Source organism: Enterococcus sp. LJL51 (assembly GCF_054871795.1).
Window position 1 is genome coordinate 1 of sequence record NZ_JBTXLW010000014.1, and the last position, 57,671, is coordinate 57,671.

A 57,671-nucleotide genomic window follows, 5' to 3' on the forward strand; every position below is an offset into this window, starting at 1 on the left:
TCTCTTTGACTTCAAGAGAATACGCCATTTTTTTCTTCATCAAAAGCACCTCCGCTAAATTTATTATATAAAATAAATTCAACGGAGGTGCCTCTTTTTTATATTCTCATTCTTGGGGGTCAGTGCCTTATTTTAAGGGCACCCTTTTTACTCTATAACATTTTACACTGGTAAAAAATCCTGTCTCTGGGATTATCATAGCCAAAGCAACACTCGATTCCTCAGTTAAATGATACAGTTTTTCTAACGCTAGTAAAAAAGCTTGGAATAAAATCAGAAAATCTCTGATTTTATTCCAAGCTTTATGATTTTATTCAACTTAGATTTTATCTACCTGTTCAAAATCCAGCTCTGTGCTTGTTTCACGGCCAAACATATCAATATTAACTTTTAGTTTTTGTTTTTCTTCATCAATCTCTGTTACTTCTCCTTCTAATCCAGAGAAGGCTCCTTCAATGATTTGGACAGTTTCACCAATTGAAACTTCTAAATCATTTTGGCGAGTGCTCATGCCGATAGAACGTAAAATATGATTAATTTCTTCCTGCAGCAATGGCGCTGGCTTGCTTCCTGCACCATGGGAACCAACAAATCCTGTTACTCCTGGCGTATTACGTACAACATACCATGAATCATCCGTCATGACCATCTCAACAAGTACATAACCTGGGAACGTCTTATGGACAATTTCCTTACTTTTACCGTTTTTCACTTCAGTTTCTGTTTCTTCCGGAACAACGACACGAAAAATAAAATCCCCCATACCCATACTTTGAGCACGAGATTCAATATTCGCCTTTACTTTGTTTTCATAGCCGGAATACGTATGCAGCACGTACCAATTTTTTTCGTAGGATTCCATTCCTGTTCAAGCTCCTTTATATATAAATTCTGTTAAAGAAACGAGATATCTGGAGATGACCTTCACTATCTGTGATAGGCAAAGGTCACTCTATGTGCGCAGAATCTTTTACAGGATTTATATAGTTAAATTAATTGTTTTTAAGAAAAATAAAAAAACCTCAGCTTTCCCGAAGTTTTTCTTTACCACAACCAGTATACCATTCACCAATGAAAAATACCAGTTGGAATCAACGAAGAATCAAACCAAAAATAGCCTGAATCGCTGTATCCATCACGAAAAATAGCGCTGCAAAGATTGCTGTTGTTTCAATAACAATCAAGGTATCTTTACGCAGTTGTTTTTTTGACGGCCAAGTTACTTTCTTCATTTCATCTCTTACGCCTTTTAAAAACTTCATTTTTACCCCTCCAATACTTACTTTGTCTCTTTATGCAATGTATGCTGTCCACAATATTTACAGAATTTTTTGACCTCTAATCGCTCTCCGCGTTTTCCTTCGGTTACCGCCTTAGAATAGTTACGGGAGCCGCAAACGGAACAGGCAAGTGCTGCTTTCTTTACCGCCATCAACTTTCCTCCTCTGTTCACAAAATCACTACTAAGAATAGCATCATTTCTCTCAAAAGTCAATCTTTCCTCTTTTAATCAGCAGGTACAGTTCTCTGTTTTTTTATCCACCTTAACTCCCTGTCTACTATTGTTTTTTTTCAAGATATGGTATTATTAATTTGTCCGAAACATACAATTTAAGGAGGTTTAGCTATGTTATTAAAATCTGTTGTTTTAAAAAAGAAAAATCTTACTACAGTAAATGAATCCTGTACGTTAGAAGAAGCTTTAAACATATTGGAAGAGTCCGGCTACCGCTGCGTACCAATTCTTGATGAATCAGGAAAAATCTTCCGTGGAAATATCTATAAAATGCATATCTATAGACATAAAGCAAACGGTGGCGACATGAGCCTGCCGGTTACCTATCTTTTGAAAAATGCAACAAAGTTCATCTATGTCAACACATCATTTTTCAAGGTCTTCTTTACTATTAAAGAATTACCGTATATTGCTGTTCTCGATGAAAACAATCACTTTTACGGTATTTTGACCCACAGCACACTACTGAATATTCTGGCACAGTCTTGGAATATTGAGACAGGCAGCTACGTTTTGACAATTGCTTCAACTGGCAAGCAGGGGGATTTAGCAGCTATCTCTAAAATTATCGCAAAGCACAGCAGCATTGCAAGCTGTATCACTTTAGATATTGGTAAGGGTGATTTTATCCGCAGAACATTGATTACTCTTCCTTCTGGCACAACAGAAGAAACCTGTGCGCTCATTGTTGAACAGCTGGAAAGAAAGAACTTCAAGGTCGTTGAGATGGAAGATTTGAAAAACAACGAAAATTAAGAAACAACAATAGAACTAAAGAGTAGATAATACGCCTTCTAAAAAAAGCAGGCCTGAGTTTGATGCACCTTATCAAACTCAGGTTTATTTTTTTAACGTTTTAAAATCACTAGCGCGTGCCCGAAAAGTAAAATAGCATATGAGATTTCTACAGGTAATTGCGGTAGCCTAGAAAAGGATACTTATGCAGCACATCAGCGACTATTTCTGCCAACGAGTCCTGTCACACACTCGAATATTATCAACACTAGTGTTTTCAAACATACTCTAAAAAACTTTTTAAACTAAAAATAATTTCTTGCAATTTTAAGGATAAAATCTTTGGAATAAGCCTATTGCGGTGGTATTTAATCATTATTTAAACGTGTGTACAAAAAAATATGAATTTTTTGTTGACAAAATAAAAAATACAGTTTATTATAAAAGCATAAACAAACCGACAGTCAGTCTAAAATCAAAAAAGTTGATTACTCACCTAACCTCAACAGAAGTTGAGGAAAATAATGCTCTTAAAACGACAGACAGTCGGTCTTGGAAATTAGGAGGAAAACATAATGAATTATGTACAAACAATGAATACTATCTCAGAAAGAAGTCAAATCGATTGGCAAACGTGCGAAGCCATTATCAAAAGCTACGAAAGATATTGTGAAAGAAATCTCACAAGAACATCAAGTAAAAATATGCAGGCAATTACCAGCTTCATTGTAGAGGATTCTTCAGTTGATATGCGGCAGACAGAGACAGTGATGACAGAATTATTTGTGGTATTAAAAGAACAGATAAAGAAAAAAGTCCCATTTTTAAAATAAAAACAATGAGTTACAGTAACGAACAAAAACAAAACAATAGATAAGGGGAAAAAGAAAATGATGAAAACAAAAGTAATGGTAGGAATACTTGGAGCAGTAGCGTGTTTAGGATTAGTGTCTCAAGCAGCAGAAAAGGAACTAGATAAAGAAGAGATTAAAAGCTATGTAGTAAGTAACTTTAAAGAACACGATGAGCGTGACGCATTGATTGACTTTGATAATGATGAAAAGGAAGAACATACATTTTTAGAATGGATAGGATTTTAAATAGGATTAGCCAAAAAATAAAACAATAGATGAGGAGAAAAAGAAAATGATGAAAACAAAAGTAATGGTAGGAATAATTGGAGCAATCGCATGTTTAGGGTTAGTGTCTCAAGCAGCAGAAAAGGAACTAAATAAAGAAGAGATCAAAAGTTATGTAGCAAGTAACTTTAAAGAACATGATGAGCATGACGCATTGATTGACTTTGATAATGATGAAAAGGAAGAACATACATTTATGGAGTGGCTAGGTTTTTAAATAGGATTAACCAAAAAAATAAAACAATATGATGAGGAGAAAAAAATGATGAAAACAAAAGTAATGGTAGGAATACTTGGAGCAGTAGCGTGTTTAGGATTAGTGTCTCAAGCAGCAGAAAAGGAACTAGATAAAGAAGAGATTAAAAGCTATGTAGTAAATAACTTCAAAGAACACGATGAGCGTGACGCATTGATTGACTTTGATAATGATGAAAAGGAAGAACATACATTTATGGAGTGGCTAGGTTTTTAAATAGAAAGAAGCAAATAAGATAAAAGGGTTCATCTAAAAAAATAAACAGAAATTCACGAAAATGACAGGGACACGAATAGAAGCCAGTCGAAGTTGACTGATTCCTACTAGGTACTTCTCACATTTTCGTGAATTTTTGCTTATTTTCGATGGGGATATTTTTGTTCTTACCGTTTTAGACTCTTGTTCATTGAATGGCGGCTTGCTCTCTGGTTCTATTTAGGAGCAAAGCTGTTCCTCTCCTACTTTGGTATCCTTCTAAAAAACGACTTGTAAAATACGTTTCAATCAATTATAGCCTGATTTACAGATCCTTTACAGAACTTCTTCACCAATAATCCGAACCTCTGTTTCTAAAACAACATCAAATTTTTCTTTGATTACTTCTTGGATATGAGCTATCAGCTCTACATAGTCTGTAGCGGTTGCCTGATCTATATTTACAATAAAGCCTGCATGCTTCTCTGAAATCTGAGCACCGCCCCATTTCAGCCCTTGTAAGCCAGCATCCTGAATCAGCTTCCCTGTGAAATGTCCTGCCGGGCGTTTAAACACGCTGCCGCATGAGGGATATTCCAACGGCTGCTTTGATTGCCTCAGCTCTGTCAACTCATCCATGCGCTGCTTAATCTGCGCATGATTGCCTTTTTCCAAAGAGAATTCTGCCTGTAAAATGATACAAGTCATGTCTTGTACAGCACTGTGTCTATAGGAAAAATTCATCTCTTCATTCCTCAGTGTACGGCATTCTCCGTTAGGCAGCAGAATATCAACTTTTTTAAAGACATCTTTGATTTCACCATCATAAGCGCCGGCATTCATATACACAGCTCCGCCGACACTTCCAGGAATACCGCAGGCAAACTCAAAACCGGTCAAATCGTTTTTTAATGCCTCATACGTTGTATCAATAAGTTTTGCTCCGGCATCAACAACTATCTTTTCTCCACTAACATTGATTTGATTCATCTCTGTAAGCATTAGAACAACACCACGAATACCTCCGTCGCGAACAATCAAATTACTAGCGTTGCCTAGTACTAGCCAGGGAATGTTATTCTCCTTACAAAAAAGAATGACCTGTCGTACTTCTTTTTTTGTTTTTGGAAAAACCAGCATATCCACCGGCCCGCCAGTCTTGGTGAAGGTGAAATTTTTTAAAGGCTCATCAAATAAAATTGTCGTCTCCGGCAGCGCCTGTTGAATCTTCCTTTTATCCATTAAACGTCGTTTCCTTTCTCACGAATATCTCTATTATTCTAGCATGACGATAAGAAACTTTCTATATAAATCCAGCTAGAACATTTGATTCAGTCTTTCAATCAGCGAAGCATCTTTTCAAATAAATCTGTCTTGCTTTTATAATAGTAGATTTTCTGTACGTTTTCATCCACTGAACGTTTCAGAGTATGTGACGCTGATGCTTCCTCAGCATCTCTCCGCACAGCTCGTGACTTAATAATACATCATTTTGCTTTAGTTCTGTGGTATCTTTTTGCTTGATTCCCTGAATAAATGCTCTGATCAAGGGAGCGAAGCCCCGTTTATCCAAGGTTGTTTCCCAGTCGCCAAATCCTTGTTTTCGAATTCCGGCAGTATTTTGAATCGTTAAATCGGTCAAATTATCCAAGGTATATGTCCCTTGGGGTGCGGTTACCTGATAGCTTTCCGTATTCGCTCCAGACCTTAAATCCATAGAACAGATAGCAGTGGTTGTCTCTGTTTCCAGATGTAAAAAGACCCGCTGCAGCTGCCCCTCTTCCTCAATAATTTTAGACTGTATCTGCTGAATTGGATTATCCAATAGATAGACAGCAGTATCCACAAGATGAAGAAATAGATCATAAATCATAAATCCAGTTTCTCCTGGCGCATCTATTCGATTTTTCTGCAGTAAAATCAGATTTTTATCTTCAATATCTTTCAATTCGGATACCAAAGGCGCAAAACGGCGGTTAAAGGCAATCATTAAAATCAGCTGTTGTTCATCTGCATATGCCTTTAACCGTTTAACCTCAGCAGGATGTTCGCTCAACGGCTTATCCACACATACATGAATTCCAGCTTTCAATAGCTTCTCTACGATTTCCACATGGACTTCTGTTGCTGCATGAACAAAACAAGCTTCAATTCCAGCTGTTATCAGCTCATCAATCGTTTCAACAACATGCTGAAAACCATATTTCTCTTTCAGTTTCAGTCTAGTCTTTTCATTTCTTGTTGCAAGGATAAATTCTCCTTCATCTCTTAGTTCGCTATAGACTGGTAGATAAGCCTTTTGAGCAATGTTTCCTAATCCAATTACACCGATTTTCATAAAATATCCTCCTCAATATATCCTGTCCCTATTAGACAATCATTACACTTTTATACTAATATTACTATACTTGTTGAAAACACACCTTTCAATGGCGGGTATCAAAATAAAGGACTTACTACCAAACTGAAAAGTCTCCTGTTTTTAACTTCTCTTCTTATCTTAAAACAAACTTTCCTTTTCTACTACAATAATAGTGGTATAATCGGAATATATTGCTTATAAAGGAGCAGAAATTTGAGAAATAAAATGAATTATCGGATGTATTTTTTCGGTTCCTGGTTATTGTTGATGCTGGCAGCTGATATTTTTGTATTTGTGGTTAAGTCACAGTTACATAAGTATACTGGAAATTTGTCTGCCTTTCTGCAGCTAATGGATAAACCAGCTATTTTACTATTTGGAATGCTCGCTGCAGGACTTTCAATTACTTTCTTTTTTAAAGCTAGTTTCCTATTGATAAAAAACCGAAAAGCTAATAACACCGCTGTTCTTGGTTCAGCAGATAAATTGACTATTTAAAATAATGAATATAAGGAGCGAAAAAAATGAAGTGTATCTCATGGAATGTTAACGGCTTGCGAGCTGTTGTGAAAAAGAATTTTATGGACGTTTTTCAGGAATTAGACGCAGACTTTTTCTGCTTGCAGGAAACAAAGCTTCAAGAAGGACAAATAGAGCTCGAACTGCCAGGCTACTATCAATATTGGAACTACGCCGAAAAAAAGGGTTACTCCGGGACTGCCATCTTTACAAAAAAAGAAGCTTTGTCTGCCTACTATGGAATCGGCATTGAAGAACACGACACTGAAGGTCGGGTGATTACACTTGAATATCCTGAATATTACGTGATTACCTGTTATACACCGAACTCTCAAAATGAATTAAAAAGATTAGATTACCGTATGACCTGGGAAGATGCTTTCCGCCGCTATTTAGATGAATTAAAAGAGAAAAAACCGGTTATCCTCTGCGGTGATTTAAATGTTGCCCATCAAAATATTGATTTGAAAAACTGGAAAACCAACCAAAAAAATGCTGGTTTTACACCTGAAGAACGACAAAAATTTTCAGACTTGCTTGCTGACGGCTTCATTGACACGTACCGCTATTTCTACCCTGACCAAGAAGGTGTCTACTCTTGGTGGAGCTATCGTTTTAACGCCCGAAAAAACAATGCCGGCTGGCGTATTGATTATTTTCTTGTTTCAGAAAATCTAAAAGATTCTTTAGCTTCAGCTACAATTCACACCTCTATTACAGGAAGTGACCATTGCCCTGTAGAGGTTGTTATTAATGTTTAATTTTTCTATTCTTCTCATTTTTGAATGATTTTATTAACAAATAGGTTATAATATAGATATTACAACACAAGGAAAGGATCCTGAGCATGAATTTTTACGCAATTGATTTTGAAACGGCTAGTTATGCTAAGCATAGTGCCTGTTCAGTTGCCTTGATAAAAGTTGAAAATAGCCGTATCGTCGGTGAATACTATTCCCTAATTCAACCAGAAACAGATTTTTTCTGGAAAAATATTCAGATTCATGGCATTCGACCGGAAAACGTTGCCGATGCACCAAAATTTCCAGAGGTCTGGCAGCAGATTCATAATTGTTTTCAGTCAAATAGTCTTGTTGTTGCTCACAATGCCAGCTTTGACTGTGGTGTACTAGCAGGCTGTCTGGACTACTATCACTTAGAGCAGCCTAATTATTTATCCCTTTGTACGGTCAGAACCAGCCGGAAGCTGTTTCCTGAATTTCCAAACCACAAACTAAACACCGTTTGTGATAACCTTAATATTCAATTGAAAAATCATCATGATGCACTAGAGGACAGCAGAGCCTGTGCTGAAATCCTGCTCCATCAGGAAAAGATGTTTGGAACCGAACCTCTGAAAAAAATGATTACACTACGTTAATAAAAAAAGCGCGTCCTTTTGGGACGCGTCTTTTTATAATTCTATACTGTCTTTTTCTTTCGTAATCAAAATAACACCGTCTCCCAATGGTAAAAGCGTGGATGTTAAATCAGGATGTGTCATAACGGTTTCCAGAAACTCGTTGAGCTTGCGGTGAATAGCCCGCTTTCCTCGTGGAATCTCCTCTGTAGGTTCTAGGATTGTACCACCTTGAAACACATCATCCACCATCAGCACTCCGCCCGTTCTCAAAAGTCTAAGGCATTCCGGCAGAAATTCAATATATTTTGATTTTGCACTATCCATAAAAATAAAATCATATTGTTGATTCAATGTAGGTAGAATATCTGATGCCTGTCCTTCCAATAAAGTAACCTTATCAGTCAAACCTAAACGTTCATAAGTTTTCGTTGCTTTTCTTATCATGACATCAAAACGGTCAATCGTTGTTACATGCCCGTCTTCACCTACATATTGCGCCATCAGACTGGAAGAAAAACCAATTGCTGCGCCAATTTCCAAAATAGCCTGCGGTTTTAATTGTCCTAGTAGAAACTGCAGAAAAACAACCGTTTCATGAGGAATAACAGGGATTTCATCTTTGTGGGCTTCTTCTTCAATTACACCCAGCTCTCCTGTCAGCTTCTTTTGCTTTTCCCTCATAAATTCAAGCAGTTCTTTTTTTACGACTGGCCGGTGCATCATTTCATTCCGCATATTCTCCACTCCTTTTCCCGTCCACTATTATACGAATTCCGGGAATCAAAGTCAAAAGCTCTGGACAACTGCTGAACAAAACAGCGTACTGCTCAGCAACTGCCTGTCAAATACTAGTCTTCCGCTAATCGACAGCTGTCTGCTTAGGCATATGGAGCTTCCCTGCATTTAAATAAATAATACCCGCAAAAAGTGCTGGTGTTAGTATGAACCCAAATTGCGGTTTTAACATCATCAACAGCAGCATTAGAGAAAAGAGCACAATATTCAGTAGACTGGCATACCATTTCCGCAGTGTGTAGTAAAAGGCAATTCGCCCAACACTCTTGATGGAGGCGTCAGGATTTCTTACCTGAAAATATAAGCAATGGATACTCCAGCCAGTTAGAATCAAAAGCAGCAGCAAGAAAAAGGGAATCAGCCACTGACCATAAGAAAACTTTGCGAAAAATAAGCTGTCGGTAATAGTAATAATTGCTCCTAGCCAACACGGCAGCCAGAAAATCATGCCTCTTAATCCGAAAGTCTTATATGCTTTGAAAAATGAGCGGACTGGTTCAACTTCTTGTTCCTCTTTGAATGTATTAATGACAACGAAAAGTGCTGACAAAGCTGGACCAAAACACAGTAAGCCAAGAAGAAAGAACGGTAAATTTCTGATGTCTATCGCTAGTAGGCAAGCTGCTAAGAAAAAGGGCAAAATTGCCACAAGAAAACATAGATTGCTAATCAAAAATAGATACGCCCAGCGAAACAGCTTCATGTAAATATTATTATCAAATGTCTGCTTTCGAAGCATAATCCTTCCTCTCCTTTCCTTATCCCTTCATTCCAGATGTCGCGATGCCTTCTACAAAATATTTCTGCATAGCAATAAAGACAACCCCTACTGGTAAAATGGATACAACCGAAGCCGCCATGATTAGCGCGTATTCTGCATCAAATAAACCGACAAACATTTTCAAGCCTAATTGAATCGTTTTGTTTTCAGTAGAAGATAAGTAGATAAACGGTCCCATATAATCATTCCAAGTATTTACAAATGTGATAATTGTTAAACTAGCCAGCGCAGGCTTAGTTAACGGCAAAATGATTTTCCGGTAAATCCCCCACTCTGTCAGACCATCAATCCGAGCACTTTCACAGAGCTCATCTGGTATACTGCTGTAGTATTGCTTCAAAAGAAACACGCCAAAGGCACTGAAGGCCTGCAGCAGAACCAGTGACCACAAGGTATCAGTCAGTCCTAATTGCCGCATCATAATAAACTGAGGAATCATGTAAGACTGCCATGGAACAGCGATGGTTCCGATGTATGCTAAAAACAGTATATCTCTTCCTTTAAAATGCATCTTTGAAAAACCATAGGCTGCAAAGCTGGAAGTCAACAGCTGAATCAGCGTAATGATGATACTTAAAAATGCTGTATTTTTGAAAAAAGTAACTAAAGGGATTCGTTCCCAAATAACTGAATAATTTTCTGGATGCCATTCTTTGGGTACCCATTGAATCGGAATTGCAAACACATCATTATTTGTTTTAAAAGAAGCAGATACCATCCAGATAAAAGGGACGAGTGTAATCAGCGCCAAGAGTATTAGAACAACAATCAGCAACACTCGGCCAATAGTTAGCCGGTCTTTCTTCTTTTTTTTATCTTTTGTTTCTGTCTTTTGAACAGTTGCTTCCATTCGTTGCTCCTCCTTATACTCGTTCTCTCATCTGATTCCATTTGAACTGAATGACTGTGATTGAAAGTACAATAACAAACAGCACCATAGCAATCGCCGAAGCATAGCCAAAATTGAATTTTACAAAGGCTTCGTTATAGATATTATAAACTAAAACGTTGGTCGCCCGTCCTGGGCCTCCGGCTGTCATCACCTGCACCAGGTCAAAAATTTTGAAGCAGTTAATAATCAGCATAATTGTGACAAAAAAGGTTGTTGAACGCAGGGATGGAATCGTCACATTCATGAACTGCTTCCATTTATTTGCGCCATCCATTGATGCTGCTTCATACAGCTCTTTCGGGATACTCTGCAGCCCAGCCAAGTATAAAATCATATAGTATCCCATCCCCCGCCACACACTTACTATAACAATAGCTGTCAGCGCCCAATCTGAGCTGGAAGTCCAGCCTGGAGGATTAGCAATAAAATGCTGTAGAAACTGATTGATTGGCCCCATCGTCGGATGAAACAGCATATTCCAGACAACAGCAATTGCAACCAGTGAAGTCACATAAGGAAAGAAGAACGCTGTTCTAAAAAACTTCATCCCGCGAATCTTCTGATTTAATAAAATTGCTAGTCCAAGGGAACAGATTAAGGTTAGTGGAACAACACCTATTGTATACAAAAATGTGTTTTTCAACGAAATCCAAAAAGTATCATCTTTTAGCATTTTAGCAAAATTCTTCAGCCCGACAAATTCCGGAGTAGAAAAAGAATCCCAGCTCATAAATGCCAAAATCAGTGAAAAAATGACAGGAATCAATGTAAATAAGAAAAATCCAATAAAGTTAGGTGCAATAAATGACCAGGCAACTAATGTATTTTTACGCTTCAGTCTACCGGCTTCTTTCGTTTTTGATGTAATCTCCATAGCTTAGTCTGTCAAGCGTTATCAACAAAAGCGCTCAACAGCGGTCCCCCTTTCTTACTCCATCTGAAAATCAGCTATACTGATTTTCAGACGGCTCTCATTCTTTACTCGGTTTCAGATTTCACACGTTTTTCCATATTAGCAATTCCTTCTTTTGGTGTTTCATCATTCACCATAATTAAATCATGCTCTTCTTGAAGAATCTTATCAATTGCCGGTCCGTTTTTATCTACCGGAAATTCAATAGCTACATTTTCAGGATTAAATGCTTTTTTAGATACTTCATCAGAAGGCATTCCCTGACGTGAGAAATACAAATCATCAATAGCTGTTGTTTTATAAGACGGAACTACGCCCAACTCAGCCAGTACTTTTGCTCCTTCTTCTCCTGAACAGAAATCAAGAAACTTCTGAGCTGCCTCTTGGTGTTTTGAGTTTTTATTGATTGCAAAAGCTGTTGGCGATCCAAAGGTATCAATTGCTTCGCCGGCTTTCTTTTGAGGAATTTGAGCAATTCCCCATTCTACATCTGTTTTTCCTTCGTCTTTATTTGTCAATAATGCACCCATGTACCAGCTGCCCATATACATCATCGCTGTTTTAGAGTTTTCAAATTGAGACTGATAAGTTACTTTTGTTGATTTGGCTGTTCCAAATTCCATCTGTGACTTGCTTTCCTGCATTCTCAGCGCCCGATCATAGTAATCCTGCATATAGCTGTATTTCGGTTCAAGCAAGTCGCCGTCATTTTGAGCAGCAGCAATCGCTTGAATCGTTGAACGCCATGTGTGTTGATAAGAACCATAAACCTGTTCTTCTGGTTTTGCTAGTTTTTCCGCAATCTCTTCATATTCATCCCATGTCAGGTTATCCGGATAGTCAATCCCTGCTTCGTCAAACATTTTTTTATTGTAATATAATACCCAGAAATCAGTTCGATACGGCTGTGCAAATGTCTGCCCCTCAATATCATACATTTCATAGCTGGCTGCTGCAGGCTCTGTATCTAAATCTTTAATATGATCACTTAAATCTACCAACTGATCACGCAGTGCGTAGTTTGAATAAGACAGCAGGTTCTTCATTGTCAGGATATCTGTTGTATCTCCTGAAGAAAGCATTGTTGTCAGTTTCGTATCGTAATCATCTGAAGCAATATCAACCTGAGTTACTTTAATTCCTGGATTTGCTTCCTCAAATGCCCGAAACAGTTTTTCAAATTCAGGTGTTGTATCATAATTCCAAGTCGTGACTTTTAACTCCACATCTCCGCTATCAGCTGAATCCTTACTTCCATCGGTTTTATCTGACCCACTGCCACAAGCAGTTAGCGCTGCTACAGTCCCTAATAATACTGCTGCAATCAAACTTTTTTTCCACATTTTCATCTCAAGACCTCCAAATATAATTTTTTATTTTATAGGGTTTCCCCTTTGTTTCCTTACCAGTAGCTGTACCAGCTGTTTTTCAACCGCATCAGCGCTTCCATGTAATAATAATCTCCCCAAATCATACATTCATCCACACCCTTTCCAGTGTTTTTGTCGTAAACACCGTGAAGGAGAAGACCATTTGACTGAGGCTGATTCACCGTAGTATAGTGCTGAGCGAGAGAGCTCATAATAGCTGCAGCGGTATTCTGATATACGGCACGGCGTTCTTCTGAAAGAGGAAGCTGATTAGCCAGTTCGAGTAAGCCGCAGGCGGCAATGGCTGCAGCAGAGCTGTCTCGTTCCTCGCCGCTCCCGTCATCAAACACTAGATCCCAGTATGGTATTAAATCCTCCGGCAGCTCTTCGATAAAATAATCTGCTAAGTGCTTTGCTGTATCAAGAAAGGATGTATCCCCTGTATGAAGGTAGCTTAGAGTAAATCCGTAAATTCCCCAAGCCTGTCCCCGTGCCCAGCAGGAACTGTCTGAATAGCCCTGCGCAGTCTTTCCTTCCAAAGGCGCTCCTGTTTCTGTATCAAAAAAATAGGTGTGATAGGTTGTATAATTAGGACGCACAATATAGCGCTGCGTTTGTTTAGCGTGGGCATAGGCTGCCTTTTTATACGAATCATCACCGGTAGCAGCTGAAGCAAAATAGAGCAGGGGAAGGTTCATTAGACAATCGATAATCATTCGACCTCCCTCAGCAGGATCATTCAAATTGCCCCAGGCTTGAATAATCTGCGCTTTTTCAGAATAACGCGCCATTAACAAGTCCGCTGCCTGAATCGCCAGCTGTCTGGATGCCTCATTTTTGTTCACCTGATAATCTGCAATTGCTGATAATATATACAAAAAACCAATGTCATGTGTTTCCAGTTCAACTCTTTCTTCTAAACGTTTTGTAAAAGAATCCATTTGACTTTCTATCGTTTTATCGAAACCTTCTGAACCGCTCATTTCTTTAGCCAGAAACAGCATGCCTACCCAGAAACTGGCCGTCCAATCAATATTCTCTTCTGGTTCATAGATTTGCTGATTACTTGCTGCTGGGGGAACCAGCTTCTGAAATATCCTTTGATTTTCTTTTACTTTCTGCAAAACATAGGCAATCTCTTCTTCCAGCCATGAAAATCGGGCCTGTAATGATACTGATTCCATTATTTCCTCCTACTTTCTCAGCTCCACATATTTTTCTGAGGATTCCTGAGAGATCTTTATTTGATTTTCTTCTATAACAATTACCGGTTTCTCCAATACTTCATCTACTAGCCGACCACTCACTAGAGAAACCAGCAAATGCTTGCCTCTTTCCAACCTGCCTTTTACATGAGGCAGCATAGTCATCGGAAAGAAAAGACTGGTATTTGGTTCTGTACGAACAATATCGGCTTTAGTAAATCCAGCAATACCTTCCACACTTGAAGTTCCGACAGCCGTTTTATACACAGCATACTGACCTGCAATCTGACAAACTGCTGATGCTTCCCCCTGTAAGCTGAATCCTCCTTCATAAGCATTTAGCTCACGCTGTGTATCGATTTCATGAATACGTACGTGACAGTTTTCTAGAGGAACAATCGTGCTTTTTATGGATACGTCCTGCCAGGGCTGCCAATAATGAATGATTCGATCAGCAGCTATTTCATACTTTGTATCCTGATCCTTGCTTCTAAAATAGTGATCATCCTCTGTTAACGCCAGACAACTGTCATAGGCTCCTTCGTAATATAAATAATTACTTTTTGGAACACTGAAACCAAAGTAGGAAGAATAAACAAATTTACTATACTTTGGTCCTGCATGATTTTGATAATGAAGAAACTGTCCTGCAGGAAACATTTGAAGATGGCTTCTATCCTGATTATATTGATAAAAATTACGGCTAACCGGCAGACTCAATGGATTGGCTTGTATGTTTAACGGCTGTACTTCTGCCTGCCAGTAAGGGTGCTCTTTAGGAACTGCTAAAAGAATAAATGTTTTAAAGGACCAATAAGGCGAGCCCGGTGCATTGTATCCTTCGGCAAAGACTAGATTCTGGTAATGGTAGCCAACTGACAGCAAGCCTTCCGGTGTGAAAATATCCTGCTTCATCCAGTTTTGGAGATGTCTGCTGATCAATCCTTTGATTTCTCCCCAAGGCAATGCCTCTACATCCGCAAAGACAAGAGCACTAAAAAAAGAGACTTGAGCAAAACGATAGGTCAGACTACGTCCAAAAGGAACTGCTTCTCCCCGACTGTCAAACCAATATTTAAAGGTTTGAGCAAATTTTATTGCCCGGTCCTTCATAATTGCTGTCCGCTCCGAATCTTCATCAGACATAAAACGGCAATAGAGCAAGCTGTAATAATGAATAGCAAAGGATACATAATAATCAATCTGTGTTTCCTGACCATCATAGTACCAGCCGTCTTTTAAATAAAAGCTGTCAATAACAGCTAAATCACTATCAATCATGTCTTGAGAATAAGATTTACCACATTTCTTCATTGCTACATTGACTAATATTCGAAAGAAATGCCAGTTATTCTCAGGTATTGTATGGTCGTTCACTTGAATCAGCCAGGCATGCAGATTCTGCTGCTCCTGTTCATTTAAGCTGTCCCAGATTTTTTCCTGATTCAACAAGATTGCTGTACTAAGAGATGCCATTTCAACAATTAGCTGATCAAAATTTGTCACTTCACCCCAATACTGCGGATGTTTCGGATCGGTTCCAGCCTTGATGCCTTCAAGATAGCCCTCTAGAAACGGACTGTCTTTTTCTGTCAAATAAGGACCTAGCCCCCATAATGGTCTCAGAAATGCTTCAACCTCTTGCCGTTCATCATTATAAACAGTCCCGTGTGTACCAAGCACTTGATGTCCTGGCTTTTCTGCTGTAAAAAAGGGAGCTAGCGGCTTAAATAATGCAGTAAATCCCTCAGTCATTTCCTGTTTTGTTTCAAATAAGTTCTCTCTAATACTCATATCCAGCACAATTATTCCCCCTGTTCAATGAATGTCCCTTTCAAAAAACCGTAATACTCACCATATACTGTGACGTTATCGCCAATTCTTAGTAACTCTTCCTGTTCATTAATCACCTGATATCTGCTGTCTCCACTTAAAAGCATAAATCGGTCGCCTTTTTTTATCGTTTCTTCTTTACTGTCGCTTTTAATAATTTGACCATTTATACAAATAAATTCATTTAACGGAACATTTCCTTCCTGAAAATCTTCTTCAGAATAAGTTTTTGCTTTGTTTTTTAGTTCAGCAACCATTTTTTTACTAAAATTATTTTGTTTTATAGCTTCAGGTTCTTTTTGGTTAGCAAAGCTAACAAATCCAGTAAAACAGGCAATAACAAGAATAAATAATAGCAGAAACTTCTTTTTAATAATAACCACCTCTCGATTAAAACGCTTTCTTGATTAAAATTTTACTGTTTTTTAGCAAAAAAATCAAGGTTTTTGGTAAAAGTTTTTTTATACTTGATTTTTTTTACTAAAAAGAAATATACTAGTAGTACGACTAGTTATCTATTAAGGAGGAGTGTGCATGGCAACAATTACTGATATTGCACAGGCGGCAAAGGTTTCTATATCCACTGTTTCCCGTGTATTAAACTATGATGCAACATTATCTGTGACGGAAGAAACCAAGCGAAAAATTTTCGAAGCAGCAGAAAATCTTAACTACACAAAATATAAATCAAAGAATAAAAATAAAGCACTTGAAAAAGCGGCTTCCGCTGCTGCAGCGAAAGCCTTGGCTGAACAGTCAATCGGTATTATCCAGTGGCGGACGGACGATGAAGAGCTGGAGGATATCTATTACATGGCTATTCGCTTAGGTGTGGAGAAACGGGCAGCAGAGCTGGGATACAACGTGCTGAAATTCTCACAGATTGACGAACAGTCGATTCAAGCGACCGACGGCTTACTCGCAATCGGCAAGTTTACCCAGGAGACCGTTCGACAGCTGCAGCAGCTACATGCCAACCTTTGCGTGATTGGCAGCAATTATCCATTAGAGGAATACGACTCAGTCAACACAGACTTTATTCAGGCAACTGAACTAGCCGTTAATCATCTGCTGACGCTTGGTCACGAAAAAATTGCCTTTATTGGTGCTGAAGAGAGTCTTAACCTGCATGGATACAGGCGCTATAAGACTCCTACCGTCAATACGTATATTGATATGATGGAATCCAAGAATCTATTTGATGAAAATTACTTTATCGTAAAAGAAAACAGCCGGCTAGATGTCCAGACTGGAGAAGAGCTAACCAAGCAGGCGTTAGCCAAATGGGGCGTTGCGCTGCCTACAGCAATTCTTGCCGCGAATGATGCATTTGCAATCGGGGTTATTCATACTCTAACTGCCCATAAAGTTAAAATACCTGAAGAAGTCAGTGTTATGGGTATTAATGATTTATCAATTTCACGTTACGTAGCTCCTCCCTTATCTACAGTCCATGCATTCACGGAAGAAATGGGAGAAGCTGGTGTTAATCTGCTCCATGAAAGGCTGCAAAATCCTGGTGTTTCCCGCCGTGTTTTCCTCAGCACAGAGCTTACTGTGCGTGAATCTACTGCTCCGCCGCGCCCCCTGTAGCAGCTCCCTGAAGCTTGTTTGAAAACGCTAAAGGAAATGAGCGTTCAGAGATTTCAGTGAGAGCGAGATGGTCTGTTTTTCAAGGCAAAACACTTCTAACACAGCCTCAGATTTATCTGAAGATGAAATTCATAGAAATTATGAACATACTCACTGCTATAATTTCCAGATAGGTCCTAGTTATTTACAAAAAAGGATGAGTTTGGGACATAAGAAAATGCCCGAACTCTTCTTTCTCTAAAATCCGAATAAACGGCGTTCCAGTCTTTGTATGCTTCGAGGATCGCAACAGAGTGAGAACCGTAGACGCAAAAGTAGCTCACTACACTTCGTTCCGATAGCATCAACTTCTAAGTGCTAAAAGCACTAAGAGTTGAAGTTCTCGGAAATAAGCCGAACGATCTCAAAAATATGAAAAGCTCCAGGTAGGTATCAATCAACATCTACTCGGTTCCCTCGTAGTGTTTCTTGACAATTTCCGGATAATCCGTCTTATTGCTGTGAAACACAGTGAAGGATGAGCTGATGTTGAACAGTACCTACTTGGTTCTCGGAGCTAAACACTTTTGTCTCGACCTCATTCTTTTTAATTATTCTGCATCCGGATTTTTACCTCGATAACAGCTTCTTTACCTAGCTGGTAATCAGCTCCTATGATGTATGCTATTTGTTCGCATCCGCTATGATCTTTAAACTTCTTTTCCTTTACCCACAGCTGCTCTGTCTCAAAGTGGATTTCACAACGCCGCTCTCCTTTCAACAGCACATGATTATCCTGAATAATTGGCGGAATCTGAGTGACAAAGCGTTCGCTGATTTCATTTTTCTCCTGACTAAAAGAAAATGAATCGCTTAATTTAACCTGACCTGTCTGCTGATTAATGATAAACTTTCGTTCCCCACTTTTTAACTCACTGTTCTTCGAGTAAAACTCTTTCAATTCTAGCTGGAAGCAGTAACCTTCATTCATTTGACTGAAGACAGCTTTCTGGGAAGACTGGGTTTCCGGCTGTTGTCTTTGACCATTAATGACTGGAATACTGTGACTGTCGGCGCTAGGTGGAAAATAGTCATATCTTTTCTGTTCGACAAAGTAGTCTCGGGTGTACTCTCCAGCACCTAAATCAGTTAAGTATAACGCATCGATACTTCCTAAAACGAAATGACCTACATCCAGATGGTTGTGACTTTCCTGATTCGTTCCGCCTTTAGCAGCAAATAGAAAATCATTATCTGGTTCACGAATTACCAGCCATTCAGCATCTTGAAAATATTGGACTGCTGCAGTTTTTTCTGCTCCTTTTGTTTGATGACTCCAAACTAGATTTCGATAGATTTGAGCAAATCGATAACAATGGTCTGCATCTAATCCACTGGTTTGTGTTATCTCTGGAACAGCTGCACCAAATTGTTTCTGACAATAGCTTAACAGGCCGCTTGGTAATTCCGGCTGGGAATAATCAGAAAAAGGAATGTAATTTTGCTGATTCATCATCATATAATAGGGAAATTTTGCAATCGCTTTTGTTTTTGGTAAATCCAAATACCGGGTATCCCCCTTCACTTCAGCCAAACATTGCGCATAATAGAGAAAGTAGCCGAAGCCATATCCCCAGTAGCCCACTCCTTCTACACAAGCACCATCCGAGCCAAAGCCATTCAAATAGCTCTGCATTGATTGATCCAGCCGTTTGATAAAGCGAGCGAGCCGTCGACTTTCAGGCGGCATTAGGCTAAGGGCAGTCATTCCCACACAACCGCCAACAACTGAGCTCCAGTTATTTTCTTTGTACTCCCAGTCCCAGCTATGGGATTCAAAAGAAGTAAAGATTCGTCGTTCGATTTCATCTGTAACCCGTTGATAAACCAACGGAGAGATTCTGTTTCCCGTCAGCTTAAGAATTTCAGCCAACGCTTGACCAGTTTCGGCTGCAAAAAGATCTAGATAGACTGAACTTTCCCGACCGTATTCATTTCCCGTAACAGGCAAATGAGCAGGCAGCGCCCAAGTGTACTCATTACAAATTTCCCACAAGATTTGCTCCAACAGTTCACTAAACTCCTGTCTATCCTCCAAATAAGCTGCCAATCCTATAACCGCCAATTGGCGACGGCGTTCAAAATAACTCTTTTCAAACTTAATTCTATTTCCGCTTGCTAAGTATTCCTCATAGCCTGAAACTGGCAGAACAGCAATTTGACCGGAAAGCAGATAGGTTTCCCCAGCCGCGATGATTTCTTTTTCGAGTGAATTCACCATGAATCTATTCCTCCTTATCTCTGTATCATGTAATTAGTCAACACTTCTTACACTCAGTTTTTCCCAAATCTGGTGTATCGGTCAAGAGAATCTGATTGCCGGCTTTTCCTTCCGACTCAAAAATAATCAGCTCATTCTGTCCTTTTTTCAGCAGCGGACCAGGAATATAGAGTCTTTTTTGAGGGCCAATTTCCCAATAACGCCCGATATTGAATCCGTTAACTACCACAAATCCTTTTCCCCAGCCAGTCAAATCGATAAAGGTGTCGCCTATCTTTTCTATCATCACTTGAACTCGATAAAATGCAGGCTGTCCAGCCTGCCAAGCCAAAGCAAAATCCAGCTGCTCCAAGTTATCCATAGGCAGACGGTACATAGACCATTCACTTTGAAAAGCGCCATTAATAACTACTCCATCAGAAATCCCTTTCTTTTGATGATTCATTTTCACTGAGTAGTTCACTCTCCCCATATTTTCAACAAGGATTCCTAAATCATTTACTGGCTCTGCCAGCTCAAAGGACAGTGATTCACCTAATTCCTGATCATACTGAATGGCTTGAAGCTGATTGTTTACAAAAATATGTGCCCGGTCCATACAGCCAATCAGCCGAAAATCTTCAACTGTCCGAGCTTTCCCAATACTGCTTTGATAAAAAACATAGCCAAATCCCTGATCCAGCTCCTCCATTGATAAAGGATAATTATGTGTCTTTTTTTCTGCTAGACATGCTAAATTTGCTATCAAAGAGGTTTTTGCCTCTACCTGAAACATGCCGTAATGAATTCGACTAATTTTTTGAGAAAGCTCCAGCTTAGGAATTTCTGTATAGTTTGCAATCACTTGCTGGAAGGCTCGGTATTTAAGGGTAATTTCACCCCATTCCGTCAATAAAGCATCATAATCATAGCTGGTTACATCAGGTGCCAGCTTCTCATAGTAATTAGCACCATTAGTAAATGCAAAATTTGTGCCCCCATGAAACATATAGATATTTACCGAACCTTCAGCCAAAATATCATTTAGCTCAGCAGCAGCCAGCTCGGCATCTGTCGTATGGTGCTGCTTATCTTCCCAAGCATCAAACCAACCAATCCAAAACTCCATGACCATTAAGGGCCGCTTTTTTTCATGAAAGGCTCGTAAACGCTTGAAATGTTCCTTTACTTTCGATCCGCAATTAATCGTAGGCAGCGCTTCTGACTGCACCGAACCGTTTTCCAACATATCTCCCCACGGACCATCAGAAGTAACTAAGGGAACGGTTACATTTTTCTCTTTCATTAATTTAATCATTTTTTTTAGATAGGTTTTATCGTTTGCATATCCTCCATACTCGTTTTCAACCTGAAACAAGATAATTGGTCCGTCGGAAGAAATCTGCAAATCACCAATTACTAAAAATAATTGGCTGAAATAACGGTCAACCTTCTCAATAAATTCCGGATTATCAAAACGAAGCTTGAGTCCAGCATCTTTCAACAGCCAGTAAGGTAAACCGCCAAACTCCCATTCAGCACAAATATAAGGGGCCGGTCTTACAATCACATACAACCCTAAGTCGGCAGCAGTTTGAATAAACTTTCTCAAGTCCAGCTGTCCTTCAAAACAATACTTCCCTTCGTCAGGCTCATGCAGATTCCAGGGAACATAGGTTTCTACTGTATTGCATCCCAAAGCTTTCAGCTTTTCAAGACGATCCTGCCAATACTCAGGTACTACTCTAAAATAGTGAATGGAACCTGAAATAATTTTAAACGGAGCGCCATTTAAGTAAAACTCATCTTTAATTTCAAACGTAGTCATTCTTTCCTCCTGTTTTTTACTAATTTTTACTAAAAATAATAACAGGTATTCCAAAATATATCAAATCAAAATTTTACAGCACTCTCTATTACTCTTTCTTGGCAGCTTTTAATTGGCTTATACGTAAACTGCGTTGACTCAACAGATTAGTTTTTTATCGTCACTAGGCTTGTCAAAATAGCTATTTGCGAGCTTTTTTGACAAATAAATGTCTGCTAGGTTCATCTTATTCACAAAAAAAGAGCTTGCAACAAAAACAGATATTTCCTGCTTTTCGTTCCAAACCCTAAAGTGTATTCAATTTTTTCAGAAGCTAAAAATCCTACTTTATTTCTCAGTAAAGTAACTCTACAAATTCTGATTTATCAATCGCACCAAAATATTTTTTTACATCAATTTTTTCCACCGCTTTTTCAATAGCCGCTTTGTCGTATTTCACGCCAGTCAACTGTTCTTCCACGTCCTTAATCTCACCAAGACCAAAGAAGTCGCCATAAATTTTCAGCTCCTTAATTGCTCCCTCTTCCACATCCATCCGAACCTCAATCGATCCGATTGGGAAACGATGTCTTCGTTCTAAGTTAAAGGAAGGTGATTTGCCGTAATTCCAGTCCCAGTTACGGTAATATTCTTCTGAAATCTGGTTTATACGCTGCCAGTCCTTTTCATTCAGTACATAAGTTTTCACTTGATCAACAGAATCAACACCAAAAATTTTCAACAAAATTTCCTGACGAAATTCTTCTGTTGTCATTCCTTGTTTATCTGCCGGCAGGAAAGGCTTGATATTGGTTACACGAGAGCGAATTGATTTGATGCCTTTGGATTCAATCTTATCTTTTCTCACCTTTAGTGCATTCACAACCTCATCGATGTCACTGTCAAACATCAGAGTCCCATGAGCAAACATCCGTCCTTCAGTAGCGTACATAGCATTTCCAGAAAACTTCATACCATCAATAACTAAGTCATTTCGTCCTTTTAACTCTGCTCCAGCAACTCCCAACTCATGCAGTGCTTGAATAATTGGTTTAGTCACTTTCTCAAAGTCCCGGAAGGAATTACCGTCATCAGGCATAATAAAACTGAAATTCAAGTTTCCGTGATCATGATAAACAGCTCCGCCGCCGCTTAGTCTGCGGACAACATGGATACCGTGCTCTTCTACATATTCTTTATTGATTTCTTCAATTGTATTTTGATTTCTACCAATGATAATCGATGGTTCATTGATATAAAAAAGCAAAATCGGCTCATCCAAAGGCTTTTCTTTCAACAAATAGGTCTCAATCGCTAAATTGATGCGAGGATCATTATTTTCATTTGGTACAAATATCACTTGTTTTTCCTCCTATGCTTCTGCTTATATTTCAAGAACCAGATTTTTACTAGCTACTGTCACTGGCATTTGATAGTCTGCAGCCTGCTCAGCTTGCTCTCTCAACATATCCAATGATCCATGCTGGGGAAGATGAGTCAAAACTAGTTTCTTCACATCTGCTGCTTTTGCCAGCTCGCCAGCCTCTTTTGAAGTGAAGTGGGCATGATGGCGCTCATTCCCTTCAAACAAATACGTATCTGCTAAGAAAACATCGGCCTTGTCTGCGAAAGCAACAAAGCTTTCCAGATATCCTGAATCTCCAGTATATACCAATACTTTACCCGTTTTTTCTTCTACAAACCGCATAGCATAACAGGGAACTGGATGGATTGTTTTCATAAACGTAATGCGAAATGGTCCAACTTTCAGCTCTTCTGCTTCAAAATAAGGAATGCCCTGCGATACTCCATCTAAATCCAATGCAGAAAAATGAACAGCATCCTCCGTATGACCGTAAATCGGCAAAACAGGAACCGGCGTCAAACTAGGATACAACTGCCGATAATACTGCAGAACACCTAAATCAGCGATATGGTCATGGTGATAGTGGGATAATATAACTCCATCCAATGTTAACGGATCAAGGTGTTGCTCTAGATTCACAAGTGTTGTACTGCCAGCATCCAGCAGTAAATGAAAGCCGTCTGATTCCAATAGATACGAACTCGTTCCTTGCCCTTCATATGGATAGGCGCCTAGACAGCCAAGAACAGTGATTTTCATTTCCAGTTCCTCCAATCAGATAAGTTGTGTATAGGGTCTAGTTATTATTCAGCAGCCTTATTTTACAGACTGTTTATTAAAACGGTGATTTTTCCCGCTGCGCACTATCATAAAAGCTCGCTACAGCTACATCATGATAAGGAATAACCCAAAATAGTCCTATACCTAAAGCCATAGCGCCCAGAATATACCAACCGACAAAAGACAGCTGCAGGAAGAAATACTGCTTGAAACGTCCTTTCATCAACCCAAAGGCGTCCCGTAAAATATCCCCTACACCAAGATTTGGCTGATCCAGCTTAATCCAAACTGCAAACTGGAAAACACCACTGATGAAAATTCCAACTAATAACAGAGCTAGAGAGAACAATAACATGACAACTGCAAGAAGCCCATCTGATGCCATCTCATTTTGAAACTGTGCAACTGAAACTGTATTGAACATCAAGCCAAGATACATAGTCAAACCAGCAGTCAAGAGTACCGGCAACAGCGTAATTAAATTGACAAGCAGCTGTACCAAATATTGAATAAAATTAATAATTAACATTGGCAGATAAAGCTCTTTACGGAAAATAGATGTCAGTAGCGAGATATCCACGGACCGTCCTCTGATTACCTGCAGTGCAGCATTATATGTTCCATAGGTAAATGCAAAAAACAGCAGGTTGTTCAGCAGAAAGCTGACTAAATTCTCACCATTGCTGCCGCTTTCCATAGGAAAGACACTGCCTACTAAGGTGCTGATTATCATCCGAACTAAAAAACCGCAAAAGATAAGCAGAGCCATTGTTCCCCACTTGCCGGACAGCGCTTTTCGAGCACGTTCTCTATGCTCTGCATTTGTTACCTGATTATTCATTGTTTATGCTCCTTTAAAATTCTTTGATTTTACGAACTGTTTCTTGATCCAAACGTTTAACAACCTCTGTTACTAGCTTAACTGTATTCAAGTAATCGTCCTCATGAATAATTGATGTATGGGAGTGCAGATAGCGCACAGGGACTGTGATTGCCAGAGAAGGGACGCCGTTTCTGGTTAAATGCATTCTTCCTGCATCTGTTCCGCCCCCTGCAATAACTGTGTACTGGAAGGGAATATTATTTTCTTCAGCAACCTGTATAACAAAATCCTTTAGTTTTTTATGAGGAATCATCGAAGCGTCATAAATCAGAATCTGCGGACCTTCGCCTAATTTTGAATCGGCTTCCTTTTCAGTCATTCCCGGTGTATCCCCAGCGGTTCCAGTATCTAAAGCAAACGCAATATCTGGATCAACTAGATAAGTACTTGTCTGAGCCCCTCTCAATCCTACCTCTTCCTGCACATCACTAGCTGCATAAAGAATATTTGGGTGACCCTCCTGTGCTAAATTTTCCAGTACTTTCAGAGAAACAGCAGTTCCAATACGGTTATCCCAAGCCTTGGCCAATAGGAATTTTGTATCATTCATTCGTCTGTACTCAATATATGGTGTAATCATATCACCAGGCTTAATTCCCCACTCTTTTACCATCTCTTCACTTGAAGCCCCAATATCGATGAACATATCGGACAACTCATAGGGTTTGTTACGAACCTCAGGCGTTAGCACATGAGGCGGTTTTGAACCGATTACACCGTGGATAACGTCTCCTGCTCCAGTAGTTATCTGTACCTGCTGAGCCAGCATAACCTGTCCCCACCAGCCACCGAGTGTTTGAAATTTGATAAAACCTTTTTCCGTAATTTGAGTAACCATAAATCCAACTTCATCCATATGCCCGGAGAAAAAGATTTTAGGACCTTCTTTATCACCTGAGCGTTTAGCAATAATGCTGCCTAGACCATCATACATTATTTTATCTGCGAAAGGCTCTGCATATTTTTTGAAGATTGCCCGTACCTCTCCTTCATTTCCAGGAACCCCTTTTGCAGTTACAAGCTCAATCAATAATTTCTCATCATGTTTTTCCAATTGCCTTAGCTCCTCTCAAAAATCATTTCTAAAATATTATAACACTCATCGCAGGATTAAAAATAGAAAAAGCACAGAGTAGGACACATCCTTACTTTACAGTCTCGAAATAATGGATTCTTTAAAAGTCCTGCTTTTGACTTATCCCCTTTTTTCTAATCCCCCTTGCTGACAATCCAATAATAAATTTTTGCAGTTATCATATAATAAATAACATAGATTAGTATAAGCAGTCCACAAGAAAGATATGCCAGCTGGTAGCCTGAACTTGGTACTACCTGATTGAACAGACGAACAGCAAAAAAGGCATGAAAAATCCCCAAAAGCATCGGCAAAAAGAAAATAATAATATTTTGCTGATAAACCAGCCGCTGGATTTGTCTGCAAGAAATTCCTAAACGCTCCAGCAGCTGGTATGTCGTTTTTTCCCGCTCTGCTTCTGAAAACTGCCGAACCATCAGTACACTCCCTGAAATAACCAGCGCTAAGATTCCTGCAAATAGAATAATATACAGAAAAATCCCCAGTTCTTTTCTAGTATGCTCCAGATTGGGCAGCCGGCTAGTATAATTTAAGCGCCATACCTCATGTTCTTCTGAGTCCTCCGAATTTTTTTTAGATACCGTGGAAACATAGCCTTTCACGCTTCCTGCGTCATTATTCAGTTCATAATAGATTGGTCCCTGCCATTCCTTGTTGATGCCCTTCAGCGCAGCATCTGTCAGCTGGCTGTCGTTATTCTTTTTAATATTAAATGCTATCAGCTCATAAGCCGCGGCAGTCTTTACTTGATTAAACAGCTCATCTGACACAATCATGGTCCGCTGGTTATACCGGAGCATTGCATTTCCCAGATAATCCGGTACACTTCCCTCTGTTTCCAGCATTAGTCCATCTGTCAGCTTCACAACGGGATCATATGTAATAAGCTCGCGAAAGCCATTTTGCATATCATCAATCATCACCGCACTATCCTTTTTCTTCAAAACAATCGGTTTCAGATAAGGATTAATTTTTTGATACTCCCGATAATTTGACACCCCTAATAAATTGATTGGCTCTGTCAGAGTAGTTGTTTCCTGATTTTTAATCGTTTGCCGATACTGACCGCCGATAACTTTAAACTTTAACGGGACGGACTGCGTAATACTTGTTTTCTGCTCTATATTTTTTTGAATAGTACCATAAAGTTCACTGCTGACCAGAAAGTCTGTTGGATTTGTACGCGTTACTCCTTCTATTCCCAATGTATAAAACGAAGCTGAGCCACCGATAATTCCTAACGAACAGGCGATAAAAATTGTAATTGTAGTTAATGTATTGCTGCCCTTGAATAAATGCAGGCGAGTACTTCCGGCAACCAGCATGGTTAACCCCCGGTAATAGCGCTGCTTCCCTCGACTAAAAAGCCAAATTAAAATATGAATCGTATATTTGAAAAATAAATAGGTTCCTGCAGAACAAAGAGCGATTAACAAAAAAGGCAAACTCAATAGTATCACTGGGTTAAAATCATCTGCAGCTAAAGACAAAACATGAAAAGAGAGAATATAGCCTGCCAAAATAAGACCTACGCCTACACAGCCCAAGAACAGCTGTTTCTTAGTAAGCTGCTCTATCGTTACTGCCGCTTTCTCATCCCGTTTAAAGAAACTAGTCAGCTGATAAGAATAAAGCAAAAACCAGCTGTGAATAGAAATCAGCAGCAGGATAAAAATAAATGCGCTTATTGTTTCAAGCATTGCTGGAAAGGATAAGCGAATACTGCTTTCAATAGTTAAAAACATTACCTTTATCAGAATCATTGAGAACAGTTTGGAAAAAATAACTCCTAAAAGCAATCCAATCACCAATGCGGTGATGCCTAAAATAGATATTTCTGAGAAGAAGACCCCGGCAATTTGTCTTTTTCTCATGCCAATCAGCTGATAAATGCCAATCTCCTTTACTCTTCTGGAAAAAAAGAACTGATTAACAGTCAACATAAAGCTGATTATCATAATGATAATTAGAAACCCGCCCCATTCCATCGTATTTTTGAGACGTATTTCACTACCCACACTATTAAGAAGAATCTGATCATAAGCAATCGCTCGGAAGCTATAATAAATCGTCACCGCAAAAATCATTCCGATTAGATATACCGCATAGTGATAGTATTGAGAGCGTACACTTTTCCATGCCAGTTTAGAAATGATCAAGACGATTCCCACCTCCAATCGTAGCCTGCATATCGATTACCTGATTAAAAAACTGTTCCCGGGATCCTTGACGAACAACTTCAGAGAAAAAAGAACCATCTTTAATAAACAGCACTCGATTGCAATAGCTTGCTGTGTACGGATCATGAGTTACCATAACAATCGTTGCACGATCCTGCCGATTCATTTCCGACATATATTGCAGCAGCTCTGCAGCAGCTTTGGAATCAAGTGAACCCGTTGGCTCATCTGCAAAAATCAACATAGGATTGACAATTAAGGCTCTAGCAGCTGCCACCCGTTGCTTCTGACCAATTGAAACAGCTGCCGGATAGGCTGTAAGTATTTTTTCTATATTTAAAATTTCAGCCACATGCTGCAGCCGTTCCTCCATCGTATGTACTGGTATATGGTCAATTGCCAGCGGGAGCAAAATATTGTCTTTGACATTTAATGACTCCACTAGATTAAAATCTTGGAAAATGAAACCAATTTTTCTCCTGCGAAAGTCACTCAGCTGGCCGCTTCTCATTTCCAAAATATTTTTTCCACTAATCTTTACCAGTCCTGATGAGGGTGTATCGACTGTGGAAATAACATTTAACAACGTAGATTTTCCCGCACCGCTGGGGCCCATAATCCCAACAAACTCTCCTTTATTTACAGAAAAAGAAAGGTCATCGAGAACCTTAACCTTATTCAGCAAATAGCCATACGATTTACTTACATGCTGAATCTCAATAATTTTTTCCATTGTTCTTCCGCCCATCTTATGTATTACTGTCATTTTACCAATATTTTCAGCAACTGAACATTTTTACGTTGTATTTGTATCGTAGAAAATCAAATTTCTTAGTTTGGTTTGTTCTACCGATTATTCTACCTGGTTGTGTCGGAGTCTCTAAAGAAGTACACATAAACCGATACCAACTAAATCCAATACCCTTTATTTCATAAATAGAAGCAAACTAACCAAAATAAATAATTTATCCTGATTCTTGGTGTAGATAACCATATTTCGTCATACTTTTTTTGTGGAATCCAGAGATACTGTTTACTCTTTCACATATATTTCATACGGATGGTTCCTTCTTCTCCTTTTGCCGTAAATCTTCAAAATATCGTTTCATGTTTTCTCAGAAATTTTTTTTATTTCAGCTAACCTTCTCAAAGCATCGCTGTACTTGCTTTCACAGAATTTTCAAAACCTCCAAACACAACATATAGGCGTTCACCCCTGTTCTTTTTAAAAATAAACACTATATATTGTTGAAAGAAAAGAAAATTTGTTTTATGATATATGAGGAATAAGTCATCGAGGAGCTGGAAATTTATGATGGAAATAAGAGAAGAATCACCATTGAGTACTACTGCTTCATCACTGAGCAAGATGAAAATAATCAAAAGAGACGGACGCCTTGTCGAATTTGACGATCAAAAAATATATGATGCTTTGATCAAGGCTGAACAAAAAATCAATGGTCCTTTAACCCCTCTTGCACATGAGCGTATTCAGGAAATTGTTGAACGTGTTGATCAGGAGATTTCAGAACGGTTTGTTTCGGATGTAAAAATTTATGAAATTCAAAATATCGTTGAACATATCTTACTGGAAAGAAATGAATACGAACTGGCAGAGGAATACATCAATTACCGTACCCGTCGTGATTTCGAACGTACCAAGTCAACCGATATCAACTTTACAATCGGTAAATTATTAAATAAAGATCAGGCAGTTGTTAATGAGAATGCGAATAAGGATAGTGATGTCTTTAATACTCAGCGTGATTTAACTGCTGGGATTGTCGGCAAGTCGATTGGCTTAAAAATGCTGCCGCCGCACGTAGCAAATGCCCATCAAAAAGGCGATATTCATTACCACGATTTGGATTATCATCCATATACGCCAATGACCAACTGCTGTCTAATTGACTTCAAAGGCATGCTGAACAACGGCTTCAAAATTGGAAACGCTGAAGTAGAATCACCAAAATCAATCCAAACTGCTACTGCACAAATTTCACAAATTATCGCCAACGTTGCCTCTAGTCAATATGGAGGCTGTTCTGCCGATCGTGTGGATGAATTACTGGCGCCTTTTGCTGAACTGAATTACTTTAAACATCTAGCTGATGCAAAAAAATGGATTGACGGCGAGGCAAAACAAGAAGAGTTCGCAAAAGAAAAAACAAGAAAAGATATCTATGATGCGATGCAGAGTCTTGAATATGAAATTAATACTTTATTCACGTCTAACGGACAAACACCTTTCACTTCTTTAGGGTTTGGCCTAGGACTAAACTGGTTTGAGCGTGAGATTCAACGGGCAATTCTACAAATTAGAATCAACGGCTTAGGCAGTGAAAAACGAACAGCAATTTTTCCTAAACTGATTTTCACGTTAAAGCGCGGCACTAATTTAAATGCAGAAGATCCAAACTACGATATTAAGCAGTTAGCTTTAGAATGTGCTACCAAGCGGATGTATCCAGATGTTTTGAGCTATGACAAGCTGGTGGAATTAACAGGAAGCTTCAAAGTGCCAATGGGCTGCCGTTCTTTCCTTCAAGGGTGGAAAGATGAAAATGGTGAAGAAATTAACGTTGGCCGCATGAACTTAGGCGTTGTGACGTTGAACCTGCCTAGAATTGCTTTAGAAGCAAACGGCAATCTCGAAAAATTCTGGACGCTTCTTGAAGAACGTCTGGAAATCATGAAGGATGCTCTTGTTTATCGCGTAGAGCGTTGTAAAGAAGCGACTCCAGCCAATGCACCTATTCTTTATATGTATGGTGCCTTCGGCAAACGTCTTTCAAGAAAAGAGTCCGTCAACGAATTATTTAAAAATAAACGGGCGACTGTTTCTTTAGGTTATATCGGACTCTATGAAGTAGCTTCTGCCTTTTTCGGGGGCGAGTGGGAGTCCAATCCTGAAGCAAAGGATCTGACATTAGATGTAGTGAAGCGTTTGAAGACTTCTGCTGATCAATGGGGGAATGATTACGGTTACCACTTTAGTGTCTACTCTACGCCAAGCGAGAGCCTGACAGACCGTTTCTGCCGCCTGGATACAGAAAAATTCGGACTTGTAGATAACATTACGGATAAAGAATACTATACAAATAGCTTCCACTATGATGTACGGAAAAATCCAACACCGTTCGAGAAGCTGGATTTTGAAAAGGACTATCCAAAATATTGCTCCGGCGGCTTTATCCATTATTGTGAATACCCTGTTCTTCAGCAAAATCCAAAAGCTTTGGAGGCTGTTTGGGACTACGCATATGACCGTGTCGGCTATCTTGGTACAAACACACCAATCGATCATTGCTACGAATGTGACTACGAAGGCGACTTCCAGCCAACGGAGCGCGGATTCGAATGTCCGCAATGCGGCAACCATGATCCAAAATCCTGTGATGTTGTAAAAAGAACCTGCGGCTACCTTGGCAATCCCCAAGCACGTCCAATGGTTCACGGACGTCACAAAGAAATTTCTTCCCGTGTCAAACACATGAAATAGCAGCTTTACTTCTGGTTATTAATTAACAAACAGACTGATAGGTTTAAAGGGGTTGTGACATTCGTCAATTTGACGATGCTATAGCCCCTTAAACATGAAAAAATGATATTTCCATGTATCCCACACTTCGTTGACTACAATGAAGTGCTGTATCATGAGAACCGTCAATCCTAAAGCTGCGTTTCTATTTTTTAAGTAAAATGCTTCTTCTCCCTTCTGCTTTACTTGCTTTGGTACAGCAGTCTTGTAGATAACTTCCCGCTTCAAGCCGTATGCCGCGACTTAAGAAGCCTTATTGAAAGGATGATTGTTATGAACAATCCAGCTCCAAAAGAATGGCGTGCTGAGGACTACAGTCAGAATTACATTGCAGACTATAAAGCATTTAACTTTGTAGACGGCGAAGGTGTCCGCAACAGCTTATACGTCAGCGGTTGTCTTTTTGCCTGCGAGGGCTGTTTTAATAAAGCTGTTCAAAATTTCAAGTATGGACAGCCTTTCACAGCTGAGTTAGAAGAAAAAATCATTGAAGATCTTTCTCATGATTATGTTCAAGGGATAACCCTACTTGGCGGTGAACCCTTTCTAAATACAGAGGTCTGCTTAAAGGTTGTCAACCGAATCCATCAGGAGTTTGGGATTAAAAAGGATATTTGGTCATGGAGCGGCTATACTTTTGAAGAACTGCTTCTTGAAACCCCTGATAAGCTGGAGCTGCTTGGCAAGATAGATATTTTGGTAGACGGCCGCTTTGAACTTAGCAAAAGAAACCTAAATTTACAGTTTAGAGGCAGCAGTAATCAGCGAATTATTGATGTAAAAAAATCACTGGCAGCTGGAAAAGCAGTCATTTGGGATAAATGCCACGATGCAGAAACCACTTATGAACAAATTAAGAAGAGGTTGTGACAGAAGTGTTCAGCTTCAAACGATAAGGCGGAAATTCCGAAAATTGTTCTACAAATTTTTGCGAATTTCCGCCTTATTGTCGAAGAAGTTACTTCTGAAACACCGTTTATCCGGGTTTAAGGGACTGAGGCATACTAATGTCACAGCCCCTTTTTTCGTTTCACGTCAAATTGTGTTGGTAGAGCAAAAATCTGAATAAAATCAAAGAGCTTGGAACAAAACCAGCAATTCCTGATTTTTGTTCCAAGCTCTACTTTCCCATTCAATTTTTATTCTATAACACAACTTAAGATAAGCCCTTCGTCGAACTTGCCCCTGCTGAACAACCTCAATCACACTAACGGCTTATGTATCCCATAATGGTAAAACAATATTCTCGTAAGATAATGGATCAAGGTTTGTCAAGGTTATTCCCAGCAGACGAATCCCCTGTTCAAGTCCGCCTACCTCTTCCCAAATCAGGTTTGCTTGATAAAATAATGCTTCCTTGGTCACAATATACTCTGGTAAAGTTTTTCTTCGGGTCACAGTCGTATAATCTGCATAGCGAACCTTCAGTACAATGGTTTTTCCATGGCGCTGAACTCTCCGCAAAGACTGCTCTACCCGCTCCGACAGATTTCTTAGCTGAGTGGTCACTTCATTTTCTGTCGTCAGCGGTATCCCATATGTATGTTCTTTTCCTACTGATTTTCGGTCTCTTGTCGTGCTGACAGGTGAATCATGAATTCCCCTCACTTTTCTATAAAGTGAATAACCCATTTTACCAAAATGCCGTATTAACGTCATTTCATCCATTTTATAAAGATCCGCTCCAGTATAAATTCCCAGGTCATTCATCTTCGGTACGGTTTTTTTGCCAATTCCGTGAAACTTCTCAATCGGCAGTGCCTTTAGAAACTCTTCTGCCTCTTCAGGAAGAATAACCGTCAGCCCTTTTGGTTTTTGAAAATCAGAAGCCAGCTTTGCCAAAAATTTATTATAGCTGACGCCAGCTGAGCAGGTAAGCTGCAGCTCTCTCCAAATATCCCGCTGAATAAGCTTGGCTATCTTAATCGCCGATTTGCTTTCAATTTTATTTTCTGTTACATCCAGATAGGCTTCATCAATCGAAACAGGTTCAATAATATCCGTATAACGTCTAAAAATTTCACGAATCTGCTGAGAGATTTCAGAATATTTGTGTCGATCTCCTTCTTTAAAGATAGCCGAAGGACAAAGCTCAAAAGCTTTTTGTGCGCTCATCGCCGAGTGAATACCATATTTTCTTGCTTCATAGTTGGCAGTTGTTACTACTCCTCTGCCCCCTGTATCACTTGGATGACGTGCAATCACCAGTGGATGTCCCACTAATTCGGGATGATCCCGTTCCTCAACAGAAGCAAAGAAGGCATCCATGTCGATATGAATGATTTTTCTTGATGTATCTTTCTTTAACGGAAACCGCAGCTCGCTCATCCCTCCGCCTCCTTCCCTCCATTATAAACGAACATTTGTTCAGAAACAATAGAATACTCCTTGAGAAAACCTTGACAGCCCCTTCATTTTTTGCGTACAAAAAAATCAGCATAAGACATATATAGTCCTATACTGATTTACTAAGAATCTCTTCTATCATACCTTACAGCGTTTTGAAAAGACTCTTCTGACTATCAGCAAAGCATAAGCCTGAATCCAGAAGCTCCTGTTGCCTTTTCATTTGGGCAGATGTTTAACCAAACCTTTAAATTGCTTGGCTGCCCCGCTCCTTTGTTCGAATGCGGATGACTTCTTCAATAGGATAAACAAAAATTTTCCCATCTCCCACTTCTTCTGTACAGCAAATAGCTAAAATCAGGGCAATTACTTCTTCTACCTTATCATCTTCTACAATAAAACTAGCCACGACCTTTGGCAACAGAGTCGTAATAACTTCCTGTCCCCGCACATATTCCTTTAGCCCTTTTTGTCGGCCGCAGCCTAAAACCTGAGTAACGGTCATCCCGCTAGCTTCAAAATCGTGATCAATCGCATACTTCAGCTCTTCCAGTTTTTCCTGTTGAATAATTGCCTCTACTTTTTTCATCTGTCTTATCCCCCTAATTAAGAATCCATGCCTGTAAACGTCGGATATGCAGTCTCATCATGTTCAATGCGATCCATCCCAAGCGCCTCTTCCTGAGCACTAACTCGAATTGGCATAAATAGCTGAATCAATTTAATAATAAGAAAGCTTGCAGTTCCTGCAAACAGCAACGTAAAAACAATACTTTCAAGCTGAGCGACAAACAGTCCGGTTTCCCCATAAATTAGTCCTGCTTTTCCGCCTACAGAAGCGTCTGCAAAGATTCCTGTCATAACCCCGCCGAAAATCCCGCCAATGCCATGACAGCCAAACGCATCAAGCGCATCATCAAAACCAAAGGTATGTTTTATCACAGAAATAAAATAATAGCAAAATGGGCTGACCAGTGCTCCGATTACAATCGAGCTCCATAGTGATACAAACCCGGCTCCTGGTGTAATTGCCACAAGTCCGACGACTGCGCCCGTACAAGCACCTACAACAGTCGGTTTTCCGTTCACTATTTTTTCAATCAGCATCCAGGACAGCATTGCACTTGCTGCAGCCGTATTAGTCGTCAGCAGCGCATGAATCGCTAAGCCGTCTGGAGCCAATGCAGAGCCGGCATTAAACCCGAACCAGCCAAACCACAGTAAACCGGCTCCTAAAACAACAAAAGGAATATTATGCGGACGGTAATCCATTTGGGTATACTCCCGTCTTCTTCCGACAACAATTGCCAGAATAAGCCCTGAAATTCCTGAGCTGATATGAACAACATTTCCCCCAGCAAAATCGACTGAACCGATTGCATCAAGAAAGCCGCCGCCCCAGACCATATGAGCCATTGGATAATAGACAATCACTGACCATAGTCCGATAAATAGAAAGATTGCCGAAAATCTCATTCTCCCTACCACTGATCCTGTAATAATTGCAGTTGTAATCAGTGCAAACATCATTTGAAAAGCAGCAAACAACCCTTCAGGTATCCCTTCTCCTTCCGTCATCGACACCCCTTGAAAGAATACCTTATCCAAATTTCCAAAAAAAGCATTCTCACCACTGAATGAAAGAGAATAGCCAGCAATAATCCACAAAAGCGACGCCAGCCCCATCACACAAATAACCATCATCATTGTGTTAAGAATATTTTTTCTTCTTTCCAAGCCGCCATAGAAAAAGGCTAGGGCGGGTGTCATCAAAAAGACCATCCCTGTACAAATAATAATAAATGCAACACTTGCCATATCCATCATTGATTCCCTCCAATTCAGTTTTATAATCAACCTTCATTTTGATTATGTTAGATATTCTAACATCTGATTTTAATTTTTACTAGTAAAAACATTGAATATTGAAAACTTTCTGTCAATTCGTTACAAAACGCGTCATATTTTATCACATAAAAACAAAAAAAAGAGTCTGAACATAGAAAACGTCCAAGCTCTTCTTTTTTTACATCCGAATAAGTGGTGAAAATGAGCAGCGTTTCTCTATGAAAAACTGCAGCGAGCAGCTGTAAGCGCAGCCTTTTCATAGCTAAATCGAGTCTGAGACAGAACTTAATTTCAAACTTTTCGTACGCTTAAATCCGAATAAACGGCGAGATAGAAACAACTTATTCAGCAATAAGCCGGGACTTAGCAAAAATTTGTGGAGTAATTTTCGTAAATCCCGGCTTATTGCTTGAAGTTAACCATTTCTGTCTCAACCTCAATCAACGTGATACGCTTTGTAAGCTTCCTGCTTCTTAATCCCTCTAACTTTAGCAGCTTCCTTAATTGCTTCTTTAGAGGTTAGTCCAGAGGCTATTAGACCATCAATATGCTCCTTAAGCGACTCCGGAAAATCAGCTGCTGCTTCCTCATTATCGCTTCCAGCAATAATCAAACAGCATTCTCCCTTAATTGTATGTTCTTCTAGATAATCAATCAGTTCATCAAGAGAACCACGGAGAAATTCCTCATGCAGTTTGGTCAACTCCCGGCATAAAACGCCCTTTCTTGTCCCGCCGTATATCTCTTTCATATTTTTCAATGTCGCCAACACACGGTATGGAGATTCATAAAATATCTGAGTAGAGGAAAGATTCTTTATCTTCTCAAGCTCAGTTTTTTGTTCTTTTGCTTTCCTTGGTAAAAACCCATAAAAAGTAAACGGCTGAGGGGTAATGCCTGAAGCAATCAATGCTGTTATTCCAGCAGAAGCCCCCGGCAAAGGAATCACATCAATTGCCGCTTCAATGCAAGCCAGCACTAACTCGTGCCCAGGATCGCTAATTGAAGGCATACCGGCATCGCTTACCTGAGCGATTGTTTCTCCTGAAAGCAATCGTTCAAGCAGCTTAGGTATCCGTTCCTTATAATTATGCTCATGAAAGCTTATCTGAGGTGTCTCTATTTCAAAATGCATCAGCAGCTTTTTCGTATTGCGTGTATCCTCACTGGCAATAACAGCGGCTTCCTTCAAACAGCGAATACAGCGAAACGACATATCCTCCAGATTACCTATCGGCGTAGGAACTAAGTAAAGTTTTCCTTTAGCAGTCTCGCCATAACTTTTTTGTTTCTGCACTCGTCTAATCTCCTCTCTATTCATCCTTAACTAAAAAGAGGCCGGGATTTATTACCATCCCGACCCCTCTACTTTTTCATTCAGCTAATGACTTCTCTAAATCTTTACTTATCTCTAAACTTCAGATTATTTACTGCGTTCTCCGTAGATAACATCCAAACAAAAGGCACATTCTTCATCATTTTCTCTACGGGAACCATATAAAATATTGCAGACATGAAAACCTTCTTCATAAAGTTTTTCCAAATTCATTCTTGATTTTGATAACTCCTGTTTTGAAGGGTCCGCTTCAGCCTGAGCAATCTGGTTTAGCTCCTGCAAATGTTCTCTCAAACGCTGATTTTCGATTTCCAGCGTTGTGTTTTTTTCAACTAGCTCGTGAAGACCATCCTTCATCTCACCAAGTCTCAGCAGGGTTTCTTTTAACTCAATTTCCAACGAATTTAACCCATCATATAGTGACCGTTTATCCATATCAATCACCTTTTTCCGATGCAGCGTTTTCCATTGCTTCTTTAAGCTCTTCATAATCGTATTCAACAGGTGTTTCTCTGCCGAATAACCGTACTTTTATAACTCTGCTTAAAAGATTCAGACCAATAACTTTTCCTTTACCGTCCGGCGTCAAAACTTCCGTACCATAATCCGGCAGCTCCTTCTTCGCTGCTTCATATTCATCGTTCTCATACTTCAAACAGCACATCAAACGTCCGCACAAACCAGAAATTTTGATTGGATTCAACGACAATCCCTGGTCTTTAGCCATTTTAATCGAAACAGGAACGAAATCTCCCAGAAACGTTGAACAGCACAGCTGACGACCACACGGACCGATTCCACCAAGAATCTTCGCTTCATCTCTAACACCAATCTGACGCAGCTCAATCCGTGTTCTGAAAATAGCCGCTAAATCCTTAACGAGTTCTCGGAAATCGATGCGGCCATCTGCAGTAAAATAGAAAATCATTTTACTTCGATCAAATGTATATTCTACACGAATCAGCTTCATTTCCAGTTTATGCTCACTGATTTTTCCTTTAGCAACTGAAAAAGCTGCTTCGGCATCGTCAATGTTTTTCTGCTCTTTCTCCAAATCTTTGGAAGTGGCTTTATTTAAAATCGGCTTCAATTCCTCAGGAAGATCCTCAGGATCAAAAGATTTTTTAGGTATAGCTACAGTAGCAATTTGCTTAGACTGTTGAGATTCTACGAGGACTTTTTCATCATAGACATACTCTGCCTTACCAGGAGAAAAGTAATATATATGTCCGGCTTCTCTAAAACGAACGCCTACTACTTCAACCATTATTATCCTCCTATAGATAGTTTCGGGTGAATCATTCGGATGACCAGCTGCTCGCAAACACTTTGCCAGCTGACATTGGCTTCCCATTTCCGATAGGCATCCAGAATCAGCTCTACTCGTTGAGCGGTTTGTCTGATTTCTGTCTTTGAGCGCTTTTCAGTCAGGATTTTTGTCAGCTGCCCGCGATAATACGCCAGCAGCAAATCAAAGCCCAGCTTTTGCTGTTCTTTTTCTTTGAAGACTTTCAGCATTCTCTTTTGAACATAAATGAATGCCTGAAGGTCGTCCTTAACAAGATAATCAAACCACTGTTCAATGATTTCCCTAGCCTCATTAAACCATTCATCCCGAGAGATTTCAACTGCTTTCTCCAAACTATTTGTCAATGAAGCTAAAAGAACAGCTGTTTTTTCACCGACTCCTTCTGCTTTCAATAAACCGACCATTTTTTTCCCATCCAACGGCTGAAAATGCAGAATCTGACAACGGGATTGAATCGTCGGCAGAATCTTACCAATCGATTCGGTCTCTAACAGTGCAGTGACTTGTCCTTCTGGCTCTTCTAAGAATTTCAAAAGACTGTTGGCAGCGCCAATACTCATTTTCTCTGCCTGCTCAATGATAAAAACTTTTTGCTTTGTCTCAATTCCGCTCTTACTGTACTCTGATTTAAGCTGTCGAATTTGATCCACCTTGATGGTTTGTCCCTCAGGAGCGACTAACAAAACATCCGGATGTTCACCAGCGTTGATTCTGAGACAATTGCTGCATTGATTGCAGGGATTGTCTTCAATAATGTTGGTACAAAAAATTTTTTTTGTCAGCCACAAGGCAAATGCACGCTTTCCCGTTCCAGCATCTCCTTCAAAAAGATAAGCATGGGCGATTCGACCATGCTTAAAACTATTCTGCAGCTGTTTATACAGCAAAGGCTGCTGTTGTTCTAATTGCTGATACTCTTTCATAATCAATATTGATGAAATCCTTCTACTGGAAGTACAAAGACTGTTGCGCCCCCAACTTCCACTTCAACTGGATAGGGTACTTGTCCTTCCATTGTAAGATCCAAAGTCACTGGTGCAGATACATACTGTTTACGGGACTGACAGGTCTGCTTAATCAGTTCCAGCGCTTCATCCAGACGCTCATCATCAATACCAATAATAAATGTGCTGTTTCCTGCTTTTAGAAAGCCACCCGTTGAAGAAAGCTTCGTTGCTCTGATGTTGGCATCGATAAACTCATTGGCTAAACGGTTGCTGTCTTTGTCTTGAACAATTGCTAAAATAATTTTCATCTGACATCACCCTTCTAATTTCTAAAATGTTTTGGATAGCGGTTAATAATCGCCTGAAACGTTTGTTCTACTACTGATTCTAAACTCATTCTTGCATCAATTTTTTGTATCCGCTCTGGATGCTCCTCAACCAGCTTCAAATACTCATGTCGCACGCGCTGGTGAAACTCGAGCCCTTCAGAATCCAGACGGTCATACTGATTTTGCCGATGATTCTGAATCCTGCGCAATCCGGTATCTGAGTCTACATCTAGATAAACAGTAAAATCAGGAACTGTTCCTTCGATTGCAAACTCATTAATCGCTAAAATAGGAGCTACCCCAATTTTTCTACCTGCCCCTTGATAAGCCAGCGAGCTATCCACGAAGCGGTCACAAAGAACGATATTGCCTGCTTCAAGAGCCGGGAATACTTTTTCAACTAAATGCTGTCTTCTAGCTGCTGCATACAGCAGTGCCTCAGTCCGTGCATCCATTTCTCCATTTTTCGGATCCAGAATAATCTGGCGGATTTGCTCTGCAATCGGAATTCCTCCCGGCTCTCTGGTCTTTATTATTTTTGTTTCAGCTGCCAACGCCAGCCTTGGATACAATTCCTCCAGAACACTTGTTTTTCCGGCTCCATCCGGGCCCTCTATTGTTATAAATAATCCCTGCAAACTCTTGTGCCTCCATACTCTCTTTAGCTCACTATTTTACAATATTCTATAATACTCTTATTTTACTTGAAAAAGGCACCTCTGTCTAATATCCCAATCATAGTTCTCTACGGCCTTCTACAGCTTTTAGCAAAGTCACCTCATCTGCATACTCAATATCGCTGCCTACAGACAACCCATGAGCCAGACGTGTTACTTTAATCCCTGCCGGTTTAATTAGTCTTGACAGGTACATCGCCGTAGCTTCTCCCTCAGTTGTCGCATTCGTGGCAATAATGACCTCTTGAACCTCATCATCATGGAGCCGTTGAATCAGCGAAGGAATATTAATATCTTCTGGTCCAGTTCCTTCCATTGGCGACAAGACACCATGAAGCACATGGTATAGTCCATGATATTCACGTACTTTTTCCATTGCCATAACATCCTTGGATTCTTCAACTACAAGAATCGTACTTCTGTCTCTCGTGGTATCCTTGCAGATATCGCAGGGATCTTCCTCTGTGATATTTCCGCAAACACTACAGAAGTGCAAATCACGCTTCACACTAATGAGCGATTTTGCAAACGTATTAACATCTTCTTCCTTCATATCTATTGTATAAAAAGCCAATCGAGTCGCTGTTTTCTGCCCTATTCCCGGCAGTTTCATGTAGCTTTCAATCAACCTGGCTATTGGTTCAGGATACTGCATAATTCTTTATACTTCCTTTCATATCAAGCTTTTAAAGCCTTTAATTTTACTAAGGGTAACACAAAGGGTAACAAAATACTTTATAAAAATCTAGTAGTTATCGAGGATACTTGTTTCATGTTCTGGTAGCCTATCCAAATAGTAACTCATTGTTGTTTTGGCATTTTCATGCCTCAAACGTTTCTGAATTGTTTTTAAATCTACTCCCATACTCAACAACCACATCGCATGACTATCTCTAAGGTCATGAACACGTATTCTTTTTAACTCTTCACTTTTATCTCTTGATCCGTTATACTCCTCCAATTTCTGATCTAACCAAATTGTCCAGTTTCTAGGAGCAAACATAGTTCCATCATACATAAAAATATAATCCATTTTACCAATACTTTCTTGAACACTCTTCCACTTTTTAAGCCATTGAATATTTTTAGGAGATAGTTTTACCCACGCTTTACTACTAAAAGTTTTCGTTCCATCAGCAGCTGCTGCTGACCATTGCGCTTTATTTCTATAATTAAGTGTGCTATTAACATAAATCATATTCTGCTCCCAATCAACATCAGACCATTTTCTTGCCATCAGTTCTCCAATTCGTAGACCTGAAAAGAAAAGGGTATAGTATCCAGCCTTTTTCATCAATTCTACATACTTATTCTCATCTAGCAAATTAAAAAATGTATCAAATTCTTGAATTGTCCAATACTCAATTTCTCTTTTTGAACGAACTTTTAGTTTTTTTACTTTCCTTGCATAGTTTTCTTTTGCCATTTCTCTTTCAACAGCTAAATCAAAAACTTGATACAATCCAGAAAGAATATGATTAATATAGCCAGAACTCATCGGCTTATCATACTGAGAATGGAGATTTTGAAGATAGTCTTTAAACAACGCTATATCCTTTTGTCTAATATCTGAAATATCACAATTTTTAAAATACAGAAAGTGTTTACAGTACATCTTATAACGATTTTGAAATGTACTATCTTTCAATGTTCTTTTAAAATGTGGGATTGCCACTGATTCAAAAAATTCATAAAAGTTTACACTTTCTTTAACATACAGCTTGTTTTTTTTTGCTTCTTCTAAAGCTGTATCTAGTCCTTCTTTTGCTTCACTTGCGGATGAGAATCCTTTTTTTATTAACCATGTTTTTCCGAATCTTTTTTTATAAAACCATGTTTTTGCTTTCTTATCTTTATAGACACTTTGAATCTTCGCCATTAATTTAACTCCATTCCCAGCATTTTTTCTACAGCATACGCTGGAACTCGCTGTACTTTTCTACCAGAATAGAAATCACATTTCTTTTCTTTGACCATGTAATCTTTAGCCTTACGAAAAATACGTTGCGATTGTGCCGAGTTAAAACCATGACTTTCAATTTCTTTTATAGTTACAGTCTTCATTTTAACACACTCCCAATCTCAATAACAAAAAGCATTATCACGCTTTTGCTAATAATGCTAAGGTTTTCTACTCTTTGAAATTCTATTCAATCCTCAAAAAAAAGAGGCAACTAATTATTTTTTAGTTACCTCAGCTAATTAATATTCTTGTTTTATTGTATTATAGGTCATACTTGATATTTTATTTCCATCCACTTTAACTAGCAACAATACTCTTACTTCTGAACCATTTTGTTTACATTCCAACTGGATTGCGTAATCATTACTTTTTCCATTTAAAGGTTTATAGATATTAGTAATTGAACCACTCGAAGCTGATTTAATATCCGTTTTTGAATTAATTCCATTTTTCTCAGCACATTCTTTGGTCATTAAATCTTTTAATTTCTCATTTCTACTATTGATTGTTGAATAACTAGCATACGCTTTTCCAAAATCTTCAAGCAGTTCTTGAACATCTACTTGCTCTTCTTTTTCTTTTTTTTCAGAGGTCGATTCAACCTCACTGCTACTAGTATCTGAATGTTCAACTTTTTCACTTGTTGAAAAATCATCAATTTTTTTCATGACAATAGAACTTTCTGTAGTTGAATCCTCAGTTACTGGTTCTTCTTTCTTACCACAACCACCAGCTATAAAAACTACTGGAAGTAAGCTTATCAATATCTTTTTCATAGACTAATTCCTTTTCTTATTTTTTTCTGATTACACTTGCAACACTTGTATACTCTTTTCCCCAAGTCCGAGAATATTTTGCACAAATTCTTCCTTGTTCAGCATTTTGTTCATAAATCGTATACCTATTTTCTCCCTCAACACTTGTCACAATGCCAGTGTGCCCATAAACGCTTGAAGCATACCCACCTTGATTAAAGTTAATTATATCACCTGCTCTAACATCTGAATAGTTAGGATTATGAATAACTTGCCAGCCATTTTGTTCCCAATAAAATGCTTTTCCAATCAAAGCAGCACTTATTGTATCTGCTCCAGAAATATTACCAGACATACTTATCGAACTTCCAGCCCCTAAATGAATTTTAGTATCAAAACTATCTACATAGTAGGATGTTAGACCGTAGCATTCACCATTGTATACACCTTGACCCATCTTAGCTTCCAGAATATCTATCTTTCCACCACCAATGTTTGCGGAGCCATTACCTAAGCTGCCTTTTGCTAGACGATTGTACCAGTTGTTAGCACTTGTCTTCCTTCTACTTTGTTCTATTGGATCGTTTTTCGTACCTGCTCTTTCCCACTTTATCAATATGTCCACTGCTATTTTATTCAAATCTTGTTGGGTAGACATTGACTTTAATAATGTACTGTCCGAACCATCATGATTCCATGCAAATTCCATTTGATACTCAACACTTTTCCAATCTTTTTTCATTTCTTTTGCTTTATTCAGCATGTTCACTCTACGTTCTCTATCCCATTGAGGCAAACCAAAAGCATAACCTCCAATCGAAGGATCGTGCGCCCATAGCTCATTGAATGATAAGTCGCTTTGAATGCGGCTAGGAATAAGCCCGCTTTCATGTTCTATATTCCCAATCCATGCACATGCAAATTCTTTTGTACCACCATTTTTTAACACAAAATTATATATGTCTAAAGCAACTTTTTCTATTTCATTTTCAGGTGAAAAACCTTCAGTATTTCCTGTTTCTACATCCACAAGCATTGTGATAATCATAAACAAAAATAAAATTGTTATCGTCAAAGGTAGAAATAAAAGTAAAATAATTTTCTTCATTGCTTCACCTCAACAAAAAAAGACTAGTATAAACTAGCCTTTCTTAGATTTCTTCACTACTAATTGTATTATCAAAAATATTATCTAACTCCTTATACTCATTATTGTATGCCTGCTGATTCGAAAAATTCAGTATTGTTTCGTCATTGTTATCGAAGAATACTTGTTCATCCTTATTAGCTAAATCTTCTAAGTTTTCAACATGAACACGTAATTCCTCCATATCTGTATTCTCAGATAATTCCTTCAACGCTTTCACTACTTTTTCTTCATCATCAACCCCTAAAACAACCCCTTTGTCAATCAAACTATTATCTGTAGTTTCACTTTCTTTTTCTTCAAGGATATCTGTTTTTTCATCAAAACTGGTGTCAGGAACTGTAGAATCATTTTCTTTATTTTTAGATTCATCATCATTCCCGCTCATCCAATTTTTCACACCTTCTTTAAAACCAACAAAACTATTGTCTTCATCCATAAAGTGTTCTTTTCCTAGATTTATAGCCTTGTCAGCTTTAGGAGCAATAGACGAAGCCCCATTAGCTACCATTGCCATATTTCCAGTATAAACACCTGCCGCTACCTGTACAGCACCCATGCCAACTTCTCCAGCACGTTCTTTCATCTCCGTTGTCTTTTCATTTACTAGTTTTTCAACAGCTGGCATTTCAAGTTGCCCATCACTAAAATAACTTAAAATTTTATATCTATTCTTCCACAATTTTTTTAGGAAAACGACTTTGATTATTACTAGAATTATGGTTATTGCTAACACACTTATTCCACCACTCAGAACAGCAATAAGAGTGTTATCTACTTTACTAATAACACCCATAAACGCCTGATCTATTAGTGAGTTTATCCAAAAGTACACTGCTAAAAACACACCAAAAATTACTGGTACAAACAACAATCCCATTAACATTTTTAGAAACTTAAATAGAATCATCTGACATTTAGGGAAAAAGGAAGCAAATAGTATCACTGGAAAAATGATAATTAGTAAATTCACTATTATTTGAACAACAGTTACCATTGCGTTGACGTATAAAACTGGAGTACCAGTTATTCCTAAATTCGTTCCACCGACAATAATTGCAAATGTTTTCTCCATCATTTTGTCTCCACTTTGAACCATATAAGGATTATCTTTTGAAATCTCGTTAACGTAATCTGTACGTTTCTTAATAAAATCCTTCTTTTCTTTTTCATCAAGACCGATAGGCATTAGCATTTTTTTATCATCCAGCTTTTCACCATTAGGTAATTTTCCGTCTAATGATCCAGTATTCACATAATAAAACGTCTGTTTAACAGTTGCATCGAATAGCTTACTTGAACTACCATTTCCTGCTAGGGAGCTAGTCGCATTATCTACTTTCCCCTTAATTCCGTTTGAAATAGAGGTAACTGATTCTACTAAAAATAATGCACCGCTTTTCGTTCCCTTGCCTTCATCAGTGGAAAAATTTATACTTCCAAACCAAAAAACAAACAAGCTCATTACTGCTAAATAATGCAACAAAACTTTAGAAAATCTTCTTTGATTAGCAAAGAAATTAAAAAGTAAATAATATGCACTTATAAGCACCACTAACGCCAGCAAGCTACCTTTTGCTATACTTGTTCCGCCTAATCCTCTTAAAATATTAACTGAGGTTGTATAGGCTTCTGCTTGTTTATCAATAAAGAAACTCGACTGATCTAGCAAATCTTCACATATTAAAAAAAATGAAGAAACTAATCGTAAAATAAAAAAAGGAGCGTCTACAAATAAAAAATTTAGAAATTGCCAGCCTTTTTCAAGAATTCCGCTGTCAGCAAAATATGGAGCATAACTATCAATAAGATAATCCATAATATTCTCCTCCTTTATGCTACAAACTGATTTTCCATGACAGAAGCCTCGGTATCATCGACTGTTTCAAAAAGAGGTAACCATTCCTCAAAAATTATGTGAATGACAATTCGATTTACTTGATTAAACATATCTCTAAACAAACACTGACCTTGCACCATGTTAGATACCCATTTTAGATTAAGTTCGTTTACAGGAAGATTTAAGTATTTCAAAATCCCTTCCCGATTATTTTCTTCATCGAAGCAGAACACCATTCCAAAACCTGTTCCGTCTTCATCATCCTCCAAATCATTCACAGATTGCGTGATAAGTACCATGAAGTTATTTTGAGATCGCCCAACCCTTTTCATTGCTTTTAGAATTGCTTTTCCTTCCGCTGATGATTGGAAAATCCAACTCTCATCGAAAAATACAACAGTCTCTTCCCGAGGATTCCGAGAACCAAACTTACTACAGAACATTCCTAAAGCAAACATCAACGTTACAGATAATCGTTTATTCTCATCTAATTTATCCTTTTTACTCTTAGGTAAATCTAAATCAGCAATTTCCAGAATAGTTACTTTCTTATCAAAAGAAAGTCCTTCAACATCTCCACGAGAAAAAGACAATTCTAAAACAGAACCTTTAATAGTTGAGATAAGGAAGCGCCCCATATCATGAATTGCTTCCACGTTACTATTCACAAGTTCATCGACCACATGCCAGAAACCAACTGTTTCTCCTTTTCTTCGCTGCTCCACAACTTTTGTTATCGCTTCGTTAATCGCTGTTTTTTGTTTTAGATTCCATTCGCCCTCATAGATACTTGTCAACATTGCTTTTGCAGTTGCTATTGCTTCTGTCTCATCAAAAAGAACAATCGGGTCTAAGACACCCTTATTCTTTTTATCTCTAACATCCAAAGTAACAAAATTGAACGATTTAATAAAATCAACTTCTTTTGGATATTTTTTCTGATATTCTTCATCTTGAATCACTTGCATAAAACGTCTACGCATTTCTTTTTTTGGATCAATGTATAGACTACGATCTTTTAATAAAGAGAGTTCCATAAACATTTTTTTTGCAGCAGCGGACTTACCTTCTCCAGTATCTCCAGTAAACGCAACATGTGGATTATTTGTCTTTTTCCCTTTCACATTCTGCTTATTCGATACCAGCATATTTAGATAAGCTATGTTTTTTGAACTGTTTACAATAGATTCACGATCTTCTTTGTCTTCAAGAGTATTATCTACACGTCCCAAATAGAACCCTAGATCTGTTCCACTTTTCAGTGAGGTAAAAAAGTTCAATTCCGCAAAAGCACTTATTGTACTAGTGTGCTGCCACTTATTCTTTTTATTACTAATGAAGTTACCGTATAGAGTAGCTTGAAATAGATAAGGATTATCAAAACTAGCTTTTATTAACGGCATTTTCAAGCCAGCCAATCGATTTAATAAGTATTTTTTTCGTGCTTTCATTTGTTTTTTCGTGCTGCCAGTTACTACAGCATATGCCGACCAATCAATGATTTCCTCTCCATCATCTATTTTCTGATCTAAATCGTCTAAGGATAGTTGCCCCTCAATTATTTTTCTTTTTTGCTTTACTCCAGCAACTTGTGCCTCATTCATAATATTCTTATTTCTTGTCCTAGCACGAGAGCTTCGGCCTGTTAACCCTAACTGACCTCTTCTTTCACTAAAATTAGCTTGTATTTTTATTTCAACAGGAAACGGCATTTTCTGAGCAATTTCAAGTAGATGGTTTCCATCCATATATACACCAAAATCCCCTAAAGGAAGATAAGACACAAAGCTTTCTCCATATTCTGATTTAAAATGTAATCCACCAAAAAACGGCTTTATTATTGTATCCATCAGATTATCTACTGACTGAGCAGTTGTAATATCCTTCTTTTCATGAGGAATGTTTTTCAAAAATTGATATGCCTGATAATAATACAATTCATCTTCTGTTAAACGTTCTACAATTAATTCAGATAGATTCTGATAAACTTCTTGTTCCTGATCTAAATATTTCTTTCCCCAATCATCCTCTATCACAATTTCATAACCTACACCATTTACAAACGTTTCTGTCAAAACATTAAATGCCTGCTTCACTCCTTCTTTCATATCTACAGCAATTTCATTTTTTGTTAATGGAACACCAACGACCCATGTATATTCATAAGTCATTCCCATTTCTTTTTCTAATGCAATTACTGTTTTTTTCAGTTTATCCACTCCAACATCATAATGATCGGGATCGAGCAATGAGCGCATAGCACCCATCCGCCCCCTAATATCGCCATTTACAGGGAGTAAATTAATTTCAAAGCCTTTGTTTGCTGACAATCGTTTTAATGTTCGGGCTACTTTAGACTTCGTTTTTTGCTTTTTTTCTAAATCAGTAAGCATTACTGATTCACTTTTTATTCGATAATATGCAATCGGTATTTTTTCTTGTGACAAAGCAATGTTTCCCATTGTTTCTTCTCTTAATGGATATTCTAACTGCATTGAATCCCTCCTATTTTATCTCCGAAATGTAAATTCCTTTTCTTCACTCACACGTTCAAACCTATAAATTTCCCTATTATCTATCACAAAATCTTTGACATAAACCAAAAAATCTTTAATATAAGCTACTCCGCTTTTTCCATCGATATCTGTTTCAGAATACCAACGTGCTAGACGATGTGGCACATATATAAAAACCATCAAATTTAAATCAACATCCAAAATTACTGGCAGCCTAAAAAATTGACCAATAACAAAAAATAATACCCAACCAGCAAACATAACTAAAAAATAGGATAGGCTAATCGACTGGGAAAACACCCAAATGACCTTCCCTTTTGGGCTTTTTATCACTTGAATAGAATAAGGGGCTTTTAAGCCCCTACTATAATCGTAATATTTCATATTTTAATTCTCCTCAACTAAAATTAATCCCAAACAAACTAGCTACCCATTTCATAAAACCAAACGTAGTTCTCCCTTGATTCACTGCGAAATCCCGAATTATCAAAGCAATAAAAACAGTTGAAACAATTTTCAACCACTCAGCACCCTTCCAATGTTTCAAAATTAAGACAATTACTCCTAATGCCAGAAACGTAATAAAACCTGTTGCTAAAAAATTATCTAATCCATTTGTACTCAAATTTATTCCCCACTTTCAGTAAAGTAATGTTTTAATGTATTTATAAAATATGAATTTTCAGTCTTCGTAATCCACAAACTGAAATTCTCAGTTCTTAAGATTTTGGTTTCCTTATCTTCAAACACAACCGAGAGCTGCACTCCCATATTTTCTTTTTCTGTATTGAAATATTGAATTGAACCTTTTTCTATTTCTTTAAATCGCTCATTATTTCCCAAAAATTCTGGTTCTTTCATCAACACTAATAGCTCTTCTTTATTATTTTCAGCATACTTAGTAAAGAAGAGTTGTAAGAATTTTTCAATCGATTCCTTATCCTTAGAATCAATTTCCAAAGATTTTTCTACTTGCGATAATGCTTTTGTTCTGCCTTGTGGGATTCCTTCTGAAATCACATAAGGACGTGAAACTAAAGAATAAAGATTATCTTTCGTTTGTATCGGCAGTACAATTTTTTCACTTCTATCAGCTTTGACATCCTTAGTTGAAACGTGATACGACACCTGCATTGTTACTAAAAAACATTCAGCTGTTTCATTCACATTAATAACTTCTGAACTTTTCAATGTTCTAACAAGTTTTTCAGGTTGTTTTTCATCTAATTGTTCGACATCAAAAGAAAGATAGTCTGCTAATTTTTTCAAACGTTGTTCCTGCTCCTCTTCCTTTTTTTCAGAATCAATAGTGATATATTCATTCATAAAGTTTGTTGCATAATAAGACAACATAGGAAGATTAATCGATTCCTTTTCACTGATTTTATTTTTATCATTACCTAGATTTTCAATCTTCGAATAAACATTATTCATATTGCTTGATAGCACATTTGAACGAATTGTCCCTATCGTAGAAAACAGAAGTAATACTCCAGCAAAAACCGCTAACGCTTTATTCGCCTTTTTTTGCGATACTAAACGAACTTTTGGCATTTTTTCCTTTTTTTCCTTTTTCTTTATCTTTTTTAAATCCACCTTCAAACCTCCTTTGATTTAAAGTTTTTAAATAATGCCTTTTAACATCGGCTATTGGAGAATAGATCATATAGTATGACCAAAACACTAGTAACAAAGAATTAGTTAATGTGAAAAACCAATCTTTGCTCATCAGAATCCACATCATACATATAACCCCAAATCCAAAAATGCTAATAGGAATCCAAATCAGAAATATTAGCAGCAAGAACAATCTAAATATTTCTTGATACTTGTTTGTTTCTTTTTTTGTATCCATCTTTCCTCCTAATAAAATAAAAGGACTGGTTTACAGCCCTTTTACCTTGTTTTTTTTAAAATATTCCTAATGATTTTATTTCATCAGATTTCCGCTCTTCTAAAGCTCTTTCGGTGAGACTTTCTAAATTTCCATAACCATTAAATCTAATATATTCATCCGACCAATGCACTCTTCCAAAAAAGGTCGCACGTGCCGCCTCATATGGGCTAGTAAAACGCTCATTATAGAAACTCTCATCAAAATCATAAACATCCAGCTCGATATCGAAATATACAGTCTCTTTAATATGTTTGAGTTTATCTATGATTTCTAATACACCATATTCTCCACTCCATAATCCTGAGTAATTATCAACATCAAAAACTCCTAGTTCCAACTCTTCATATCCATCTGGATTATACTTTTCCAGATATTCTGCATGAATTTTCTCGTAAGAACTAGAAGTTAATTCATCAGCTGAAAAATATCTTCCAATCGCAAAATTATCAGGATAGCTTCCTATAAAAAAGCCATCTCCTTTGACTAAATCCCAAACATCAATCTCCACTATTCCATCCCTCTTCTCTAAAAAATAGCCAAAAATGGGCCCATCTTTTCAATTTATTTTTTTAGATCAAACTCAATTTTTGTATACACAAATCCTTTATCATTATCTGCAACTAATTTTCTATCATGATAATTTTTTAAATAAAACAGCCCTTTTACTTTTTCAAATTTTTCTGCTTTAATAACTACTTCACCAACAGAATTAAAAACTAAATCTACGTCTTGTAAATTTTCACAAATCGCTTCTGCTTTAGATTTAATCAATGACCATTCTTCTATACTAAACATGTCTCCATTTTTATACAGCGGCTCAACGTCCATTTTCAAAGTCTTAATCTCACCATCAACTTCTACATACTTGTACCAGTATTCAGAAAACATTTTTCTATAAGTTTCAGCTAGTTTTTCACTTTTGGCGTATGCAATGATAGTAAAAGGATTTTTCATTTCTAAATAACCATTGCCATATTTTTTAAATTTAGCAGCTAAATCTTTAAGTATCTCCGTTTTTTCTGATCTACTCATCGGAACCTTTACATATTTATCTTTCTTGAATACTAAATTCAATAATGGATATTCCCTTAATTGGTTTTGAATTTTTTTAGTCAAGTCATGAGTTGTTGGATAAATTTCTACCGTCTCAACATCAATCACTTGATATTCCACTCCCCAGCTATTCAAAACCTTGACCAGTTTCTTTTTTTGTCCTAACCGCTCACCACGTTCCGAACCATCCTCAGTAGCCCCCTCATCTCCAGCTGCCTGAATAGCTCCTTTCTCAAAAATCACTTCAACCTTCTCAAATTTCTTTAAATCATTTTTTAGTGCATTTTCGATAGTTGGAGAAGCTGGAAAAATGACGATACGATATTTGAGAATTTTTTTATTTATTCCTACCATCTCGTAAGCAATCCCACCAATATTTAAAATCGTACAAAGGTTGCTTAATTCTTTATCACTCTCCTCCAACTCCTGTAAATACATATGATTAACTTTCAGTTGAACACTTTCTTTATCTGCAACACCTTGAATCCGTTCTAAGTCGTAGCCCACACGTGGTTTAACTTCTATAAAATTTTCTTCCTCAAACATTACAGGCTCACAATCAAGTTCAGTCGCTAAATCAAATATCTTTTTTAATTTTTCATTTTTTGACATGTTTACACTCCTTACAATCTTAATTCTAGTTTAAGTTGCGGATACAGTTGAGATACCCAGGTTTCTTTTAAAAAATCAAATCGGCTTGCTGGCACTTCTCCTTCTTGATAATTCAAAAAGGTATCTCTTCTCATAAAATCAACTACATCGCTTCGCTCATACACTGATTCAAATACATGAAATTCTACATTAGAATCTACATTCTTTATCTTTTGAAAAACACCAAATTTCACTTGTTTTTTTAATTCACAAAAAGGTACACATCCTACCATTTCCGTTTCACCCCATTCTTATATTCAGTTTTTTCATAAAATCATAAGGAATCCTTTTTTCCATATCTCTATACCTAGCTAAAAAAATCCCCCTATTAATCAGATTACTTTCAAACAAAGCGGACATTTCCCAGCCTTGTTTTTTTAAAGTATTTACAAAATATCTATAATTATTTTGCTGCTCTTGAATTTTGGGAACTAGAATATCAAGTGTTTTACAATAAACATAGTTGTAATACCATCCATCCAGCTCTTCTTTTTGATACAAATAAAAATTCCCTTGATCATCGACCAAAGGAATTTTTTCAAAAAATATATCACAATTTTTATCTAACCATGTTTCTACCAGAATTGTTTTTATACCCATATTTTCCGCTGCTTCTACAATCGTTCCATCTCTAATACGATTTCCATATTTCGTATGAAGAAGTACCCAGAAGTCCTCCACATCTTCACCAAATAATTCTGTATGGTTATTAAAATAAAATTGACCAGCCAATCTCAGAATACTCATTCATTCAACCCCTTATCCTCAATCATTCGTTCATAAAGCACTTGCTTCTTTTGTTTTTCTGATAGTTCAACATTATCCAATGCTTTAAATAGCCATTTTCGAAATCGATCTTTACCAAAAACAAGCTCAATCATTCTCAAAGTTGGTATGACTTGTAATTCTATCCAGCGAAGACTTTTTTCTAAACTTGATTCTTCTTGTTTACTATTTATCTTTACTGACTTCCAAGAACCAAAAATTTGATAAAATTCTTCATAATAAGTTCGCTCTATACTTCCACTTTCATTAAGTTTCTCATCATAAACTTCAAATTTGGAAAGCAATAAATTAATAGCTATTTCATCCAAATCTTCTCCAGCCAAATAAGAATCAAAAATTTGTTCATTCACATCTTTTCCGAGTTCTAATTCATATCGATTCCAGATACCATATTCCTGCAATACATCATCTACAGTTGTTCGAAGTTTATCAGCTAATTCATATCGCTTTTCATAAAAACGAACGAACATGTTTCCACCACGAGCACCATAGTACAAAGTCAATCCGCCGCTTTCAGCATTAAACTTTTTTTCTTGTTCTCGATAAACCCGAAAATCACTTTGAATTAAATCCCTATCTCTTCTTTTTTTCAATTCATGCAGATTAAAATTTCCATTGATTGGATCATACATCTCATCAATCGCAATATCTGTTCGAGTAGAATGTATTCTTGAATAATATCCACGTGAACTATACCAGTTAGGATTAAGTATCTTTCGAAACCATTCTCTATAATTCAAACCCATTCCTTCTAAATGCTGCTCAAATTCGTATACCCCTTGACCAGTCAAATCAAGCAGTATTCCTTGACGACTATCAGACATTCGATCAAAAATAACAATATGACCACACGAATATTTTCTTTCATAATTATTTTTCCTAGACTGCTCTATAACAAAATACTTAACAGGAATCTTTAATACATGTTCTAAAATTATTTCAATGCTACTATCAAAAAAAGTAAATTTAAGATAATCCCAATGAACATGAAGTTGGTGTCCAAATTTAACAGGCAAACCGATAGCTATTTTTATTTGATTTACCTTTTCCTCAGATAGATTAAATTTTCCTTTTTCACAATCAGATAGAGTGGATTTTGAAACACCAACCTTCTCACTAAATTTTCGTAGGGAATAACCCAATCGCTTACGAACTTTCTTTAATTCTTCACCAGTCAATAATTCACTCCTAACCGATACGGACAAATTTGCTACTTTTGTCCGTATCTTTTAACTACGTCATTTTCGCTTTACCGCAAGCTTTCCAGACGTTTTTTGTTATTCATTTTGGTTTTTCTGCACCCCGTATTACCAAACGGGGTGCTGGGAAAATGTGAGTGGCTCCGCCACTCACATTCACTTCGTGTATCTTGCAAGCAAACTACACGTGCATTTTTCTGTGGCGACAGCTAAAGCTGCCACAAAATACACGTGCAGTTCACATGCAGACACATTCGTGTTCATATCGAAATTGTACTTTTAGTAAAATCAATTTTTTTCCCATCATTGAATCCCTGCTGATAAGCCTGAACCACTTCAACTGGTGGCAAAACCAAATCTAATGGTTTTCCCCATTCGCTAGACATTACTACAAATGATTTTTCTACTTCTTCTGGAATCAATACTAAAACTTCAAATGATTCTCTCAGTATAGCTACTTGTTCATCAAAGCGATCCGATAGACCATTTAAAAAACCTCTGATATAACTAGATTTAATACTTTCTGTCATATACCTACTTCTTGATTCCAATTGTGTTCTATAGTATTCATCAATAAAGATTTTACTATGATATAAAACCACATCATATGCAAGAATATACATTTCTTTTGCAAGCTCCAGGTCTCTACCAAATCCATAAAAAATTATGCGCCGTTTTCTTTGTTTACCAATATATTTACTATTTAAGTAATGTTTAACTCTAAAATTTTTAGCAATAATCCGAGCCAAAGAACGTTCCCACCAATAAAGACGTTTGTATATCGTGACAGATTCTTCATTGATTTCACTCGATTCATTGGAAAGCTCATAATCTTCTACTTCGCTTTTATCAATTTCATATTGAATCATAAGTTTCTGAGCTAAAATAAAAGCAGATTGACTTTCCTCATCATTTTTCTCATCTTTTGCGATAGCCAACAAACCTTTTACTTTTTTGATAATTTTTTTATTGTTCTTTTTCATACTATATTCCTCATAAGCTTTCTTAAAAATGTCATTTCTTCATTTTTTTATCCTCTATTACTTAATGGATATCGTTTATTGTAATCCTCTTCTAACAAAAACAATCTATCAATCGCTTCCGTTAAATTCGCTTCTTGTTGTCTATTTGAATGTAGCTCTTCTAATAAATAAAAATCGTCATCATCAAACATGAGTTGCGGCACCGGATTTCCATGAATAAAATGCGGATTTCTCATATTAATTTTTCGAGAAAATCTAAACTCTGTTCTCTCTTCAATTTTTTTTATCCAGCTACGAAGGGTACGCTCTTTTATTCGCAACTTTTTACAAATTTCTTTGATAGTATAATACTCCATCAAACCACTTCCTTTTGTCTCATCTTCACTTGATCTGTATATGAAAAACCAGCAGCTTCCATGAGTTCTTCTGCTTTTTCATTTTTTTCTTTCGCCTGTTCTAATCTTTGTTCTTCTGATTTTTTAGCAATTTCCTCTTTTTCCGATTCAATAAAATTATCTCCATAAACCTCTTCAAGTATCTCAATATCTTCCTCAGTTACTTCAACATCCGATACATCTGTATAAGGCATTGCAGGCATATTTTTAAAATACTCAACAAAATCAAATTTAGGGTCTACTAGTGGAGAATAAAACTCTTGCGGCACCCCAGCACCTACATCAATATACCCACGTCCATGAACACCATACTTATTTATGAATGATTTATTTTTGTTATCATCACCAAATGTCATAATATAGCCTTGCTCAGATAGCCTTCCCAGTGAAACTTTACACATTAAATTGTCTCTAATTGCTGACCGAATTACATCAGTACCAGCCTTTTGAGTCGCTAAAATAAAAAACACACCAGCTTGACGTGCTTTCAGAACTAAAGGCGATATACTTTCATACAATTTTTCTTCTGTACAGGCGTTCTCATCTCTCCCAAATTTATCCAAAACAGAGATAAAAGCAGCCCATTCATCAACTATAAAAAATTCTGGTTTCATCCCATAATATCTATAATTTTTACCAATGGTGTAATTGGGTTGCTTTTTCATGTATAAAAACCGCTTATCCATTAATTCAACTGCTTCTTGCATTTGCTTAAAAATTTCTTTTTTATCACTTACTACTAAACCCTTAAATGCTTTAAAATTTGCTAAATCCGCCAAATCTGCATTTTTAGGATCAGAAATATGAACACGACCTTCTTTACCTAGCGCAGCAATCAAGGAGTAAATAAAATACGTCTTTCCCCCTCCAGTACCCCCAGTAATCAGCATATGTGGCAAGGAATCGTACTCCCACCATACACCTTTCATAAATTGTACTTTACCGTCTCCAGCAGCAAGCTCTTCAAATTTGATTCGCTTGCTTTGAACATCAATTAAGTAACAAAAGGTTACATACCCTTGCTCACGTTTTACAGCTGTCAAATCAGCTAAATACATATCTTCTAGTGGTCTACCAATTTGTAGAAACTTATCCTGAAATTTATTTCCAATTTTAAAAGTAAATTCATCTGTATCGCCATTCGCTCGATAATAAATCTTCGGAAATTTCCTTACTTCTTTTTGTCCTTTCTCAGTTTTTTTTGTTTTTCTGATAATTAAATCATTATCATCTAAGTATTCAGCAAGCTGTTGTTTTTTATACTGCCTATTAAAAAAACCGCCCCTCAGTTGAGAAGAGCGGATGATATAAAAAGCTAAAAAGATACTACAGCTTATTACAGCAACAGTTATTAGAACTGGTAAAATAAATGGCTGTACCGAAAACGAGCTTTCCATTTTCTCCACCAGAGGATAGGTAACAAAAAAGTGGTACACGCCCAACATAATGAAAAATGGTATACAAATAGCAATCCCATACTTAAAGAGTAATTTTCTATGAAACATTCGTATTCGTTTTCCACGATATACAATTAACTTATTCATAGCATTCTTCCACCATTATCTGTTCATATGAAAAAACAACATTATCATTTTTTTGACTAAAAGGAGTCACATACATAATTTGACCAAAAATAAATCTTCCAGTGAAATTTGTTCCATCAAATTCATGTAATTTTACAAAATCACCCTTCTCAAAATTTCGATCATTCTTTCTAATTTCAAACGGTTTTACTCCTAATAATGCTTCCTTAAAAAATTCTGGTAGTATTTTTAAATCATGGCATTTACTTTTAAAATTTGGGTAAGCATAATCTATATTAGCTTGAATTTCCCTCATGTTTTTCTCCAGCAAAAATTTTCTTCTAATCATAATTTTTTTCAAATCGTTTTCCAAACATATTATTTCCTTTTTTCTTACTATAATATTATTCAGCAACGATTTATCTGAAAAATCAACTAACATACTATTACATACCACCAAAATGAGAGCAGCAACAATCTCACTAGCTAAAAAAGCTGGGTGAAAAAGAAAATAATCCCACTCTCTATAAATCATTAAGCCAACTACAAACATAATAAAACCAGACATTATTACAGGAATCAAATTATACAAACACATATAAATTCTTTTTTTCAGTCCCCCCTTAGCTGCTCTTTCATAAAACCGAAGTCTTTCACATATAATTACTAATTTCCTTTCTGTTTTTAATATCTCCTTTTCTAACATTTTTACTTCCAGCTCCATTTCAACACTCACTGAATCAATCCTCTCTATACAAATATTTTTGTTTCACTAATTTCTCTAGCAAATTCAAGTATTTCTCTATTGCTTG

At 37.6% G+C, this 57,671-nt stretch carries 62 protein-coding genes (1 of these 62 running past the window's edge); 11 read left to right on the top strand and 51 right to left on the bottom strand.

The genetic code is table 11. The annotated features are described in order from the left end of the window. Window positions 1-319: 319 nt before the first annotated feature. From nusG to rpmG, 3 genes are all read right to left on the bottom strand, one after another. Window positions 320-862: a transcription termination/antitermination protein NusG gene (gene nusG / locus ACYSNQ_RS12645; RefSeq protein WP_426083902.1), complete on the bottom strand. Its 543-nt coding sequence runs from the start codon at window positions 860-862 to the stop codon at window positions 320-322. A 229-nt stretch (window positions 863-1,091) separates the two neighbouring features. Then, window positions 1,092-1,262, bottom strand: a complete 171-nt coding sequence (gene secE, locus ACYSNQ_RS12650; protein ID WP_426083904.1) for a preprotein translocase subunit SecE — start codon at window positions 1,260-1,262, stop codon at window positions 1,092-1,094. 17 nt (window positions 1,263-1,279) lie between these two features. Then, complete coding sequence (rpmG, locus tag ACYSNQ_RS12655; RefSeq protein WP_426083906.1) at window positions 1,280-1,432, bottom strand: 50S ribosomal protein L33; 153 nt, start codon at window positions 1,430-1,432, stop codon at window positions 1,280-1,282. 195 nt (window positions 1,433-1,627) lie between these two features. Between rpmG and cbpA the strand changes: the two genes are divergently transcribed. From cbpA to ACYSNQ_RS12680, 5 genes are all read left to right on the top strand, one after another. Continuing rightward, window positions 1,628-2,272: a cyclic di-AMP binding protein CbpA gene (gene cbpA / locus ACYSNQ_RS12660; RefSeq protein WP_426083908.1), complete on the top strand. Its 645-nt coding sequence runs from the start codon at window positions 1,628-1,630 to the stop codon at window positions 2,270-2,272. Window positions 2,273-2,826: 554 nt separating this feature from the next. Continuing rightward, window positions 2,827-3,084, top strand: a complete 258-nt coding sequence (locus ACYSNQ_RS12665) for a hypothetical protein (RefSeq protein WP_426083910.1) — start codon at window positions 2,827-2,829, stop codon at window positions 3,082-3,084. 57 nt (window positions 3,085-3,141) lie between these two features. Then, window positions 3,142-3,351, top strand: a complete 210-nt coding sequence (locus ACYSNQ_RS12670) for a hypothetical protein (RefSeq protein ID WP_426083911.1) — start codon at window positions 3,142-3,144, stop codon at window positions 3,349-3,351. A 46-nt stretch (window positions 3,352-3,397) separates the two neighbouring features. Next, window positions 3,398-3,607, top strand: coding sequence for a hypothetical protein (locus ACYSNQ_RS12675; RefSeq protein WP_426083913.1), 210 nt, complete (start codon window positions 3,398-3,400; stop codon window positions 3,605-3,607). A gap of 48 nt (window positions 3,608-3,655) precedes the next feature. Beyond that, a complete protein-coding gene (locus tag ACYSNQ_RS12680) occupies window positions 3,656-3,862 on the top strand; it encodes a hypothetical protein (RefSeq protein WP_426083915.1) in 207 nt (68 codons plus the stop codon). A gap of 315 nt (window positions 3,863-4,177) precedes the next feature. Here ACYSNQ_RS12680 and murB read toward each other — a convergent pair whose 3' ends face one another. Continuing rightward, window positions 4,178-5,083 (bottom strand): UDP-N-acetylmuramate dehydrogenase, encoded by a 906-nt coding sequence (gene murB / locus ACYSNQ_RS12685; RefSeq protein ID WP_426083917.1) that lies wholly within the window; start codon window positions 5,081-5,083, stop codon window positions 4,178-4,180. Between the two features lie 181 nt (window positions 5,084-5,264). Further along, the gene (locus tag ACYSNQ_RS12690; protein WP_426083919.1) at window positions 5,265-6,179 is read right to left on the bottom strand and encodes a Gfo/Idh/MocA family protein; all 915 of its coding nucleotides are present in this window, start codon (window positions 6,177-6,179) and stop codon (window positions 5,265-5,267) included. Between the two features lie 237 nt (window positions 6,180-6,416). On the opposite strand from ACYSNQ_RS12690, the gene ACYSNQ_RS12695 reads away from it, so the two are divergent. The 3 genes from ACYSNQ_RS12695 (at window position 6,417) to ACYSNQ_RS12705 (ending at window position 8,103) form a co-directional block, all read left to right on the top strand. Continuing rightward, on the top strand, window positions 6,417-6,701 hold the full coding sequence (locus ACYSNQ_RS12695; RefSeq protein ID WP_426083921.1) for a hypothetical protein: 285 nt from the start codon (window positions 6,417-6,419) through the stop codon (window positions 6,699-6,701). A 26-nt stretch (window positions 6,702-6,727) separates the two neighbouring features. Beyond that, window positions 6,728-7,483, top strand: coding sequence for an exodeoxyribonuclease III (locus ACYSNQ_RS12700; protein ID WP_426083923.1), 756 nt, complete (start codon window positions 6,728-6,730; stop codon window positions 7,481-7,483). Between the two features lie 86 nt (window positions 7,484-7,569). Then, the gene (locus tag ACYSNQ_RS12705) at window positions 7,570-8,103 is read left to right on the top strand and encodes a 3'-5' exonuclease (RefSeq protein ID WP_426083925.1); all 534 of its coding nucleotides are present in this window, start codon (window positions 7,570-7,572) and stop codon (window positions 8,101-8,103) included. A 33-nt stretch (window positions 8,104-8,136) separates the two neighbouring features. Here ACYSNQ_RS12705 and ACYSNQ_RS12710 read toward each other — a convergent pair whose 3' ends face one another. The 8 genes from ACYSNQ_RS12710 to ACYSNQ_RS12745 form a co-directional block, all read right to left on the bottom strand. Further along, window positions 8,137-8,820 carry an O-methyltransferase gene (locus tag ACYSNQ_RS12710; RefSeq protein WP_426083927.1) on the bottom strand — a complete coding sequence of 228 codons (684 nt, stop codon included), beginning with the start codon at window positions 8,818-8,820 and terminating at the stop codon, window positions 8,137-8,139. A gap of 124 nt (window positions 8,821-8,944) precedes the next feature. Beyond that, entirely contained in the window at window positions 8,945-9,619 is a 675-nt protein-coding gene (locus ACYSNQ_RS12715; RefSeq protein WP_426083929.1) for a DUF624 domain-containing protein, read from the bottom strand. Window positions 9,620-9,638: 19 nt separating this feature from the next. Continuing rightward, on the bottom strand, window positions 9,639-10,511 hold the full coding sequence (locus tag ACYSNQ_RS12720) for a carbohydrate ABC transporter permease (RefSeq protein ID WP_426083931.1): 873 nt from the start codon (window positions 10,509-10,511) through the stop codon (window positions 9,639-9,641). A gap of 13 nt (window positions 10,512-10,524) precedes the next feature. After that, complete coding sequence (locus ACYSNQ_RS12725; protein WP_426083933.1) at window positions 10,525-11,427, bottom strand: carbohydrate ABC transporter permease; 903 nt, start codon at window positions 11,425-11,427, stop codon at window positions 10,525-10,527. A gap of 104 nt (window positions 11,428-11,531) precedes the next feature. Continuing rightward, window positions 11,532-12,815, bottom strand: a complete 1,284-nt coding sequence (locus tag ACYSNQ_RS12730; protein WP_426083935.1) for an ABC transporter substrate-binding protein — start codon at window positions 12,813-12,815, stop codon at window positions 11,532-11,534. Between the two features lie 53 nt (window positions 12,816-12,868). Continuing rightward, window positions 12,869-14,020 (bottom strand): glycoside hydrolase family 88 protein, encoded by a 1,152-nt coding sequence (locus ACYSNQ_RS12735; protein WP_426083937.1) that lies wholly within the window; start codon window positions 14,018-14,020, stop codon window positions 12,869-12,871. A 9-nt stretch (window positions 14,021-14,029) separates the two neighbouring features. Next, entirely contained in the window at window positions 14,030-15,844 is a 1,815-nt protein-coding gene (locus ACYSNQ_RS12740; RefSeq protein WP_426083939.1) for a DUF2264 domain-containing protein, read from the bottom strand. A 2-nt stretch (window positions 15,845-15,846) separates the two neighbouring features. After that, on the bottom strand, window positions 15,847-16,257 hold the full coding sequence (locus ACYSNQ_RS12745; RefSeq protein ID WP_426083941.1) for a hypothetical protein: 411 nt from the start codon (window positions 16,255-16,257) through the stop codon (window positions 15,847-15,849). Between the two features lie 151 nt (window positions 16,258-16,408). On the opposite strand from ACYSNQ_RS12745, the gene ACYSNQ_RS12750 reads away from it, so the two are divergent. Then, complete coding sequence (locus ACYSNQ_RS12750) at window positions 16,409-17,467, top strand: LacI family DNA-binding transcriptional regulator (RefSeq protein WP_426083943.1); 1,059 nt, start codon at window positions 16,409-16,411, stop codon at window positions 17,465-17,467. Window positions 17,468-18,053: 586 nt separating this feature from the next. Here ACYSNQ_RS12750 and ACYSNQ_RS12755 read toward each other — a convergent pair. The 8 genes from ACYSNQ_RS12755 to ACYSNQ_RS12790 all read right to left on the bottom strand — a co-directional run bounded on the left by ACYSNQ_RS12755 (window position 18,054) and on the right by ACYSNQ_RS12790 (window position 28,551). Beyond that, a complete protein-coding gene (locus tag ACYSNQ_RS12755) occupies window positions 18,054-19,727 on the bottom strand; it encodes a hypothetical protein (protein WP_426083945.1) in 1,674 nt (557 codons plus the stop codon). A 37-nt stretch (window positions 19,728-19,764) separates the two neighbouring features. Next, entirely contained in the window at window positions 19,765-21,534 is a 1,770-nt protein-coding gene (locus tag ACYSNQ_RS12760; RefSeq protein ID WP_426083947.1) for a glycoside hydrolase family 35 protein, read from the bottom strand. Window positions 21,535-21,868: 334 nt separating this feature from the next. Next, entirely contained in the window at window positions 21,869-22,873 is a 1,005-nt protein-coding gene (locus tag ACYSNQ_RS12765) for a lipoate--protein ligase (RefSeq protein ID WP_426083948.1), read from the bottom strand. A 24-nt stretch (window positions 22,874-22,897) separates the two neighbouring features. Continuing rightward, the gene (locus ACYSNQ_RS12770; protein ID WP_426083950.1) at window positions 22,898-23,638 is read right to left on the bottom strand and encodes an MBL fold metallo-hydrolase; all 741 of its coding nucleotides are present in this window, start codon (window positions 23,636-23,638) and stop codon (window positions 22,898-22,900) included. A gap of 76 nt (window positions 23,639-23,714) precedes the next feature. Continuing rightward, window positions 23,715-24,500, bottom strand: coding sequence for a DUF975 family protein (locus ACYSNQ_RS12775; protein WP_426083952.1), 786 nt, complete (start codon window positions 24,498-24,500; stop codon window positions 23,715-23,717). A 13-nt stretch (window positions 24,501-24,513) separates the two neighbouring features. After that, window positions 24,514-25,596 carry a M42 family metallopeptidase gene (locus ACYSNQ_RS12780; protein ID WP_426083954.1) on the bottom strand — a complete coding sequence of 361 codons (1,083 nt, stop codon included), beginning with the start codon at window positions 25,594-25,596 and terminating at the stop codon, window positions 24,514-24,516. A gap of 155 nt (window positions 25,597-25,751) precedes the next feature. Next, window positions 25,752-27,797, bottom strand: a complete 2,046-nt coding sequence (locus ACYSNQ_RS12785; RefSeq protein ID WP_426083956.1) for an ABC transporter permease — start codon at window positions 27,795-27,797, stop codon at window positions 25,752-25,754. Then, a complete protein-coding gene (locus ACYSNQ_RS12790; RefSeq protein WP_426083958.1) occupies window positions 27,784-28,551 on the bottom strand; it encodes an ABC transporter ATP-binding protein in 768 nt (255 codons plus the stop codon). Before ACYSNQ_RS12790 ends, ACYSNQ_RS12785 begins: the two co-directional genes overlap by 14 nt. A 579-nt stretch (window positions 28,552-29,130) precedes the next feature. On the opposite strand from ACYSNQ_RS12790, the gene nrdD reads away from it, so the two are divergent. Both nrdD and nrdG read left to right on the top strand, forming a co-directional pair. After that, window positions 29,131-31,320: an anaerobic ribonucleoside-triphosphate reductase gene (gene nrdD, locus ACYSNQ_RS12795; protein ID WP_426083960.1), complete on the top strand. Its 2,190-nt coding sequence runs from the start codon at window positions 29,131-29,133 to the stop codon at window positions 31,318-31,320. A gap of 312 nt (window positions 31,321-31,632) precedes the next feature. After that, window positions 31,633-32,229 carry an anaerobic ribonucleoside-triphosphate reductase activating protein gene (gene nrdG / locus ACYSNQ_RS12800; RefSeq protein ID WP_426083962.1) on the top strand — a complete coding sequence of 199 codons (597 nt, stop codon included), beginning with the start codon at window positions 31,633-31,635 and terminating at the stop codon, window positions 32,227-32,229. Between the two features lie 345 nt (window positions 32,230-32,574). On the opposite strand, the gene dinB is transcribed toward nrdG, so the two are convergent. The 30 genes from dinB to ACYSNQ_RS12950 all read right to left on the bottom strand — a co-directional run. Then, window positions 32,575-33,687 (bottom strand): DNA polymerase IV, encoded by a 1,113-nt coding sequence (gene dinB / locus ACYSNQ_RS12805; protein WP_426083964.1) that lies wholly within the window; start codon window positions 33,685-33,687, stop codon window positions 32,575-32,577. Between the two features lie 265 nt (window positions 33,688-33,952). Further along, entirely contained in the window at window positions 33,953-34,294 is a 342-nt protein-coding gene (locus ACYSNQ_RS12810; protein ID WP_426083966.1) for a P-II family nitrogen regulator, read from the bottom strand. Window positions 34,295-34,311: 17 nt separating this feature from the next. Next, the gene (locus ACYSNQ_RS12815; RefSeq protein WP_426084040.1) at window positions 34,312-35,529 is read right to left on the bottom strand and encodes an ammonium transporter; all 1,218 of its coding nucleotides are present in this window, start codon (window positions 35,527-35,529) and stop codon (window positions 34,312-34,314) included. Window positions 35,530-35,989: 460 nt separating this feature from the next. Continuing rightward, entirely contained in the window at window positions 35,990-36,850 is an 861-nt protein-coding gene (gene rsmI, locus ACYSNQ_RS12820; protein ID WP_426083967.1) for a 16S rRNA (cytidine(1402)-2'-O)-methyltransferase, read from the bottom strand. 126 nt (window positions 36,851-36,976) lie between these two features. Then, window positions 36,977-37,324 carry a DNA replication initiation control protein YabA gene (locus tag ACYSNQ_RS12825; protein WP_426083968.1) on the bottom strand — a complete coding sequence of 116 codons (348 nt, stop codon included), beginning with the start codon at window positions 37,322-37,324 and terminating at the stop codon, window positions 36,977-36,979. Between the two features lies 1 nt (window position 37,325). After that, entirely contained in the window at window positions 37,326-38,156 is an 831-nt protein-coding gene (locus ACYSNQ_RS12830) for a PSP1 domain-containing protein (protein WP_426083969.1), read from the bottom strand. A 2-nt stretch (window positions 38,157-38,158) separates the two neighbouring features. Next, window positions 38,159-39,121, bottom strand: a complete 963-nt coding sequence (gene holB / locus ACYSNQ_RS12835; protein ID WP_426084041.1) for a DNA polymerase III subunit delta' — start codon at window positions 39,119-39,121, stop codon at window positions 38,159-38,161. A 2-nt stretch (window positions 39,122-39,123) separates the two neighbouring features. Then, a complete protein-coding gene (locus tag ACYSNQ_RS12840; protein ID WP_426083970.1) occupies window positions 39,124-39,453 on the bottom strand; it encodes a cyclic-di-AMP receptor in 330 nt (109 codons plus the stop codon). 14 nt (window positions 39,454-39,467) lie between these two features. Beyond that, the gene (gene tmk / locus ACYSNQ_RS12845; RefSeq protein ID WP_426083971.1) at window positions 39,468-40,112 is read right to left on the bottom strand and encodes a dTMP kinase; all 645 of its coding nucleotides are present in this window, start codon (window positions 40,110-40,112) and stop codon (window positions 39,468-39,470) included. Window positions 40,113-40,209: 97 nt separating this feature from the next. Continuing rightward, window positions 40,210-40,806 carry a recombination mediator RecR gene (recR, locus tag ACYSNQ_RS12850; protein WP_426083972.1) on the bottom strand — a complete coding sequence of 199 codons (597 nt, stop codon included), beginning with the start codon at window positions 40,804-40,806 and terminating at the stop codon, window positions 40,210-40,212. 90 nt (window positions 40,807-40,896) lie between these two features. Beyond that, window positions 40,897-42,030: a tyrosine-type recombinase/integrase gene (locus ACYSNQ_RS12855; RefSeq protein WP_426083973.1), complete on the bottom strand. Its 1,134-nt coding sequence runs from the start codon at window positions 42,028-42,030 to the stop codon at window positions 40,897-40,899. Next, complete coding sequence (locus tag ACYSNQ_RS12860; protein WP_426083974.1) at window positions 42,030-42,215, bottom strand: DUF3173 family protein; 186 nt, start codon at window positions 42,213-42,215, stop codon at window positions 42,030-42,032. The genes ACYSNQ_RS12855 and ACYSNQ_RS12860 overlap by 1 nt, the downstream gene beginning before the upstream one ends. A 138-nt stretch (window positions 42,216-42,353) precedes the next feature. Beyond that, window positions 42,354-42,890 carry an EF0163 family protein gene (locus ACYSNQ_RS12865; protein ID WP_426083975.1) on the bottom strand — a complete coding sequence of 179 codons (537 nt, stop codon included), beginning with the start codon at window positions 42,888-42,890 and terminating at the stop codon, window positions 42,354-42,356. Window positions 42,891-42,906: 16 nt separating this feature from the next. Further along, on the bottom strand, window positions 42,907-43,977 hold the full coding sequence (locus ACYSNQ_RS12870; protein ID WP_426083976.1) for a phage tail tip lysozyme: 1,071 nt from the start codon (window positions 43,975-43,977) through the stop codon (window positions 42,907-42,909). 43 nt (window positions 43,978-44,020) lie between these two features. After that, window positions 44,021-45,835: a hypothetical protein gene (locus ACYSNQ_RS12875; RefSeq protein WP_426083977.1), complete on the bottom strand. Its 1,815-nt coding sequence runs from the start codon at window positions 45,833-45,835 to the stop codon at window positions 44,021-44,023. 14 nt (window positions 45,836-45,849) lie between these two features. Further along, window positions 45,850-48,351 (bottom strand): ATP-binding protein, encoded by a 2,502-nt coding sequence (locus ACYSNQ_RS12880; protein ID WP_426083978.1) that lies wholly within the window; start codon window positions 48,349-48,351, stop codon window positions 45,850-45,852. 15 nt (window positions 48,352-48,366) lie between these two features. Continuing rightward, window positions 48,367-48,756: a conjugal transfer protein gene (locus ACYSNQ_RS12885; protein ID WP_426083979.1), complete on the bottom strand. Its 390-nt coding sequence runs from the start codon at window positions 48,754-48,756 to the stop codon at window positions 48,367-48,369. A gap of 13 nt (window positions 48,757-48,769) precedes the next feature. After that, entirely contained in the window at window positions 48,770-48,997 is a 228-nt protein-coding gene (locus tag ACYSNQ_RS12890) for a hypothetical protein (RefSeq protein WP_426083980.1), read from the bottom strand. A gap of 2 nt (window positions 48,998-48,999) precedes the next feature. Beyond that, window positions 49,000-49,968, bottom strand: a complete 969-nt coding sequence (locus tag ACYSNQ_RS12895; RefSeq protein ID WP_426083981.1) for a conjugal transfer protein — start codon at window positions 49,966-49,968, stop codon at window positions 49,000-49,002. Then, window positions 49,886-50,227 carry a hypothetical protein gene (locus ACYSNQ_RS12900; RefSeq protein ID WP_426083982.1) on the bottom strand — a complete coding sequence of 114 codons (342 nt, stop codon included), beginning with the start codon at window positions 50,225-50,227 and terminating at the stop codon, window positions 49,886-49,888. The genes ACYSNQ_RS12895 and ACYSNQ_RS12900 overlap by 83 nt, the downstream gene beginning before the upstream one ends. Before the next feature lie 55 nt (window positions 50,228-50,282). Further along, entirely contained in the window at window positions 50,283-50,777 is a 495-nt protein-coding gene (locus tag ACYSNQ_RS12905) for a hypothetical protein (protein WP_426083983.1), read from the bottom strand. Window positions 50,778-50,830: 53 nt separating this feature from the next. After that, a complete protein-coding gene (locus ACYSNQ_RS12910; RefSeq protein ID WP_426083984.1) occupies window positions 50,831-51,934 on the bottom strand; it encodes a hypothetical protein in 1,104 nt (367 codons plus the stop codon). A gap of 11 nt (window positions 51,935-51,945) precedes the next feature. Continuing rightward, window positions 51,946-52,206, bottom strand: a complete 261-nt coding sequence (locus ACYSNQ_RS12915; protein ID WP_426083985.1) for a hypothetical protein — start codon at window positions 52,204-52,206, stop codon at window positions 51,946-51,948. Between the two features lie 7 nt (window positions 52,207-52,213). After that, the gene (locus tag ACYSNQ_RS12920; protein ID WP_426083986.1) at window positions 52,214-52,705 is read right to left on the bottom strand and encodes a hypothetical protein; all 492 of its coding nucleotides are present in this window, start codon (window positions 52,703-52,705) and stop codon (window positions 52,214-52,216) included. 11 nt (window positions 52,706-52,716) lie between these two features. Beyond that, on the bottom strand, window positions 52,717-53,937 hold the full coding sequence (locus tag ACYSNQ_RS12925) for a replication initiation factor domain-containing protein (RefSeq protein WP_426083987.1): 1,221 nt from the start codon (window positions 53,935-53,937) through the stop codon (window positions 52,717-52,719). Between the two features lie 281 nt (window positions 53,938-54,218). Then, complete coding sequence (locus ACYSNQ_RS12930; RefSeq protein WP_426083988.1) at window positions 54,219-54,941, bottom strand: DUF2786 domain-containing protein; 723 nt, start codon at window positions 54,939-54,941, stop codon at window positions 54,219-54,221. 47 nt (window positions 54,942-54,988) lie between these two features. Next, entirely contained in the window at window positions 54,989-55,297 is a 309-nt protein-coding gene (locus ACYSNQ_RS12935) for a hypothetical protein (protein WP_426083989.1), read from the bottom strand. Further along, window positions 55,297-56,880 (bottom strand): FtsK/SpoIIIE domain-containing protein, encoded by a 1,584-nt coding sequence (locus ACYSNQ_RS12940; protein WP_426083990.1) that lies wholly within the window; start codon window positions 56,878-56,880, stop codon window positions 55,297-55,299. Before ACYSNQ_RS12940 ends, ACYSNQ_RS12935 begins: the two co-directional genes overlap by 1 nt. Further along, window positions 56,873-57,595: a DUF3850 domain-containing protein gene (locus ACYSNQ_RS12945; RefSeq protein WP_426083991.1), complete on the bottom strand. Its 723-nt coding sequence runs from the start codon at window positions 57,593-57,595 to the stop codon at window positions 56,873-56,875. Before ACYSNQ_RS12945 ends, ACYSNQ_RS12940 begins: the two co-directional genes overlap by 8 nt. 14 nt (window positions 57,596-57,609) lie before the next feature. Then, on the bottom strand, window positions 57,610-57,671 hold the 3' portion of the coding sequence (locus tag ACYSNQ_RS12950) for a hypothetical protein (RefSeq protein ID WP_426083992.1). 274 nt of this gene lie beyond the right edge of the window; only the last 62 of its 336 coding nucleotides appear in the window; its start codon lies off the right edge, out of view; its stop codon occupies window positions 57,610-57,612.

Bases quoted from the DNA above. Each gene is read 5' to 3' on its own strand.
- murB (WP_426083917.1), bottom strand. From the start codon at position 5,083: ATGGATAAAAGGAAGATTCAACAGGCGCTGCCGGAGACGACAATTTTA.
- ACYSNQ_RS12755 (WP_426083945.1), bottom strand. From the start codon at position 19,727: ATGGTGAATTCACTCGAAAAAGAAATCATCGCGGCTGGGGAAACCTAT.
- ACYSNQ_RS12815 (WP_426084040.1), bottom strand. From the start codon at position 35,529: ATGGATATGGCAAGTGTTGCATTTATTATTATTTGTACAGGGATGGTC.
- dinB (WP_426083964.1), bottom strand. From the start codon at position 33,687: ATGAGCGAGCTGCGGTTTCCGTTAAAGAAAGATACATCAAGAAAAATC.
- recR (WP_426083972.1), bottom strand. From the start codon at position 40,806: ATGCAGTATCCTGAACCAATAGCCAGGTTGATTGAAAGCTACATGAAA.
- ACYSNQ_RS12735 (WP_426083937.1), bottom strand. From the start codon at position 14,020: ATGGAATCAGTATCATTACAGGCCCGATTTTCATGGCTGGAAGAAGAG.
- ACYSNQ_RS12700 (WP_426083923.1), top strand. From the start codon at position 6,728: ATGAAGTGTATCTCATGGAATGTTAACGGCTTGCGAGCTGTTGTGAAA.
- ACYSNQ_RS12705 (WP_426083925.1), top strand. From the start codon at position 7,570: ATGAATTTTTACGCAATTGATTTTGAAACGGCTAGTTATGCTAAGCAT.
- ACYSNQ_RS12860 (WP_426083974.1), bottom strand. From the start codon at position 42,215: ATGAAGACTGTAACTATAAAAGAAATTGAAAGTCATGGTTTTAACTCG.
- ACYSNQ_RS12670 (WP_426083911.1), top strand. From the start codon at position 3,142: ATGATGAAAACAAAAGTAATGGTAGGAATACTTGGAGCAGTAGCGTGT.
- ACYSNQ_RS12830 (WP_426083969.1), bottom strand. From the start codon at position 38,156: ATGGTTGAAGTAGTAGGCGTTCGTTTTAGAGAAGCCGGACATATATAT.
- ACYSNQ_RS12720 (WP_426083931.1), bottom strand. From the start codon at position 10,511: ATGGAAGCAACTGTTCAAAAGACAGAAACAAAAGATAAAAAAAAGAAG.
- ACYSNQ_RS12930 (WP_426083988.1), bottom strand. From the start codon at position 54,941: ATGAAAAAGAACAATAAAAAAATTATCAAAAAAGTAAAAGGTTTGTTG.
- ACYSNQ_RS12665 (WP_426083910.1), top strand. From the start codon at position 2,827: ATGAATTATGTACAAACAATGAATACTATCTCAGAAAGAAGTCAAATC.
- ACYSNQ_RS12730 (WP_426083935.1), bottom strand. From the start codon at position 12,815: ATGAAAATGTGGAAAAAAAGTTTGATTGCAGCAGTATTATTAGGGACT.
- ACYSNQ_RS12690 (WP_426083919.1), bottom strand. From the start codon at position 6,179: ATGAAAATCGGTGTAATTGGATTAGGAAACATTGCTCAAAAGGCTTAT.
- ACYSNQ_RS12680 (WP_426083915.1), top strand. From the start codon at position 3,656: ATGAAAACAAAAGTAATGGTAGGAATACTTGGAGCAGTAGCGTGTTTA.
- holB (WP_426084041.1), bottom strand. From the start codon at position 39,121: ATGAAAGAGTATCAGCAATTAGAACAACAGCAGCCTTTGCTGTATAAA.
- ACYSNQ_RS12825 (WP_426083968.1), bottom strand. From the start codon at position 37,324: ATGGATAAACGGTCACTATATGATGGGTTAAATTCGTTGGAAATTGAG.
- ACYSNQ_RS12885 (WP_426083979.1), bottom strand. From the start codon at position 48,756: ATGAAATATTACGATTATAGTAGGGGCTTAAAAGCCCCTTATTCTATT.
- cbpA (WP_426083908.1), top strand. From the start codon at position 1,628: ATGTTATTAAAATCTGTTGTTTTAAAAAAGAAAAATCTTACTACAGTA.
- ACYSNQ_RS12775 (WP_426083952.1), bottom strand. From the start codon at position 24,500: ATGAATAATCAGGTAACAAATGCAGAGCATAGAGAACGTGCTCGAAAA.
- ACYSNQ_RS12900 (WP_426083982.1), bottom strand. From the start codon at position 50,227: ATGGATACAAAAAAAGAAACAAACAAGTATCAAGAAATATTTAGATTG.
- nrdD (WP_426083960.1), top strand. From the start codon at position 29,131: ATGATGGAAATAAGAGAAGAATCACCATTGAGTACTACTGCTTCATCA.
- ACYSNQ_RS12725 (WP_426083933.1), bottom strand. From the start codon at position 11,427: ATGGAGATTACATCAAAAACGAAAGAAGCCGGTAGACTGAAGCGTAAA.
- ACYSNQ_RS12710 (WP_426083927.1), bottom strand. From the start codon at position 8,820: ATGCGGAATGAAATGATGCACCGGCCAGTCGTAAAAAAAGAACTGCTT.
- ACYSNQ_RS12935 (WP_426083989.1), bottom strand. From the start codon at position 55,297: ATGGAGTATTATACTATCAAAGAAATTTGTAAAAAGTTGCGAATAAAA.
- nrdG (WP_426083962.1), top strand. From the start codon at position 31,633: ATGAACAATCCAGCTCCAAAAGAATGGCGTGCTGAGGACTACAGTCAG.
- secE (WP_426083904.1), bottom strand. From the start codon at position 1,262: ATGAAGTTTTTAAAAGGCGTAAGAGATGAAATGAAGAAAGTAACTTGG.
- ACYSNQ_RS12760 (WP_426083947.1), bottom strand. From the start codon at position 21,534: ATGACTACGTTTGAAATTAAAGATGAGTTTTACTTAAATGGCGCTCCG.
- ACYSNQ_RS12865 (WP_426083975.1), bottom strand. From the start codon at position 42,890: ATGAAAAAGATATTGATAAGCTTACTTCCAGTAGTTTTTATAGCTGGT.
- ACYSNQ_RS12840 (WP_426083970.1), bottom strand. From the start codon at position 39,453: ATGAAAATTATTTTAGCAATTGTTCAAGACAAAGACAGCAACCGTTTA.
- ACYSNQ_RS12875 (WP_426083977.1), bottom strand. From the start codon at position 45,835: ATGGATTATCTTATTGATAGTTATGCTCCATATTTTGCTGACAGCGGA.
- ACYSNQ_RS12880 (WP_426083978.1), bottom strand. From the start codon at position 48,351: ATGCAGTTAGAATATCCATTAAGAGAAGAAACAATGGGAAACATTGCT.
- ACYSNQ_RS12940 (WP_426083990.1), bottom strand. From the start codon at position 56,880: ATGAATAAGTTAATTGTATATCGTGGAAAACGAATACGAATGTTTCAT.
- ACYSNQ_RS12715 (WP_426083929.1), bottom strand. From the start codon at position 9,619: ATGCTTCGAAAGCAGACATTTGATAATAATATTTACATGAAGCTGTTT.
- ACYSNQ_RS12770 (WP_426083950.1), bottom strand. From the start codon at position 23,638: ATGAAAATCACTGTTCTTGGCTGTCTAGGCGCCTATCCATATGAAGGG.
- ACYSNQ_RS12810 (WP_426083966.1), bottom strand. From the start codon at position 34,294: ATGAAAAAAGTAGAGGCAATTATTCAACAGGAAAAACTGGAAGAGCTG.
- nusG (WP_426083902.1), bottom strand. From the start codon at position 862: ATGGAATCCTACGAAAAAAATTGGTACGTGCTGCATACGTATTCCGGC.
- rpmG (WP_426083906.1), bottom strand. From the start codon at position 1,432: ATGGCGGTAAAGAAAGCAGCACTTGCCTGTTCCGTTTGCGGCTCCCGT.
- ACYSNQ_RS12855 (WP_426083973.1), bottom strand. From the start codon at position 42,030: ATGGCGAAGATTCAAAGTGTCTATAAAGATAAGAAAGCAAAAACATGG.
- ACYSNQ_RS12675 (WP_426083913.1), top strand. From the start codon at position 3,398: ATGATGAAAACAAAAGTAATGGTAGGAATAATTGGAGCAATCGCATGT.
- ACYSNQ_RS12750 (WP_426083943.1), top strand. From the start codon at position 16,409: ATGGCAACAATTACTGATATTGCACAGGCGGCAAAGGTTTCTATATCC.
- ACYSNQ_RS12790 (WP_426083958.1), bottom strand. From the start codon at position 28,551: ATGGAAAAAATTATTGAGATTCAGCATGTAAGTAAATCGTATGGCTAT.
- ACYSNQ_RS12910 (WP_426083984.1), bottom strand. From the start codon at position 51,934: ATGTCAAAAAATGAAAAATTAAAAAAGATATTTGATTTAGCGACTGAA.
- ACYSNQ_RS12915 (WP_426083985.1), bottom strand. From the start codon at position 52,206: ATGGTAGGATGTGTACCTTTTTGTGAATTAAAAAAACAAGTGAAATTT.
- ACYSNQ_RS12870 (WP_426083976.1), bottom strand. From the start codon at position 43,977: ATGAAGAAAATTATTTTACTTTTATTTCTACCTTTGACGATAACAATT.